Origin of the sequence: Adlercreutzia sp. ZJ141, from assembly GCF_011038965.1 — a bacterium.
Classification (GTDB): Bacteria; Actinomycetota; Coriobacteriia; order Coriobacteriales; family Eggerthellaceae; genus ZJ141.
The window spans coordinates 1-50,786 of the sequence record NZ_JAAKEB010000015.1; the positions used below are offsets into that span (position 1 = coordinate 1).

Sequence of the window (50,786 nt, forward strand, 5' to 3'; positions counted from 1 at the left end):
TCCCACAATCGGGTCTTTGCGACCTTCTTTGGATACTCCTTTGTGTCGAAGGGCATCCTCACGGTCAATCTCAAAGAAAAAGTTCGTGCAGTCAAAGTACGTTGTCGAAGTATCACGATCAAACAATTCAGAGACTTTGTGGTTGTAAATCTCTACTACCTTTTGGTACTCAGATCCCAAAAAGCAGATTCCCTCGTAGAGCTGGTCAAGCGAATAGGTTTTATCAGCTCCGGCAAGCTGAGGGATGACATCATGAAACGTTCGTGACTTAGAACAGGGGGATACTGCCCGAGCATAGACAAGATCTGATAACAACCCGTGCAGTGAGAAGCGAAATCCACCTGCCATCTGAAGATACGCTAAATCCTGTTCTACCTTAAGTGCTTCGTTTACGGCGCGTAAAGGAAAATGTCCTAAGAAGCGCTCTGGTGTATGCTCACCAATACGTTTGACTTTTGAGGCAGCCTTTTTAGCTTTACGCTCAGCATTCATCTCATCAACTTCGGCCTTAAAGTGGGCAATAGGGTCAGCAATGCCTGATTCGCGCAGTTCGTGCTCATATCCGAGTGCTCTCACAGAGCTATTTACCGTGTGCCCGCGTCCGGCATCCCAGTGGCTTTCGTATATCTGTAAATAGAGTCCTTTTTTGTTCTTGGACTTCTTCAAGAAATACGCCATCGCTCACCCTTTCTTCATAGCCGCAATGCTTCTATTGCAACTCCATAGCACCATATAGAAAACCCTTTTGAAGTATTTTGTCAATCCTCCACAGAATATACAAAAAGACCAGCTCATTGGCTGGTTTTTACAGATAAGCGTATGTCGAAAATCCTAAAGAATTCTGGTGTCAAATCCTAAAGACGGGTCTTATCTCGCCGAAAAGCTGCGGCGTGACTGCCAGCTTCTTTGTTGCCTCGCGTGAGCTGGAAGATCTAAACTCCTTAACACGTATTATGCGCTCTTCTATTGGTGAGATTCCAGTGTATTCTTTGCTTGGAACATCTTTTAACCAAATGCACCAGCGATTCTTGTTGTTAAGGAACTCCTGAGCACCCATAAACTGCCTGATAAACTGTTGGCATCGTAAGTCTTTATGGATCAGCTCTTTTGCTTCCTCGTCTTTTAGCAGAAGGTTTCCGCCATCGTTCGGCATATTTCCAAATGATATTTCTGCAACTTTGCAAATCGGCTTTGGACGATTCCTTATAAATACATCAGGGGCGTTTTTCAGATATGCGTTGATGTTTGACGGATATGTAACATCCGCTACGGAATCAGGTGTTTTGTAATGAAATAGCACCTTTGCTTTTGATTGTTTCGAGAATCCTATGATGACTACATAAACATGCGCCTGATCGTTAGCTTCGCTTTTCCATCTGAAAGTATCGTAGGCGAAGTCGATATGAAAACCCAAAGCGAAGATTTGTGACCACAGAATCTCGACTTGATCACCTTGGCTTATCGAGTTGGTTGATACGAAAGCGCACTTGATTGGATAATCCATCATGTACTCGGCAGCTTTCATATACCAACCAGCAACATAATCGAGATTACTGCAATTCTTTGAGTTTTGGAAGACTTCTTTGATGTCTTCCTTTTGTTGTTTTGATTGCAGGCGCGCACCATAGAACGGTGGGTTACCTTCGATGTAGCTGCACTTCTCCGCCGGAAGCACATCGTTCCAGTCCATGCGCAGGGCATTGCCCTCCACGATATGGGCGTTGGTGGTCAGGGGGAAGTAATCGATGTAGCGGCTCACAATATCCTGCGTCTCGGTGAGCATCTGGCTCTCGGCAATCCAAAGCGCAGTCTTCGCCACACTTACGGCGAAGTCGTTGATCTCGATGCCATAGAACTGCCTAATGGACACCTTCACAGGGTCGGCGTCGCCGTCGAAGCCGAGCGAGGCCTGCCCTTCGCCTTGGATGTTTTCCAGCACGCGGTTCTCAAGGCGGCGCAGCTGGATGTAGCTTTCGGTCAGGAAGTTGCCGCTTCCGCACGCGGGGTCAACAATATTCAGGGACGCCAGCTTATTCTGGAACGCGCGCAATGCGAACATGCGCTTGCGCTCCACCTTCTCACCCTCAATTTCAGCGAGTTCCGTTTTGAGATCATCTAAGAACAGCGGGTCTATCACCTTGTGGATGTTCTCGATGCTGGTGTAGTGCATGCCGCCGGCACGACGTGTCTCAGGGTTTAAGGTGCTCTCAAACACCGCCCCGAAGATGGTGGGGCTAATATCTTTCCAGTTGAATCCACACGATGCATTCAGCAGCAATTCAACTCGCAAATCCTCGGTGAACTGCGGCACGATGATTGTCTCATCAGCAAAAAGCGAGCCGTTTACATACGGGAACTCTAGCAGCTTTTCGGACGCGTAGGGGTCACGCCTTTCTTCCGGCGTGTCAAGCACCTTGAACAGATCCAGCAAAGCAACGCGGGATTGTTCGGCGTTGAATGCCTTCATGTACTTAAAGAATGCCTGGTGCCCGTCGAACAGCCCTGCGTCTTCTGCGTACAGAAGGAATACCAGCCGCACGATGAGCACGTTCAGGCTGCGCTGCTCTTCGGCACTCTCATCCAGGTTCTTATACTGCTTCGCAAAGGCGTCGTAGAGCTTGCCTACGATCTCACCCGCCTCGACGGAGAGCTTTTTCTCCTTCACCAGGCGCGACTGCGACTTGTCGAAGAAGAAGTCGAACAAATATGCTTGATCTGGCAGGTCTTCGAGCTTGACCGACACGTAATCGCGTTCGGGGTATTCCAGCTCAAGATCGTGAATACGGAATTCATCGAAGCTGGTGACAATAATCCAGCGCGGCGTGATGGAGTTAGGCAGCTCGTTTGCGTACCACTTCGCCTGCTGATACGGCGTCTCGAAACCGTACTTGCCGTTGTTGCGCTGCTCATCTAAGATGCCAGGTTTGCGAGACTTCGCCTCTATGAGAATTCCCATATCCTCGTAGAACGCGTCTATCTTGCGCCCCTTAACGCGACGCTCGAAGTCGATGATGCGGGTGGGGTTCTCTATTCCCAGCACATCGCTTAGAAACTCGATCAGGAAACTGCGGGCCTCGCGATCTTCGTTACACTCAGCGCTCTTCCAACGCTCAACAAATGCGCGTATTGCCTGCTTATTGGTGGTCTTTGCCATGCGGTGCTTCTATTCGTAAATTAAGGTGAATGAATCTGAAATCCATTATACGTGTACGCCATCGCAATAGAGCAATCATTGTCCCGCAAAGCGGTCTGCCACACCATCATCCCCGAGTTCTCGGTGGCGGTGGTCAGTGTGACAAAATGCCCTGACCCTATTGTCACACATGCGACGGGGGCTATGTCACAGACAGGTGCTCTGGTAGACAGCGCCCGCCAGAGCACCCGTTACGGCACGTTTTAAAGACGCGAGCGGTATGACCGAACTGCCGCACCAACGAAACGCCGCCTCAAACCAGCCGAGACCGCCCCGAATTGGCTAGTCTTCGATTCCCAGAATATGACGCACAGCAACCCAGCTCATAACCGACCCCGAGCCAACCGTGAATCCACCATGAGCATAGCAACCACCGGCCACACCGCTCGAGCAATTGCCGACCGCATACAAACCTGCGATAGGCTCGCCATCAACAGACAGCACCTGAGAATGAGCGTCGATGCGCAAGCCGCCGTTCGTCCCAAACGTGCCGGGAACATACTTCACGCCATAAAACGGCGGTGTGGACACCGGGCTTAGCACAGGGTTGTCCCCGCTTACATCCCTACCGCTTTTCGCCATGAAGCCACCCGTAGTGTTAATGTCGTACTCGTGCTCGCCACGATGAAACACCGGGTCAACACCTTGCGATGCGTTCTCATTAAACGCAGCCATCTCGGACACAAACGTTTCCTTCTCGATACCAAGCTTGTCGGCAAGCTCTTCGAGCGAGTCGGCTTTCACGTACGCCTCGGGCAGCGTGCCGTCTTCGCCAGCCCCCGCGAAACGGCCAAAAGAGGGCACGTATGTGGCGTCAAACACCAGATAAGACTCGATATTCGGCTGATCGTTGTCGCCACTATCGAACACCCCGAAGCTTCGGTTGAATGTATCATACGATGAGCATTCGTTACCGATGCGGCGGCCCTTAGCATTCACAACCACCGATCCGGGAAAACCGCGATACGAAGCTGCATCGAACACCGCATCGCTTCCAACACCGAGCGTGGCAATAGCCTCGTTGTTGAGCACCATTTCCCGAGGGTTCTTGTCCCCTAAATACACATGAGGAAGGCCCCAGCAGCGATCCATATAAGCAACGTCGGCGCCCACCTTCATGCCCATCTTGTGCCCGTCACCCGTATTGCCTTCGCATGATTGCAAGCCGATCAACGGCATAGAAAGGTACTGCTGACGCATGTGCGCATTGTGCTCGAAGCCGCCCGTACCCAAAATGACAGCCTTGTTGGCCTTGATGCGAATATCCGACGAACCGTCGTTAGCAACAACGCCAATCACGGCACCATTCTCATCGGTCACTAAGCTGGTTGCAGGCGTACCGAGCAGCAGCTCGGTATTTTCGTCTGCCATAATTCGCTTGTTGAAGTACGTCCAAGCCGTTGTACCTTCGTTCTCACCTTCGATGGATGTCACGCTGATCGGGTTACGCCCAATGCCTAGATAGCCTTCTACCGGATCGTAGTAATCGCCGAAGAAGCCTTCTCCAACCGTAAAGCCGAACGTCATGCCGTACGTTTCTTCCATCCACGTAACGAAACGGTCGCCATTCGTGGCAAACGCCTCACCAACGGACAGGTCAGCACGACCGCCTGAAGCGTTTTTGTAATACTCGAGAACAGCCTCCATCGTATCGTTAGCAGCGTTATCGCCATGCACGTGGCACAGCGGAATACCCATCCCCTGCCCTGAGAAAATGGTGGTTCCCCCGAACAAGTCGGTCTTCTCCAACACGATGATCTTGCCAGCACCATAATGACTTGCCGCCATGGCGGCAACTGCCACCGTGCCCGTTCCGACAACGACGATATCCGCCTCTTTGTCCCAGGAAGTGTCGCCCGACCCAGCTGCAGAAGAGCTGCTATCCGATGTCGAAGGGGAACATCCCGCAAGCCCAGCGCCGATTACAGCCGAGCTCGCCAAAAGCGCGCCTCCCATAAGGAATTTGCGACGGCTCACGCCTTCCTCTGCCCTGATATCGTTGTATCCCATTGCTTTCTCCCATCCGTTTGTTCCCGACAATTAATAGTGCGCTTCGCAATTCACATTTCGCGCATACTTACCTTAAAAACATGCGTCCCGATTAGAGAAATAGCGAAAACATTGCACCTATCCGAGTTTCGCTATAAGGCAATCGCAATTCGCGATGAGCTCACAAACCACCTCGCAGTCCGCTTATACTGAAAAGCTAGCGCCAAACGGCTGAGGGGAGGATCTATGAAAATCGAAGTGATCGACGAGTTTCTTGCGCTCGTTCGCAACAAGGGTTTTAACCGTGCGGCAAAAGAGCTTTACTTGTCTCAATCGACGTTAAGCGCGCATATCGCATCGCTCGAGAAAGAACTCGAAGCACCCCTTATCGACCGCAGCGCGGACTCGTTTGCCCTAACCGAAGCCGGAAAAGCGTTCGTTACGTACGCTCAAAATTTGAGCACGTTGGCCATAGAAGCACAAAAGACAGTAAGGGCCGTTTCCCGCCAATGCTCTCCGGTGCGCATTGCCTCGCGCTTGTACGCGTTTCCGGCGGTTCTTCGGGTTTTTAAGGAAGCAGGTGTGCCGGTAGTTCCTATTGAACGCAACATCGACCAAACTTCCCTTGATGCGATCATCGCTCGGGAGATGGATATGGGTTGCATGCTGGGAGTTCTCGACGATGCCCTGTTAAAGCGCGCCGAACAGTCCTTTGTTTCTTTCGCTCCGCTTAAAGGAACGCATTGGGCACTTGCATGTTCAACTGACCACCCTTTGGCAAGTGTTAACACACCCACCCGCGACGACATCCGAGGCGCCACCTTCCTTTTGGGAAGCCTTGCGTGGTCTAACCTGGAAAAACACGTGCTGCTTACCATGCTCGGAAACGACCTCGACCTGCGTTTCGCCCTTCAGCCCATGGAAAACGAAACCGAGCTGGCCTTCGCCGACCTTGGCGACATGCTCGTAAGCTGCGACGAAAACGCACTGCGAAAGCGGTATGCGAACCGCAGCGACATCGTGGTCATAAACAAGCTTGACGGCAAACCCCTCATCGAGCCGCCCGCACTACTCACATACCGCAACGACAAAAACCCGCCCCTAACCGAAGAGCTCATACAAGCCGTCACTGCAGCCTATAACGAAAGCGCGTAAGATAATTCCCAAGGAAACACTAAGCAATTCCGCCAGCCCATTCGTACCGGTATGCTCGTCAGCATGTGTGACAATAGGGTCAGGGCATTTTGGCTAGATCTTGCCCGGATTGGAGAGCTGTAATCTATTTTTTCGCAATCGGCTTTCCCCATCGTGTCTCCTGTAGTATTATTATTGCAAATTAATACTATAGGAGGCACGATGGATAAGGCTGAGCTTATCTCTAAACTGAAGAGGATCGATGAAGACGTCTTCTTTTCTGGAATCCTTCGGGAAGGCCAGCGTGTCGGCATCATCATAGTGGGAGCAAGCGCATTGCTGCTGAACGACCTCTCGTCAAAAGGGGCAACGAAAGACGTCGACGTGCTTCGAGCCGAGGAATCAGTGAAACCTTTCCTTTTCAGCGATGCTGATTTCAACAACCAGTGCGCAGCTTACGAAGCATGTCTCCCCTACAATTTCGAGGATCGCATCGAGCGCATTGACCTGGACACCTACGCGCTCGATATTTACGTTCCTTCGCTTGAAGATATAGCGGTAATGAAGCTGTATCGATGGGAAGCACCCGACGTGGCCGATTTGACTGCACCTGAGTTCCTGGAAAAGCTGGACTGGGCGGCACTCGATCACCTTGTGCATTCTCCCGAAGAGGCAGCGGCAAGCCGTTGCGCTCTCCCCGAGCAAGATCGAGAACTAAAGAATCTGCTTCATAACTATCGCACGTACGAGGAAGGATGGCGGCCATGATGCTCACGTTTCGCGGATTCCTTCTGAAATACTGCCAAGAGCTCGCAGGCGCGCAGACGTCAAGCCTGAAAAGGCTCTTCGCCATCGCGGAGAAGGGGCGACCACGTGTTTTCGAACCGCTTCTTCTCCTAGCGTTATGCGATCACAGGGAAACATATCTGATGAAGCAGGCGGTCGGCTCCGACGTGCTCGACGCGTATCAGGAGATAACGACCCGTTTTCATCAGTCGGGCCTTGCGTTGGAGCTCTTCCTTGAGACGCTGCCCGAAAGAAGCAGGTACAAGCGCCCGCTTGTCGCGTGGCGCGCCGAAAGCGGGCGAAGACAAACTGATCAGCAAACGCTGCAAAACGTCGCTGCTTCCCTTGTAACGCTGCTCGAGCAGAAGGGCGTAAGCCGCGCCGAGGCGTGCAGGATCGCAGAACTGAACAAGGGGAACTTCTATGCGTTCCTCAAAGGGGACACATCAAAGCTCAGCCGGGACACCGCGATGAGGGCGTACAAGACGCTGCGTTCCCTCTCCACTCGCGCACCATCTCCACGGGCAGACAAGGCATACGTGGAGAAAGCTTCCCTGTGTTAGCTATATAAAATATAATTCACTTCGACTCTGCCGTAGCTTCTGCATACAACTTAAACAGATGCGCGACGATCTTCTCTTCGTCGCCGTTGAAGTCAACGCCGTATGCTGCTTCGACTGCTGCGTCGAGGGTTTTGTGAGCTTTGAGCAGATCGGCTGGCATCTTGTCCGGGTCGTAGAGCTGCGCGAGCGACCAGCCTGGGTGAGCGTCGCGTGCGTCAAGGACAGCTTGCGCAGCATTCTCGATGACTTGCTTCTGTTCAGGTGTCGGCTTTGGCCAGATAAAGTTGTTGTAAACAAGAGTGTTGCCATAGTTATAGTCGCTCTTCAACCTTCCAGTAGTAGCCCTCATCCAAGCATTGTGAAACAAACTAAGCATGACACCGAAATGGTATAGCGAGTCGCTTTCCACAAAGTACAGCTTATTTCCGGGAATCATCCCATTATCTACGAAGCCAAGAGGCACATAGTCTCTTTTGCCCGAGGTAACAACAGGCACCCCTATATAAGTCGTATCATGAAACTTGTTACATGGGCGCAAGAGTTGCGGAGTCTCTTTGAGTTTGTAGGCGTCACCTGTAGGGGTCTGTTCGCTTCGCCACTGTCTGCATGCATCCACGCGCTCCCTGACAAGAGGAAGAGCACCTATGTCCGTTTCAGTGGCGTCAACCAGCCAGAGGCAAAACCGCTCATCACCTTTGACGAAGTCCGCCCCCATGGAAAAAGGGCGTATCCACTTTTCCGCTTCAGGTTCTTTCGCAACTAGCGCATCTCTTTCCTCTCGGTACATCAAGAGGTTGCCGTTGTCTGCTGGTTTGAACCCTTGGGCCATTTCCGGCACATCGCACAACGGTTTGGAATGCCTGCTTATGAACACGGTGGGCGCGGGTGATAGATACCCGTTTATATTCGACGGTTCGCTGAAGGCATCGCCATCGAACAGCTTCTTAGATTTATTTCCTTTTCGTGAGAACCCGATGATGACGACATGCACATGCGCTTGATCCGATGCCTCGCTATTCCATATAAACGTCCTATATGCGAAGTTGATATGAACTCCACTCTCGAACAACGGCTTCCAAAGAGGTTCCACTTGCTGTCCTTGAACAACGGAATTTGTAGAGACAAAAGCGCATGAAATGTCGAAGTTACCAATGAAATCAGCCGTCTTTTTGTACCAACAGGCTACATAATCTAAAACCCCTGCATCTTTTCCGAAAAGGTTCAGTCTGTCTTCTTGCTGCTCCTTACTCAGACGGTAAGATCCGATAAATGGCGGATTCCCAATAATGTAACTGCACTTCTCCGCTGGAAGCACATCGTTCCAGTTCATGCGCAGGGCGTTGCCTTCCACGATATGGGCGTTGGTAGTCAAGGGGAAGTAATCGATGTAGCGGCTGACAATATCCTGCGTCTCGGTGAGCATCTGGCTCTCGGCGATCCAGAGGGCGGTTTTCGCTACGCTCACGGCGAAGTCGTTGATCTCGATGCCGTAAAACTGCCTAATGGACACCTTCACAGGGTCAGCCTCGCCGTCGAAGCCAAGCGAGGCCTGCCCCTCGCCCTGGATGTTTTCAAGCACGCGATTCTCAAGGCGGCGCAGCTGTATGTAGCTTTCGGTCAGGAAGTTGCCGCTTCCGCACGCGGGGTCAAAGATGTTCAGCAACGCCAGCTTATTCTGGAACGCGCGCAATGCGAACATGCGCTTGCGCTCCACCTTCTCACCCTCAATTTCAGCGAGTTCCGCCTTAAGGTCATCTAAGAACAGCGGGTCTATCACCTTGTGGATGTTCTCGATGGATGTGTAGTGCATACCTCCCGCACGGCGCGTCTCGGGGTTTAAGGTGCTCTCAAACACCGCCCCGAAGATGGTGGGGCTAATGTCTTTCCAGTTGAATCCACACGATGCATTCAGCAGCAATTCAACCCGCAAATCCTCGGTGAATTGCGGCACAATGATTGTCTCATCAGCGAAAAGCGAGCCGTTCACATAGGGGAACTCCAAAAGCTTTTCGGATGCGTAAGGATCGCGCTTGTCTTCCGGCGTGTCAAGCACCTTGAACAGATCCAGCAAAGCAACGCGGGATTGTTCGGCGTTGAAACCCTTCATGTACTTGTAGAATGCCTGGTGCCCGTTGAACAGCCCTGCGTCTTCTGCGTACAGCAAAAACACCAGCCGCACGATAAGCACGTTTAGACTGAGCTGCTCTTCGGCACTCTCATCCAGGTTCTTATACTGCTTCGCAAAGGCGTCGTATTGCCTGCTTATTGGTGGTCTTTGCCATGCGGTGCTTCTATCCGTAAATTAAGGTGAATGAATCTGGAATCCATTATACGTGTACACCACCATAATCGCTGTCCCACGTAACGGTCTGCCAAGGTTGTTTGCGGCGAAAGCGCTATCTCTCACACAGGGCGGCGACGTGCTTGCCAGAGAAGGCGATTCCCCATCGAATAGTACCGGCGGCTCCTCGTTGGGCGCCGCTTTCATAGGCCTTCTCTGTGATCTGATCGAGGGCCTCCCGAGCTAACTCCTCCAAGCAACTAGGTTCGTTACTGCTGAAGGAGGTTCGTTTGAGCTCGATGGTCACGAGGGGATGTTGCGCTGGATTCTCGGGCTCGAGGCGAATATCGAAGCGCCCGAGGCCCGCTTCGCGATTAGAAAAGGGGTCGCGATAGTTTCGCATGCCGAACAGCAAGCCAAGCAGAAGGGTGTGATACGCCTGCTCGTGCGTGAGGTCGTGGTAGCTGGCGTTTTCTGAGAGAATGCGCTCCAGATCAGCGATGAGGGTAGCTGCGTTCCCGGTAACGATGGCGTTGTGCAGCTCGACGAGACGATCGCGACTGCCAGCTAATCCGGTGAAGCGGCTGACGATTTCACTTCGGTACAGTTGAGCCACTTCCTTGTTCGGAATGCGCAGGGGGCGCACTTGATCGGGGCTATTGGGACGCGACGTGTCGTCGGTGGTAAGATAGCCCGCCAAGTAGAGCATCGACCACAGCGCATCGGGACGGACACCCACGTCGGGGAAGATGACTCCAGTGTCTAAAGGCTCGTCTATGACGCCGTCGGGCTCCATGAGTACATATAGCTTCTGTAACGTGGCGCCCTCGGCGCTGGCAACCAGGTCGCCAAGCACACCGTTCCCCGAGGTGTTTCCCCAGTATAAATCAGGAACGCACTGGCTTGAGAAATAGTTGAGAACGCTCCAGGGGTTGTAGGCGTCGATAGAGCCGAACCGGTAGCCGTCGTACCACTCGCATGCAACATCGAGACCGTCCGAGACACCCAGGTAGTCGGCCAGAAGCTCCACCTCTTGCTGGGTGAAGCCATAGCGCTCGTCGGACGCGACAGAAAGCGATGTGTTTACCGTCAGGTTGTTGAGATCCGAGAATATCGACTCTTTCGAAATACGTTGAACGCCGGTGAGAACGCCGAACGCAAGAGACGGGTTGTCCTTCAAGGCACCGGTAAGCCACCGCTTCAGAAACCCTACTACCTCGGTATAATAGCCGTGCGTGTAGCCGGCCAGTACGGGGGCGTCGTACTCATCGACCAGCACCACGGTCGGCGCGACATGGTGTCGGTGCAAGAGGTCTACGAGCGTTGTCAGCGATGCGGCAAGCTCTACATCCGAGGCGGAACCTCCAACAAGACGCCGGAATGCATCTTTCTCATCCGAGGAGAGCATGGTGGAATTAAGAAGATACCGATGGCGACCGCATTCGGCAACGATGTTCTGGACAATGGCCCCGAAAGTTTCCTCCCAGGTGAGACCCTTGGTGTTGTTAAAGGAGAGCCGAACTACCGGGTAGGCGTTGTGCTGTTCGCGATAACGACCATCTTCGGCTTCCCAAATGGCCAGACCTTCGAAAAGGTCTGCTGTGTCGGCGGCCGCCGGATCGTTGGGGGATGGAATTTCCAGAAAGCGCTGAATCATGCTGAGGTTCAGCGACTTCCCGAAGCGACGTGGGCGGCAGTAAAGCATCACGTCCGAGTCGCCATCCAGGATGTCGGCAATGAGCATCGACTTGTCGATGTACGTGAAGTTGCGTATCGCCTTCGGAAAGTCACTCACGCCGATGGGCAGTCGCTTGCGACCCGAACGATCAGACAGCCGCACTGAGCCTTTGCGGAATACTCCCTTGTCGCTGCAAGCCTCTGTACCGCGTTTCATTGTCACCATCCTCGGGTTATGGCTTTACGCTCGAAATTATACCGTACCTCCTATGCCGTTAAACAGCTTTAACGAATAAGGATAGACCGGTCGAGCGGTCGACATCCCTGCATTTGGATGGTCATTCTGTCACATGTTGGATGAGCGGGCGCATTTCCTTTTGCCGCGGCCTTGATTGCCGAATGTTTGCTTTTCGTGGCGGCGGCGACGTGCCTCTTCCTGACGTGCCGCCTGATCGGCTGTTTCTCGGCGAAGTGCCTGATACGATGCAAACCTGTTTTCGGACAACGTGCCCGCCTCAACCGCTGCGCGCACAGCACACCCCGGCTCGTTTTCGTGTTTGCAATCGCGAAAGCGGCACTGTTCGGCCAGCCGCTCAATGTCGGAGAACGCCGCGCCAATGCCTTCGTCGGCATTCCACAGCCCCAAGCCGCGCACGCCCGGCATATCCACAACGAACCCGCCGCCGGGAAGTGTCACCATGTCGCGGCTCACCGTGGTGTGCCGACCCTTACCGTCGCCTTCGCGCACGGTGGCAGTTGCTTGGACATCGCTTCCCACTAGCATGTTCACCAAGCTCGACTTACCCACGCCGCTTTTTCCTAACAGCACCGCAGTTACATTTTCGGGAATCATTTCACGCACAGCACAAACGCTAGCTGCATCGTCAGACGACACCACCGCAACGGTCACGTCGGGGCCCACGAGATCGGCAACTTCACGCCGTACGCGCTCTACCTGCCCTTCACTCTCGGCAAGATCGGCCTTGGTTAGAACCACCGCTACACGCGCGCCGGTTTCGTGCGCCAGCACCAGTTCGCGCTCCATGCGCCGCACGTTCACATTGGCAAGCGGCTGCGCCACAATAACCACGTCGAAATTCGCCGCTAACACCTGGGGAAGCGAACGCTCGGTAGGGTCTTTCCGCACGAAGGCGCGAGTACGTGGCAAAATGCGCGTAATGATGCCCTTATCGTGTCCGGCGGGTACGTCAACCTCAACAAAATCCCCAATAGTCGCGCGCTCACGGGTGCCTTTCACCAGCGCCGTCGCGTGTTCACACCGAACAAGTTGCGCTGGCGAAGCTGGTGCTGTTGGCGCGGTTGATGCAGTTGGTGAAGCTGACACACAAGGCGCACCTGATGCACCTGGCTCATCTAATGCAGCCGCATTCTCTTCCAGCACCCTCACCAGCGGATACCCGCGATCGAGCTTGATCACCTGCCCGCGCACGAGCGAAGCCGCCAAAGCCGCCGATGCTTTTGTGCGCTCGTTGTCAAACAGTTCTGCGCCCATCTATCGCTGCCGCTCTCGCAGAACGTAATACGTCACTGCCAAGATAAGACCGATTGCTGTCAGCGCGGCACCTGGAGCGAACGCCCACATGTCGCGTTTGTCGGGCTCGGTCGAACCCGGATACACCACCGACACGACCTCGGCATGCAGATCGGACAGGCCTTGATGATCGCGGCACGCCAGATGATACGTCCCTCGAACTTGCAACGTCGTTCCCACAGCCCCATACTCGCCGAACGTGTCGATGTTTTTCGCCTGCTCTTCTGTCATATACACGGACACATACCCCGTGCCGCCCTCCGACTCGAGCGTTATCCATCGCTTGTCGCCCGACGGATTAGCGCGAATGTTGTCGCCCACAGCTTCGCCTGTCACCTGCACGGTTTGCCCGTCGTAATAGGTATCGGCCGCAGCCAAATCGTCGATTGACGTGTCGTAGATAAACGAGCTGTCCGGCCGCTGCTGCACGTTCACCGCATTGCCTTCGTCAATATCTTGCTGCGAAGCGGGTTCGTCGGCAAACGCGGGAGTACTGCCAAACGCAAGCACGGCAATGCATACAACGATAAGCAGCAACAGCGCTGCGCAGCGCAAGCCATTCAGCAACAGCGGGCAACGGCGCGAACACGCGCGCGACGCATGCTGTATCGCACGAGGAAGCGCCGGCTGGCAGACGGAACGATTAGCGAGCCGGATCATCCCATCACCAGCCTGACGACGATGATACATATCCATAGAAACACGATGAAGCAAGACAGCGCGAGCACGATCACGCCCATGCCCCCCAGCACATCGTATATGAACTGCCGTATGTCGCGTTTCCTTTTAACCATGCAGGTATTCTAGTACATCTACCCGTCGCGTGCTGAGATGAGAGACCGAAGCGGCGCCCGGTTTGAACGGACGCCGCATTGTATCGTAGGTTTTCGTAGGGCCTTACGTTGGTTCACGTAGGCCACGCATGGATCTCGCGTAGGTTTGCATGAACCTCGCGCAGGTTTTGCGCAAGGTAACGCAGCGCCGCTTCTCTATTCCAGCATTATTCCAGCATGCCCTCAAGGGCACCCCAGTCCACGGACAGCGGCCCTTCCACGGTGCAGTCGTAATCGCCGTCGGCGTTGATGCCAATGAGCACGTGGCTACCGTCATGCAGTTGCCCGCGAACCACTTTCTCGGCAATGCGGTCAACCACTTCTTTCTGGATGAGCCGCTTCAACGGACGGGCACCGTAGGCCGGATCAAACCCGTCGATGGCCAAGTGTTCCATGGCGGCAGGCGTCACATCAAGCGTAATGCGACGATCGGCCAGGCGGCGGCGCACCTCGTTGAGCTGCAAGTCGACAATGGGCTCGATGCTGACGATGCCCAGCGCGTTGAACGTGACAATGTCGTCGATACGGTTCAAGAACTCAGGCCTAAACGTCGAACGCAGCGCGTCGTTCACCTTCATGCTCAGCTCGGCGAGCCGCTTCGCACCCGTTTCCACATCACCTGCAAGCATGTCTTCCATGGCCTTGCCCATGGTTTCCTTACCACCTTGGCCGGAGTACTCGCGAATTGTCTGTGAAGCAACGTTGCTGGTCATGATGATGATGGCGTTTTTGAAGCTGACTACTCGGCCTTGTCCGTCGGTCAAACGGCCGTCATCGAGCACCTGCAGCAGCACGTTGAACACGTCGGGATGTGCCTTCTCTATCTCGTCGAGCAACACCACCGAATACGGCTTGCGGCGCACGGCCTCGGTCAGCTGGCCGCCTTCGTCGTAGCCAACGTATCCCGGAGGCGCGCCGATCAGGCGTTGCACGCTGAATTTCTCCATGTATTCCGACATGTCGATACGCACCATGGCCCGCTCGCTGTCGAACAGGTACTCGGCGAGCGCCTTGGCAAGCTCGGTTTTGCCCACACCCGTGGGGCCTAAGAACAGGAAGCTGCCAATAGGACGGTTGGGGTCGGAAAGCCCCGCGCGGTTGCGCCGGATGGCGCCGGCCACCGCAGCCACAGCTTCATCTTGGCCGATGACGCGCTCGCGCAACTTGTCTTCCAAGTCGACGAGCTTCGCCATTTCGCCCTGCATCATCTTCGACACGGGAATACCCGTCCATGCGGAAACAACCTCGGCGATTTCGTCATCGGTCACTTCTTCGCGCAGGATAGCACCGTCTTGCTGCTTCGCGTTCAGCGCATCCTCGGCTTCACACAGCTGCTGCTGCAGCGCGGGAATACGGGCATAACGCAGCTCGGAAGCGCGCGACAAGTCGCCCTCACGCGTGGCGCGTTCCTCTTCCATCTGCGCGTCGTCAAGCTCGGCTTTCAAGGTCTGCACGTTTTCGATGACATCCTTTTCGTTCTGCCATTCGGCCTTACGCTTGTCTAAGTCTTCGCGGGCGGTGGCGATATCGCGGCGCAGCGCATCCAAACGCTCGGCGGACACCTCGTCAGTCTCCTTCATGAGCGCCTGCTCTTCGATTTGCATTTGCGTGAGCTTGCGCTCAGCAGCATCCACCTCTTCCGGCATACTGTCAATCTCGATGCGCAAGCGGCTGGCGGCCTCATCCATCAGGTCGATCGCCTTGTCGGGAAGGAAACGATCGGAAATGTAGCGGTTTGAGAGCTCAGCAGCCGCCACAATAGCGCCGTCGGTGATGCGCACGCCGTGATGAATTTCGTACTTTTCCTTCAACCCACGCAAAATGGCAATGGTGTCCTCCACCGATGGCTCTCCCACCAGCACTGTCTGGAAACGGCGCTCAAGCGCGGCGTCCTTTTCGATGTACTTGCGGTATTCGTCAAGCGTGGTTGCTCCGATGGCGTGCAACTCGCCGCGTGCGAGCGCGGGCTTGAGCATGTTGCCCGCATCCATAGAACTGTCACCTGTGGAACCGGCACCAACGATGGTGTGCAGCTCATCGATGAACAGAATTACCTGACCAGCGCTTTCCTTTACCTCGCGCAGTACGGCCTTCAAGCGGTCTTCAAACTCGCCGCGATACTTTGCGCCGGCAACCATGGAGCCTAAGTCGAGCGCCACGATGTCGCGATCCTTCAGGCTGGAAGGAACATCGCCGGCGACGATGCGCTGCGCTAAGCCCTCCACGATGGCGGTTTTACCCGTGCCCGGCTCACCAATGAGGCACGGATTGTTCTTCGTGCGACGACTGAGCACTTGAATGGTGCGGCGGATTTCCTCGGAACGACCGATGACCGGGTCGAGCTTGCCCTCGCGCGCTGCCTGCGTCAGGTTCTGCCCGTACGTGTTCAACGCATCGAGTTCGGGCTTTGACGCCTGGTCGGTAACACGCGTGCTACCACGAAGGTTGTTGTAGGCTTCCTCAACAGTCTTACGCGTGATGCCGTTGCGGTTGAGCAGCTTACCTGCGCGGTCTTTACCCTCAGACAGCGCAATAAGCAAATGCTCACTGGTGGCGTAACTGTCGCCCATCTTCTCGGCGATCTTCACCGAGTTGTCGATAACCTTCATGAAGTCGTTGCCTGGCATGGCCATGGGCATGCCTGTGCCGCTTGCTTTTGGCATCGAGGCAATTTCGTCGTTTACCTCGGCTTCCAAAAGCGACGGCTCGGCACCGATGCGCTTAATGATGGCCGACAGATTATTTTCGGCGGCATCAAGCAGCGCCTTCAGCAGATGAATTGGTTCAATGATGCTCGCGTTTGCATCACCTGCTACGCCCATGGCGGCCTGAAACGCCTCTTGGGCAGAAATCGATAGTTTGTCGAGTCTCATATGTGCTCCCTTCTGGCCTCCGCAACAGGCGGAAGCGTCGGTTCAGCGTGCTTTAAGCGCTCTAATGAAGGCGACGGATGGCAAGTGCTGTTGATCCGGGATTCACCAAGGCGTTTACCGATTCACGCGTTTCGAGCTCGTGCACACGGTCGGCAAGACGTCGCACGCGCTTATGCAGGTCGTCAAGCTCTTGATCGCGCTCATCGAGCCTGCCCTGCAAGTCGAGAATACGCGTCACACCTGCCAAGTTAATTCCCTCGCTGGTAAGCTCATTGATTAACGTGAGCCTATCGATATCAGCCTGCGAGTAGCGCCGCGTGTTGCCACTCGTACGCTGTGGTGTGACCAGGCCTTTCTGCTCGTACGCGCGCAGCGTCTGCGGATGCACACCCGCCAGCTCGGCAGCGACGCTGATCATATATACCGGGCGATCCCTATCGGTGCGCTCAGTCATTCCAATCCCTCATCTCGTCATCCGATGCATCAAGGTAGGCTTGTAGCGCCGCAGCTTGCCGGTCGTTGAGTGTCTGGGGGACACGAACCTTCACCGTTAGCTTCAAGTCACCCGAACCCGAGCCTTTCACCTTCGGAGCACCCTTGCCGCGAAGCGTCAGCTTTGTGTCGTGCTGGGTGCCGGCGGGAACCTTCACGCGAACCTTGGGTCCACCAGGCGTAGGAACAATCACGCTCGCGCCCAACGCCGCCTCGGCAACGCTCACCGGAACATCGAGCAGCACGTCGGCCCCATCGCGTGTGAAGAACGGATGCGGAGCGATCTTCGTGGTTATGAGCAAGTCGCCTGCAGCTCCGCCGTTTTCTCCTGGAGCACCCTTTCCCTTGAAACGCAAACGACCCCCATCAACAGCACCCGCAGGAACTTTCACCAACAGCGTTTCCGTTTCGGTCTTGCCGGGAATGCGCACCGATACGCTCTTCTGCGTACCAGAAAACGCTTCATCGAACGTCACGTTGAGCGTCACGTTCATGTCCTGTCCCTTCCGTGGACGTGGACCGCGCGGAGCACCACCAAAGCCACCAAATCCGCCGAAACCGCCTGCGCCCCAATCGGACCCGAACGCACCTTCACCCCGGCGAATACTCTCGAGAATTTCTGCCCAACTACCGAAGCCTCCGAACATATCGTCAGCTGATGCAGCTCCCCAGCCGTGGGGAATGCGATTTGCATCGGCAGTACCGTACTGGTCGTAAATCTTGCGCTTCTTCTCGTCGGAGAGCACCTCGTAGGCTTCGTTGATCTCCTTAAATTTCGCCTCATCACCACCCGCATCAGGATGATGCGTGCGAGCGAGCTTGCGAAAAGCTTTCTTTATCTCATCGCTTGAGGCGGTGCGAGGCACGCCAAGCGTCTTGTAATAGTCAGGGGTAGCCGACATACGCCCACCTCTCTTTCTTTTTTTAAGCAAGGGCGGGCCAAAGAAAAGCCCGCCCTTGAATCAATCGTTATTGGCAATGTCTCAGCTTTGAAGGAGTGCGGAACAATGCTCACTAAGCGAGTTCCGCAGCGACTGGAACAGTCCAGCGGACTGTTCCACAAAGCGAGGACTGCCGAGCGACTGAGCGTTGCTCCGCACTCCACAGCCTCGCATTGCTGTTACTCTTCCGCAGCGGGCTTTTCTCGTTTTGGCCCGCCCGTTGTGACCGTCACCATGGCCGGCCGCAGCACCTTCGCGCCCATCTTGTAGCCCTTTTGGTACACATCGGCCACCGTTTCGTCGGGTACATCGGTGTTGGGAACCGTGGCAACCGCCTGAGCCTCCAACGCATCGTATGGCTCGCCGGCCGGGTCGATCACCTGCACGCCATCTTTCACCAGCACGTCAACGAACTTGGCATGCACGGCTTTCACACCATCGAGTAAATCGGCCTCGCCGTTGTTGGCAGCGAAATCGATGGTACGCTCGAAGTCATCAATGACAGGAATCAGCCCCATAACCAACTTCTCGGCAGCACGGGCCTTCTCAACCTCACGCTGCTCGTTCATACGACGACGGTACGTGTCCCATTCGGCGTGGAGCCGCATGAACTTGTCCTGCCACTCCTTCGCTTCAGCCTGTGCGGCTGCGATCAGTTCGTCGGAGCTTTGCTGGGCATCGGCCTGCTCGAGCACCTCTTCAGCCTCTCGAACCACGTCCGATTCGCCCTGTTCCTCGTCGTGCACCTCATCGTGCTCGTTATCACAATCGGCTGCGGCCTCGGCCGACCCCGAAGGGTCGGCCGGCTCGACAGATGCGGCGTCCTCGGAGGAGGAGGTCGAGTCGCCGCCGTGGTCGACGTTTTCTGTGGCAGGCAACACTGCGTCCGCCATTGGCTCTTCTACGTCATCAATGGGAATCTGCCGCGCTGTAGCCCTTGCCTCACTGTCTCGCGTGGAGTTGTTCGGCTGCTGGGTCATGGCGCTTACTTCCCTTCCTTGTCATCGACTACTTCGTAGTCGGCTTCGATGGTGTCGTCGTTTTGAGCAGCGCCCGCATCAGGTGCCTGGCCAGCTGCCTGCTCGGTGGAGTACACCACTTCGGCAAGCTTGTAGCCAGCCTGCTGCAGCTTCTCAGTGGCTGCCTTAATAGCCTCAGTGTCGGTACCCTCAAGCGCGGTGCGTGCCTCGGATATCGCTTGCTCAGCCTGGCTCTTCGCGTCGGCCGGAACCTTGTCGCCCAGCTCGGAGAGGGTCTGCTCGGTGGCGTTCACCAATGCGTCGGCATTGTTGCGCACCTCAACCTCTTCCTTGCGGCGCTTGTCTTCCTCGGCATGAGCCTCGGCGTCCTTCACCATGCGATCAACTTCGTCGTCGTTGAGCGCCGTGGAGCCCGAAATGGTGATCTGCTGCTGCTTGCCGGTGCCCAAATCCTTCGCCGACACATTCACGATGCCGTTGGCGTCGATGTCGAACGTCACTTCGATCTGCGGAACGCCACGCCGTGCTGCCGGAATGCCGGTCAGCTGGAAGCGACCGAGTGTCTTATTGTCGTTGGCCATCTGACGCTCGCCTTGCAGTACGTGAATTTCAACGCTGGTCTGGTTATCGGCAGCGGTGGAGTAGATTTCGGTCTTGCGGGTGGGGATGGTGGTGTTGCGCTCGATCATGCGAGTCATAACGCCGCCCATGGTTTCAACACCCAGCGACAGCGGGGTAACATCCAGAAGCAGAATGCCCTCGACATCACCAGACAGCACGCCGCCCTGCACGGCCGCACCCATGGCCACAACTTCGTCGGGGTTCACCGACATGTTCGGCGCCTTGCCCGTGATCTTCTTCACCAGCTCCTGCACGGCAGGCATGCGAGTGGAGCCGCCGACCAGGATAACTTCGTCGATGTTGCCCGCAGACAGGCCCGCATCGGACAACGCGCGCTCAACCGGCTTGCGGCAACGATCGAGCAGGTCCTTCGTGATGCTTTCGAACTCCACGCGAGTAAGCGTGTAGTCAAGGTGCTGTGGAACACCATCGATGGCGGTAATGAACGGCAGGTTGATGGTGGTCTGCGTGGTGGCGGACAGCTCCATTTTCGCCTTCTCGGCGGCTTCCTTCAAACGCTGCAGCGCCATCGGGTCCTGACGCAGGTCAGTGCCCTTGTCGGCCTTGAACTTGTCAGCCATCCAGTCGATGACGCGCTGATCCCAGTCGTCACCACCCAAGTGGTTGTCGCCAGCAGTGGAGGCTACCTCAAACACGCCGTCGCCCAGCTCCAGCACCGACACGTCGAACGTACCGCCGCCCAGGTCGAACACGAGAATCTTCTCGTCCTTGTTTGTCTTGTCCAAGCCGTAGGCAAGTGCCGCTGCCGTAGGCTCGTTGATGATGCGCAGTACCTCGAGACCGGCGATCTTACCAGCATCCTTGGTGGCCTGGCGCTGAGCGTCGTTGAAGTAGGCCGGCACGGTGATGACGGCCTGGGTGATGGTGGTGCCCAGTTGCTTCTCGGCATCGTTCTTCATCTTCTGCAGAACCATAGCGGAAATCTCTTCCGGCGTGTAATCCTTACCGTCGATGTCAACAACCGCACGGCCACCGCTGCCCGACTTCACCTTGTAGCTGACGGTCTTCTGCTCTTCGGAGGTCTCGCTGAACGAACGGCCGATGAAACGCTTCACTGACGACACCGTATTGGTGGGGTTGGTAACCGCCTGGTTTTTTGCCTGCTTGCCAACCACACGCTCGCCGTCGGCGCGGAAGCCCTCAACCGACGGAGTGGTGCGATCGCCCTCGGCGTTCACCAGAATTTCGGGTTCGCTGCCCTCCATGACCGCCATGGCGGAGTTCGTCGTGCCCAAGTCGATGCCAAGAATCTTGCCCATTATTGTGTCCTTCCCTAAGAAGTTTATTACCTTGTTCGGCCGTGCAACGGGTGCGTTCTGTCGTTGCAACGAAATGCACTATAAAATCTTAGTGATGCAGTGTCAAGTTTTTTATCACAGCTTGTTGAAATTTTGTAATGTTGCCGTTATATGGCCACAAAAAACGGCTGCGCTCCGCCCGTGGCAGAAACGCAGCCGCTTTCAAAACGATTCAAACGACACAACGGTGCCGCGAACGTGATTCGCCTTAATCCTCCTGGATTTCGGGGATGGCGCCCATGGGGCACTCTTCGACGCAATCGCCGCAACCGATGCAGGAATCTTCGTTCACGACCTCAACAGTGCCGCCGGAAACTTCCAGAACGTCATTCGGACATGCGTCAACGCAAATACCGCAACCTACGCACTCATCGGCATCGATAATGGGACGGGGCATGGTGGCCTCCTTCTCGTCTTAGCTTCGCCCGGCACACAGCCGGATTCCTCTCAAAACTACTGGACGCAAGATACCATTATTGAAGGCGAATGCAAGAGAAATCGAGTGTTTTCCAGGGTTCGGCACAAAAGGTTAGTAGTAGCGGTAATAAGCGGCGCAACTACCCTCGCTGCTGACCATGCACGGACCCACAGGATTCTCGGGCGTACACGCCGTGCGGAACAACGGGCACTCGTTTGGAGCCATGCGAGCGCGCAGCACATCCCCACACCGGCAACCCTTGGGATCGCGCGTTGGCTCGATTACGGGATCGAACTTACGCACAGCGTCGAAGCGTGTGTAACGATTGCGAATGCGGTAGCCCGACCCAGGAATGGGGCCTAAGCCGCGCCACGTGGCCTCGCAGGTTTCAAACACTTCTTCGATGGCAGCGAGCGCCACTGGGTTACCCTGCGGTTGCACGCCACGCGCGTAAGCTATCTCAATATCGGCGCGCCCCTCGTGCAACTGGCGCATGATCATGGCAATGCCTTGCAACACGTCGACCGGCTCGAACCCAGTAATGACGCCGGGGATGCCGTAACGCTCAGCGAGGAATCGGTATGGGTCGGCCCCGATGATGGTACTCACATGTCCTGGCAAGATAAGCGCATCAACCTGCAGCTGCGGGTCGTTGACAATGGCCTCCAACGCGCCGGGCATGTTCTTGTGAGCACCAAACACGCTGAAGTTGCGAAGTCCCAGCGCGTCGGCACGCTTGATAGCCATTGCTACAAGCGGCGTAGTAGTTTCGAACCCCACACCCACAAACACGACCTCACGACTCGGGTCGTCTTGAGCGAGACGCAACGCGTCAAGCGGGCTGTACACGATACGCACGTTTGCGCCCGAAGCTTGCTCGGCAAGCAGGCTCGAGGTGCTTCCCGGCACACGCGTCATATCGCCGAACGTGGCAATAGTGACGTTCGGCGTGCGAGCGAGCGCAATAACGGTGTCGATATCGCGGTTCGACGTAACGCACACCGGGCAGCCCGGACCCGACGCCAAGCGCACACCCGTAGGCATGAGGTTGCGGATGCCGTTTCGGGCAATGGCTACGGTGTGCGTACCGCATACTTCCATAAGGGTTGCGCCACATGCAGGCGCCAACTTGTCGATTGACTCGATGAGTCCTTTCGCCAACCCTGGGTCTTTGAAAGCCTGTAGTTCTGCCTGAAACGTGTCAGAGGACGCTTTGTGCAATGCCGCCATCACAACCCCTCCGCATCGACTAAGCCAGGGAATTGCCGAATGAGCTCGAGAGTGTCTAAAGCAAACGTTTCATCCACTACCTCGATAGCGAACCCGGCGTGAACGAGCACGTAGTCGCCTGTGGTCGCCTGCGGCGTGAGATCGAGCGAAATATCACGGGTAACACCCATGATGTCAACAGTAGCCAGGTTGTCGGCCTTCAACTCAACCACGTGGGCGGGAATTGCCAAGCACATGTGAGGTTCCTTCTTTCATTTGCGGTAAGCGGGCGCAACGCTTGAAAATGCGTGTGCGCTTAGTGTTCTTTCGCGTTCAATGCTACCACAGCCTGCCCAAACGAAACGCACCCGTCGTTAGGCGGTAGATCGCGGTTGATGGCAACCGAGAAACCGGCCTGTTCGAGCTGATCGAGGGCGTGTTCAACAACGTAGCGGTTCATGAACACGCCACCTGTTAGCGCCACCGTCTCGATGCCGTACACCGCGCGGCAAAGCTGCGCCACATCCACGATAGCACCCACGAATGCGTCGTGGAACCGTTGAGCGATAACGCCAACAGGAACGCCCGCCACAACGTCATCAAGCAGCGCACGAAACGCTGGCTCGGGATCGAGCAGCAGCACCGAGGTGTCCTGCGCCGTGCTGTTCGGAAGCGCCGTGTTCTTCACGATACTAATAGTTCCGTCGGTCTGCCGACCGACGGAACTTGCCGACGCTGCGGTCGTGCAAGGTGCGCCACATTCCCGTTCGTATTCGTGTAGGGCAGCTTCCAGAAGGATTGCGGGTTCACCTTCGTAGGTTGGCTCGGTACAAATTCCCAGAAGCGCACTTGCGGCGTCGAATAGGCGACCCACCGACGAGGTGAGTGGCGTATTGATGCCGGCGTCGATCATCTGCGCGCACACGTCCGCTTGCTCGCCCAGCTGCTCGATCGCGCGCGCAGCACCCGGATGATCAAGCAGGTCAAACGCCCATAACACGCCGTATGCCATACGCAAGGGGTGGCGCACGGCCGCAGCACCGCCCGGCATAGGCACGTAGGCGAAGTTCGCGAAACGCTCGAAGGCGGCCATATTAGCCACAAGCACTTCGCCACCCCAAATGCGCCCGTCTGCACCATAACCCGTACCGTCAAAGGCGATGCCGCACACAGCGTCGCGAATGCCATGCTCGCCTACAACCGACGCGATGTGCGCATGGTGGTGCTGCACCCGCACGATGCGTGTGCCAGGTTCTTGATCGGCTGCCCACTTTGACGACAGGTACTCAGGATGCAAATCGCACGCCACCAGCGTAGGTTCCATGCGGAATAGCTGCTCGAAGCGCGCCTTCGCCGCAAGCCACGCATCGTAGGTTTCGACGTGTTCTAAGTCGCCGATGTGCTGTGACACGAACGCTTCCGCCTCGCGCTCGCCATGCGTCGCCAGACGAGCCAGCGCGAACGTGCATTTCTGATCGGGGCCCGTAGCGAACACAACAGGTCCCTCCACGTGCGTTAACGAGGCGCAGGATGCGACATCTGCACAATTGGAAGCAGCAGGCATGCGTTTGTCAGCAGAGCCTGCCTCTTCCGATGAACCGCCACAACACGCGCTGTCAACAGGACAAGCAATTGGCACGGGCGCGTAACCGCGAGCACGGCGAATCATCTGAATAGCCGTACCCGCACTGCCCGCACGAATGACGCGCACCACTGAATCGTCAAAGCGCGTGCGAATGGCACGATTGTTTCCCAACACTGCATCAGCGATGCCCAGCAGACGATCGTAGGCATCAGTGTCGTCAATGACAATGGGTTCGTCGTGAATGTTTCCCGACGTCATTACCAACATAGGAGGGTTTTTCGCAACTTGCACTGGTGAAGCAGCACCGCCGACATACCCAACAGCCTTAGCACCCGCTGCGCCGCCGGCGCACCCGGCAGCAACCTGCTCGCAGAAATCGTGCAGCAGCAAATGCTGCACCGGCGTACACGGCAGCATCACGCCCAGTTCGGGAAGATCGCCAATAAGCCCCGGCACAAACGCAGCGTCCGGCAAACGCTTGAGCAGCACAATGGGTCGTGCCGCACTTTCCAGCACTTTGGCTTCCTCGGCGCTCACCTGGCACACCTGACGAACCGCCTGCACGTCGCGCATCATCACCGCAAACGCCTTACCTTCGCGCCGCTTGCGCTGGCGTAGCTGGGCGACCGCCTGCTTGTTGTTCGCGTCGCACGCCAGATGAAAGCCGCCGAGCCCCTTCACCGCCACAATGCCGCCTGACGCAAGAAGCCGCGCTGCTCGAGCAAAGATGGCGTCGCTCTTCTCGCGACCACGCCCCCAAACAACGCGAACGTTCCCATCGCACGCGCGTTCGGCGTCGGCGCAGCTCCTATCGCAAACGCGTTCGACGTCGCTTTCAGAAAAGGGGATACCACCCGACACTGCATCCAACGCAACGTCGCCACAGGTCGCATCGCACATGCCTTCGATGACGGCGCAGTTCGAACTCTGCCACGCAAACGAAACGCACGGCCCGCAATCGAAACACGCATCGGGTTGCGCATGGAAACGACGATCCAATGGGTCGGCGTATTCGTGCGCGCACGGCCCACACATGGGAAATGCGCCCATCGACGTCTTCTCGCGATCGTACGGCAAAGCGTCGATGATAGTGAATCGGGGCCCGCAGTTTGTGCAGTTGATAAACGGGTAGCGGTAGCGACGATCAGCCGGATCGAACAGCTCGGATACGCAATCGTTGCACGTAGCCAGGTCGGGTGACACGAGCGTTGTCTCCTGCGTTTTTGCCTCGTCAGAGAAACGAATCTCGAACGTTTCGAAATCCTGTAGCGGAACCTCTTTCAGATCCACTTCCTCAACGTGTGCCGCCGCGGGTGGGTTCTCGTGCAATTCACACACGAATTCATCGAGCAGCTTCCCTTCCCCTTCCGCATGGATAAACACGCCATCCACTGCATTCAGTACCCATCCGTTGATCAGGTATCGTTTTGCCAAACGATAAACGAAGGGGCGGAAACCCACCCCTTGTACGATTCCTTTAACCTGAATGTCGAGCGCTTCAACCATAAGCCGCCTTTCATGTCTTAATCTGGGTTCTCACACGTGCGCGCACGCATGAGCCCGTACGCAGCCACGCAGCCAGCCTATCGTTCTTGCAGCACGTCTTCCACAATGCTTGCCAGCAGGCGCAGTGTTACACCGGCGTTGTCGGGAAGATGCAGGTGCACTACGCGCCTACCTCGCGCGGACAGCGTTGCCATGTCGCCTAACGCCTGCGCCTTCGCAAGGGCTCCCAAGCTGTCAGCTTCTTGACTGAGCGGGATATCATCGGGCTCGTCGGCCGACAAGATGAGGAACACACCGCAGTTCGGACCTCCTTTTTGCAGCTGCCCCGTGGAATGCAGGTAACGAGGACCTACCTCCAAGCACGACGCTACGCCCTTCGCGCGGGCAACGCCATGACGAATGACCTCAAGCGCTTCACGACGTCCTTCGCCCGTGAAGGGTAAAAACGCATTGATGGCGAAGAAATCGCCTGGCTTGATGCTGTCAAACAACGCTTTCAGCGCACCGCGCACGTCGGCTTGCCCTGCGAAGCGCGGTGCCATGCGAACCTCTATTTGACCGAGCGGCACGTTGCCGTAGAAGCTCTGTGTGAAATCGGGATCGGGTTGACCGTCGCGCAGGATATCCAGCACCACCGCCTTCGCTGACGCCACGTCAGGCTGGTCGAACGGACATACCCGCATCAGGTAGCCGCACATGGCCACAGCGTACTCCCACATGATGAAGTGCTCGGCGAGCTGCTCAACTGCATCAATCTGGTAATCCATGCGCGGGATGTCCGGCGACAGACACTCCAAGCTGCGGCGGAAGTCCCGTGTTTCGTCTGGCAGATCAGCTTTCGTCTCATACGTGACAACACCGCGATCGCCCGAGTCGGACGCCAGCAGCAGCGAATCAACTTCGATGCTGGGAAGGATTCCCTTGCCTTCCTTGCCAACACTTTCCGCCACCAACTGTTCAATCCACAGCCCCAGTACCCGGCCGCGCGGCGGCGTAACAAATGAAAACTTGTTGCGCCCTGCCTCGTACCCTTCGTACAAAAACGCCGCCAGAGCGATAGCCGGGTTGTCAGCCACATCGGCGCTGCATCGCGTCTCGGCGGCGCGAGCATATTCCATAAACCGCTGCAGGTCGATGCCGACCAAGGCGGCCGGCAGCAAGCCAAACACCGACAACGCCGAGAATCGGCCACCTACTGTAGGCTCTCCGGAAAACACGGCGAGCCAACCTTCGTCATGCGCAAGTTGTTCGAGTTTCGAACCCGGATCGGTAATGGCAACCAAGCGTTTCACCAGGTCGGCGTCGCTGATACGGTTGGCAAGCTGAGCGCGCACGGCGCGCAAGGCCAGGCGCGGTTCGATAGTGCCGCCGCTTTTCGATGACACAATGAACAGCGACGTGGCCGGATCAAGCTCCGACAGGATTTCACGTATACGCACGGGGGAATCGGAATCGAGTGTTTTGAACGCCACGTCCGACGAATCGGGCTTGTTGTACTTCGTGATGGTCATCGGCGCTTGGGTGGAGCCACCTTGCCCAATGAGCACCACGGTTTTCAATCCGCGTGCCCGCTCGGCATCGGCAAACGCCTGAATGCGGTCGATCGGGCAGGGCGGGTTCGTTGCCAAATCGGCCCATCCCATGAAATTGCGTGCGCACGAACACGCTTCTTCGGAGAAATCGTACAGCGAGGCGTCCTTGGCATGCAGGCGCGACGCAACACGATCTTCCACCAGCTGTTTTGCCGACGTGTACAACTTGCTCGCATCGATGGTTTGCATGATGTCTTCTTTCCTTCAGGATGGCCGGCTTACCGCCGACGTATCACTGATCACTGTGCGTACGACAGCTGCTTGCCGTTGCTTACCCCTGCGAGAACCGAACACAGCGCCTCGCGCGTTTCGTGCGCGGCGCAGCAACGAACGCAGGAAACCTTACAGTCCCAACGCCTTTTTCAGCGCGGTCACGCGACGACGCGACACCGGAATCTGCTCGTCAACGCCATTCAGCGTAAGCAGCAGCGTGCCACCCGACACCGGCTCGACCTCTTCGACCATGGAAAGGTTCACCAGATAGCCGCGATGTACGCGGAAGAACCCGTGCCCGTCGAGACGCTTTTCCAGCTGGGCTAAGCTGACCGTAGAAAAGAACCTGTCGGTATCGGTTTGCAGGTAGGCGTAATCGTCGCGCGCCATAACGAAGCGAATTTTGTCGATGCTGATAAGAATCTTCTTTCCCGCCTTCTCAACGGGAATGCGCTCCGATTTCTGGCTCTTCAGATGCAGCGCTACATGTTCACGCACGCGGGAGATCGCCTGGGCTAACCGGTCGGTTTCCACAGGTTTTACCAGATAATCGATCGCATTCACCTTGAACGCATCGAGCGCGAACTCGCTATATGCCGTAACGAACACAACTGCCGGGGGAAACTTCAGACGCATGAGAGCATCGGCCAGCTGCAAGCCAGTGGCCTCGGGCATGTTCACATCAAGGAACATGACATCACACGGATACTCTTTTAACTTCTCGATGGCGTCGCGGACATTCGCAGCCTCGGCAACCACCTCGACCTGCCCCACCTCGTCGAGCAGGAAGCGCAGCTCAGAGCGCGCAGGAGCCTCATCATCAACAATGATCGCCTTTAGCACGGTCCCCCCACCTTTCTCATACGTGAAACCATTGCTGTAACAGAAGAGTCTAACACAGACCACCGCTTTCCACGCACCCGCACGCAAAGCGACAAAAGGAAAACGCCCACTCTGACTCTTTCTCAAATGCCACATGCACGCTACCATGAGTATGCATGACGGCAGAACTTCCGTGCCTCACACTTAGCTAGGGCGGATCGTTTGTTTATTGAGAGCCTTGTCTGGGCTGATGTTGCGAATGAGACTCGGATTCTCAAAAAGAGCCGTGCAGATCAAATCTTCGCGGTTGAGACGCTTATTCGCGCGTCCCAGCGCGTTCTCGTAGAAGGCCACCAGAAACGATTCATCGGGAAAAATGCCGGCTGCCACATTGCGGTACATAGCGCGCACAAGGGCGTCGCGAAAGTAGCGGGCGTTGCTTGCGAAGGGCTCGTTTGACACGTTGAACCCCAGGTGATTAAGGTAGAGTTCCGAGAACACCGCTACTGTGCGAGTATTTCCCTCAAAGAAGGGATGAATCTGCCAGAGAAACGCTAGGAAGTGACAGAAGTCAGCAAGCTCGTCGCCTTCCAACGTAGTATAGAGCTTCCCCTGCTCTGCGGCGAACACCCCTTTGAGCGCCATGTCGTAAGCCAGCGGATCGGCATACAGCACGCTGTCGCCGTTCAAGATGTCCTCCTGCTTCACCATGCGCTCGGTTTTAAATTCGCCCGGATGATACACCGTAACGTCGAGGTCTTGGAACAGATAGCGATGCACTTTTACCAGTATCTCCGGCGCAAGATAGAAAGGAACTGCCGCCAGAAGCTCAGCGATGCGCTGGGCTACCAGGTCGGCTTCACGTGTGTCGGCATGGGCATCATTGCGGGCGGTATTACTGTGATACGCACGCACGAGCTGCCCCGTTTCCTCTAAAGTGCGCCCACCGTTCACGTAGTCGGCCGCCATCTTCTGCACATAAGGGGAAACCTCCAGGCCGTCAACGCGCTGCAATCCGATAGCTACGGCCCAGTAATGACGCCGCGCAGCCATAGACTCGTGCGAACGCGCCGGCTCATATGCGAAGTTGTCCAAGCCCTCAGCTGTCAAAAGCCCATCGCCTCTCTTAGGAACCCAACGGGTTCACCTTATCACGAAACGCCTTCGATCTCGGATGGTTTTCGAGAACGCGAACGCTCCTCCGTCCCCCGTTCACGTCCGTCCCCTGTTCACGCCCTCTCGTAGCTTATGCCGTAACGAGATGCAGGGGAATGAGATAGAGGCCAATGTAGCGATACGCGATGCGACGCGAAACCGACGCACGCTCCCAATTGCCAGCTTCGAGCTTTTCCAGCAGGCTTTCCACGATACTTACCTCAAATTCACCGAGCGGAATTTGCCCATAGCGCTCGCGTTCCATAAGCGAAAGCGCACGATCACATTCGAAAGCGTGCACCTCGGGGTGAGCCTTCGCGAGCGCGCCAACACACGAGTGCGGGTCGAGTTCGTCCACGTGTACGCCCGCATCACTTATAAGATCGTGTAATCGCCCATACAGCAGCACCGACCCCGTGCCACACGCAACCGCACGGCGCAGGCGGCGCGAGCGCCACCCCAAGCGCGCGAGCCGCTGTAGCTCAGCCGCGCCCATAATGATGAACGCCATCAACATAAACAACAGCGCCAAGCCAAGCCATGCGAAGGGGCGAAGCTCTTCGGGCAGTATGTCGGTCCAATCCGGCGTCTCTGCAACCGTTCCCACATTTGAATCGTCGCTCGCGCCGCCCGCAACCTCGCGTGCTATTTCGACCACTTCATCGGATGCGTACACGCGATCGTAGAAGCCCGGCGTCACCTCAACCGGCATCCAACCGGCACCGTCAACGTATACCTCAACCCATGCATGCGCGTTGCTTTCATTGAGCGTGCATGAGCTTTCGCCCGCTTCTCGCATATGTTCGATAGTTTCTTCATCAAGCAAGTAACCTTCCACATAACGAGCTGGCACGCCCACCTGGCGGAAAGCAAGCACCGCCGCACTCGCAAACGCAGCCGAATTACCCTCACAGGCATCCTCCAAGAACCACGCCACGTAATCGTTTGAAGCGGTGCCGGTGCTTGTGGCATTTGTGGCATTTGTGGCGTCTGTGGAGTCTGTGACATCCGCGCTCGCCGACCCACCGCCGGCACCTAACGCACCGCCGCTGCTGCTTGCACCTTCAAACCGCACGCCCTGCGCATTGTAATCGCAGCTTACATCGAGCAACGTGCGAATACGCGTAACCGTGGAATACAACGTGCTTTTATCGGCATTCCACGTGTCATCCTCGAAGAAGAACCGCTCGATTACCGTCGCAGTGTCGCTGGGAACGTCGAGATATCGGTCGTACACGAAGGAACGGTACGCCAACTCGCTTCGCAGGAAGTTTCGCTCGCGGGCAGACAAGTCTTCGCCGTTTGCATCGCCTTGATCTGCAGCAACGCCCGCATCGGGGCCCGTTTCCGAACCAAGTGAGGCCGCCTGCTCGTACACCCAATCGCCCGGAACCATCGTTTCGGCCATTGGCGCCCCTGCAACCACCTCAAACGTGCTGCTTTCGTTGCCGCGCACTTCTCCGTTAGTGCGATACAGATCGAGCAACGATTCCGCACCGTCCGATGTCGCAGCGGCCGGAGCGTATGCGTAGCGACGATAGGCACCTGGTGCATCAACCGTCACCGATAACGTTTCGGTGGCATTACCGGTTTCCTCGTCGTCAAGCGAGCGATACGCCGAATATTGGGAAAGTGTGTTGAACCCTTCGGCATCAAGCCACGTGAACAAGCCCGTCCATTCGCCTTCATACTGGTCAGGTTTCATGCGGTTAAATGCGTCCCCCGTGTATTCAACCCCTGCAAACCCGCGAAGGTACAGCGGCGCGGCGTTACTTGCGGCCTCTTCATCGGCAAACGTCACCCGAAGACGATCGGTTTCCCCTTCTTCAGGAACCGCACTCATCCGATGTGCACTCGCAAGATCGCCCTGAGGCAACGTGTCCGACCCAAAGCGGAACTCATCGACGGTAGCCAGCGCATTGCCTTTTGCATCGCGCAGCTGGGTGTTTCCCTCATATCCCGCGCATGCAAGCAACGACACTCCCACAATAACAGCAAGCGTCACGGCAAATGCGGGAACAGCACGCAGCGAAGCGTCGTCACGTCGGGCATAGCAGCTTCCCAACAGCGCACCACCAAGAAGCAAGCACGCAAACGAAGCGGGGAGTATCGTCTGGAAGAACAGGCCGCACACGATGAAGGTAATCGGAATAAGCCGTGCTGCGATCATAGACCGACTCAAACATATGGCATGCACTACCAAGCCAACCACAAGCCCCGTGAACAGCGCAAACATAAGAGCAGCACCATCGGATGGGGCCGACACTGCAAAATGAAGCACGTAGCCGTCGAACTGGGCATTCCACGCATCAATGAACGTGTTCGTCACATTGGCAGCCGTTGCGCGCAGGGGAGCAACTCCTACAACAAGCATTGCTGCCAACGCAGCCATCACAAGCCCTAGCGCTATGCCGTAAGATGCACGCGAAGAATATCGCGTCGCAGCCAACAGAGCAGTTGAGAGCGCTGCTGCCACAGCACCGCATGCGACGATGGCTACAGGCCACGGCGCCACCAGCACGGCAAGCGCCATACCTGCAGCAAGCAACATAGCAGCAACCGTCTCAAACCCGCGCACGCGACGAGGGGAAGTGGCGGCGCTGCGGCCAGCGGCAACGTTACCCTGACTTGCAGCACGTGCATGCGCGGGTGCACTCGCGTGAGCGCTTCTGTGAGACTCGTTAAAGCGAGATGCGATGCCCATGATCGGCCAACCCCCTCGCCTGGAATGTGAACAACGCATAGCGCTCGCTTACCGACCCCGAAGCCGCTCCCTCTTCGTCGGCAGAAATAACCACAACGGTCAAATCGACCGTCTGCGCAAGGGCAGCCCATGCGGCCTCGTCGTAGAAGCACGTCACCAAAACAACCTTCGTGAAACGATCGGCAAGCGACGCATCCGCTAATACCTGCGACACCTCATATGCCGAAGGCGTTAAGGGTGTTGCCAGTAACGCGTCGGCAAATGCGGCGCGCGATGCTTCATCGTCAACCATATGAAAGCTGGCCTGCTGCTCATACATTACCCCCGCATCGTGAAACACACCCGCACGCAACAGAGCCGCAGACAGCGACAACACCATGGAGGCAACGCCGTTGCACACGTCATCAGACGCTTCTTTGCAGCCACACGCCAACAGCGCCACTTCGTAATCGGCAGGACGCGAAAACTGTCGCGCGATCAACGAATCAAACTTACTCGACAGCTTCCAGTGAACACTGGCCATAGAGTCGCCGGGAACATATTCGCGCACATCGAATACCTCACCTACATCGTGCCCGCTCTTCGAGTTGTCGAACGAATCGCCAAACATGTGAGCCTGAGGCGTTTGCGAAAGCAGAACCTCAGTTTGCAGCTGAGCGGGACGCAGCACACTCTCATAGTTCGCATCAAGCGAAAGGCGCGCGCAGAACAACCGGAGCGGATCAACCAAACGCACCGAATCTGTCGAAATTAGCACACGCCCATAGCGCTGTTCAAGCACGGGCAAATCACAGGTGCGGCACCGTGTGCTCAACGCCGCTTCGACGGTGTGGTCTTCCACCGTAGCAAACACGCTGTTCTCAACGCGCACGGAAAGCATCGCAACAGCAAGACAGAACGGCAGCCCACGAACAAGACGAAGGCGAACAGCGCAATGTTCGCCCAACTGATAGGACGGTTCAACATCAAGCGTCACGCGGGTAAGTGCCGCAGCAAGCCGCACCTGTGCGAACAAAACCACCGGCACAGCAACCGACACCAGCAGAAATGCAAGTGACAAGGCGCTGTTCGCCCAGAAATGCAGCACTGCGGCTATCAGGATGAAAGATGCGGATGCGATGCGGCTTTTCAGCATAATAAGGTGTTCGCGCTCCTCGCGTTTCGTGCGGCGTGACGCGCCCGCTACCAGCGCACCGCGGAACCAAGCGTGGGTGCGGGCACGGCAGCAATCACTTCGTCAAGCACGTCGGAGGCGCTCACGCCATCGATGCGCGCTTGCGGGCGCATGGTCATACGGTGTGCGCACACATCTTTGAATACGGAAAGCACGTCTTCAGGCGTTACATAGTCGCGGTCAGATAGCACAGCCGAAGCGCGCGCCATACGCACAAGCGTTAGCACACCGCGCGGGCTTACACCTAGCTGCACCAGCGGCATGGTGCGCGTTGTTTCGCACAGGCGCACCATGTAGTCCATAATCTCGCGCGACACACGAATCGTGGTCAGATAGTGCTGAATCATGAATAGGTCGTCGCGCGTTGCCACCTCGTGCACGTCATCGAGCGGAGTTGTTTGCAGCTGGTCTTCGATCATGCGAATTTGCATGTCGTGACTCGGATACCCAATGGAAAGCTGAATCATGAAACGGTCGAGCTGCGAGTCGGGTAGCGGCTGCGTACCTGCCGATCCCATGGGGTTTTGCGTAGCGATGACGATGAAAGGCTTGGGGATGTGATGCGTAACACCATCCACGGTAACGCACTGTTCCTCCATGACCTCGAGCAACGCCGCCTGCGTCTTTGCCGAAGTACGGTTGATCTCGTCTGCGAGCAGCATGTTGCAACCGACCGCGCCCATTTTGAACTCGAATGCGCCGGTTTGTTTGTTGTACATGCTGAAGCCCGTAATGTCAGACGGCATGGTGTCGGGCGTGAATTGCACACGACGGAAATCGAGCCCCAACGCGCGTGAGAACGCCAGCGCCAATGTGGTCTTACCCACACCCGGCGTGTCCTCGAGCAACACGTGTCCGCCTGCGTAAATGGCCATGAGCACCTTGCGGATCACGTCATCTTTGCCCACAATGGCCTTGTTCACCTCGCGGATAATCTGCTCGCTCTTCTTGATGATCATGCGGTTTCCCCCTCGGAGCTTGTTGTGCCACCCGAACCGTTCGCAGCGTTGATGTCGTTGATGGCGGCAGCTGCAACAGCAGCACGGGTTGCGTTGGTGGCAGCTGCGGCAGTGTCAGTGTTAGTGGCGGTAGCAGCGGCAGCACCAGAGCCAGCGTCAGCACCGGCATTGACAGCCCCGGCTTCGGAAGCACCCCCGCCATCCCCGGCAGCAGTACCCCCAGTGGCGTCAGTCGCAGTGTCGGTACCACCAGCACCAGCAGTGGCGTCCGCCACACCATTTCCCGCTGCAACATCATCACCACCAGCATCGGCAGCATCATTGGAGTCATTATCGGCACCCTGATCACCAGTTTGCGCGGCATCTGTGGTGTCCGCAGTGCCTTCCGAAGCGGCAGCGGTTTCTGCTGCGTCTGTTGTGTCAGTAACGCTCGCGGATTTGTCTTGTCCAAGCTGTTCGAGCACGAAGCCGTCACGCATGTTCGCGAAGGCACCTTCCCCCATTTCGGGATTCGACTGAAGCTTCACTTTCGACAACCCAATACAGCCGTCAAACGCATGCGAACCGATGAAGTTCAGCGTGGATGAAAGAGTCAGCGTGTCAACACGCTTGCTACCAGAACCTGCCTGCGTATGAGTAATAGCGCCCTTAAACGCATTCGCTCCAATGTATTCCAGGTTCTTATACTTTTCTAGCGACCATGAGCTGGTTAATTCAAGCGATATGCAGCCCTCAAACGCGCTTTCGCCGATAGTCTTTAAATCTGCGAGCGCCGCTTTGGTACCACCCGTGCGCAGCAACTTCGGACAACCTTTAAAACAGTCTTTGGGAATTTCCGCAAGCCCACCATAGATGCTCGTCGTCTGCAGGTTATCGCAATATGCGAAGCACCCCTCACCGAGCGATTCCACCTTCTCAGGAACATATCCGTTTTCGAGTGAATCGCAATCGGCGAATGCCTCTTTGCCTATCGTTTTCAGAGCTTTGTAGCTATTGCTAATGGGAAATGTTTTCAACCCCGAACCTTTAAAAGCGCAATCGCCTATAGCCGAAAGCGCCGCAATATAGGATGATACTGTTCCAGTTTCTACAAGACTCGTACATGATTGGAACGCACTCTCTCCTATCGATCCAACAGCAGCGGAAAAGCCCACATAACTCAATGCTGTGCAGTTCTCGAACGCATGTGGACCAACACACTCAATGCGGTCGTTTTGCGATCCGCCAATTCGCACCGTCTCAAGATTGGAGCAATTAGCGAATACGCTATCACCCCACGAGTCGATAGAACCGTTAAGTTGAACTTCCTTCAAGCCAGAACAGCCCTCAAACGCTCGGTCGCCCAACGAGATAGATGCACCAAACTCGTATTGAACCTTCTCGATCTTGTCGCATCCTTCAAACGCTCCGGGCGCAATGGCTGCCACACTGTCTGCGAGCATCACCGTGCCGGACACACTCGGCTCGGCATCGGTAATAATCCAACCATCTTCGCTCGCCTGGTACGTGACTCCGCGCAATACCTCCACGTTGTCGTTGCGAACCTCCAGTATGGAAAGTGTATAGTCCTCTCCATACTCGGGGTCGAGCACAGCGCTATATGCTTCCAGATAACCTGCATAGGCCTGCTCATTCGGTACCCAAATGCGTAGATACTCAGACGGCTTAGAACCAAACACCGACGTGCCAAGACTCGTGGGATTCTCGGCAGCAAACTCGATAATGGACAATAAAGGACAGTCTGAAAAACACCGGTCGGAAACTTCAGTCAGCGAGATAGGCATCGTAATACGCAAAAGACCCGAACAGCCCTCGAAGGCTTGATCGCCCAGATACGACAAGTTTGGATAGTCCGAAAGGTCAAGACGCTCAAGCGCGACGCATCGAGAGAACGCGCAGGCTCCTATCACTTTCAGCGCCTTTTTTTGGCTGTCACTCACATCGAGATGAGCCAAGCTCACACACCCGTAGAAGCTATAGCGTCCGATAGTCTCAAGCGCGCCCTGAGCGTGTAACGTATCGAGCGCCATGCAGTCGCGGAATGCCTCTTCACCAAGTTCGGTGAGCGACGCAGGCAGCACAACTTCTTTCAATGAAGGACACCCCATGAACGCCTGAACACCCACGTGTTCGAGCGCGGGTAAGTCGAGCTTGCGGTACGTGTCGTAGCCGAACGATAGGCAGTAGGCGAATGCTCGGTCGCCTACCCAAGTAAGTTCGTCAAGGTTGAAAGAGTCTTCGTAGACGGCCTTACCATCAGACGAGAACCGTTTTATCGCACCTTTGAGAGTCATTAGGCTCTCACAATGATAGAAACATTCATCACCCACAGACGTCACGTTCGGCGCATCAATATAAGCCAACGCCGTACAGTACGAAAATGTGCGGGCATCGAGCGCAGCCAGACCATGCGCCACGAACGACGTCAGCGACGAGCAGTTGGCAAACGCCCCTTGTCCCACCTGCGAAACGCAGTCGGGAAGTATGACTTCTTTCAGCGCCGTGCACCCGACAAAGGCCTCCTTGCCGATAGAAGTAAGGGAGGTAAGCTCCGAATAGTTAACATTATCCATCCTAGGACAATCTGCAAAACAACGGTTGCCAATGGAGATAAGCGTCTCGGGCGTATCGAATCCAATGGAATCGAAAGTAGGGCTTCCCTTGAACGCCTCATCACCCAAATGCGTCGTATTCGCACGAACGATGAAAAAAGTCGTATCGGTCGGCACGTTCACCAGCGTAAACGAACCGTCAGCATCTGCACGGTAGACAGCGCCTGTATCGGGCTCATAGTCGTAGCCAACACCATTACCCGGCTGAAGAAGCTGCGCGTTACCTACATGAGGAAATACAGGCAACTTACCGCTAACCAACACCGATTCAAGCTTCACACAGTCTTTAAATGCATCGACATCTACCGAAACAACCGACGCAGGAATGTGTACGATCTCAAGCGACGCACAGTTCGAGAATGAGCCGCTGGCAATTTGAGTCGTGCGCGCGTCGGGCTCGAAGAAAGTCTGCCCCTCATCAAACACATCAACCAGGCACAGCTTCGTGCCCGCTTCGTCGAGCACAAGATACTTCGCGTTATTAAGGTAAAGGTACGTCTCGTCGGCAGGTTCAATCAGCCTGTGCGCCACCTCATCGCCAAGCGCATTGCCCCACTCGCGCAAATACTGAGCATACAACTCACGGGGAACAGCAACTGTCATGTCGGGAATATTGGAACCTGACCCGTCACCTGCGTTCGCGCCAAACGCCGCCGCATCGATGGACACCACGCTCTCGCCCGAAAGCGTCATGTGTACACCGTCGCTTAGTCCCACGAGGCTGTTTGCGCGCAGCTCCTTCACGGTGGCGGGAACTACCACGTCGCGTATGTCGGGCGTTGCCGCGAATGCACCCGCGCCGATGGCAGTTATGCCATCGGGCACCCAATAAGCTTCCGGTGCCGCTGCAGGCACGCCCGCAAGCACATCAGGTTCTGTGTTGGTAACTACCACGCCGCGCTCTGTATCGTATACATACGTGCCTGGAGCAACGCCCTCATTACTAGAGCCACTACCGTCTGTATTACCGAGCACGCCAACCTTCATCGCGCTTTCACCGCCCAGCGCTGCTATCCACTGTTTGCATGCCGTATCGAATTCGGTGTCGGGCACGAAGAGCTCGCCTGTAAAGCCCGATTTTGCTATACCTGCAACGGGTGTCTCGCTCGCAAATACCAATTTGCCGATAGTGGCACCCGCTAGACAACCCGCCTCAAGCGTCTTTACGTGCGTGGGCACCTCCACACGTTCAAGCACACAGTTCTTAAACGCATCTTCGCCAACAGCTTCGGCCCACGGCGACCATGCATCGAAGTCCATAACTTTGATTGGCGCCGTATCATCCTCCTGGTAGCACGACGGCACGTACAACATGCGCAAACCGTTAGCGCTATACAGCACGTTCTTATACGAGCTGAATGTCTGGCTATTGTTGTCGCCAACCTTAATGCTATTCAGACTCGGGAAGTTCTCAGTAATGCTAGGAAAATCGATATCGACCACGCTCTCGGGAAGAACAAGCTTTATCACCGTGTTGTTCTCGCACTCGAGCGCAACCTTAGTTACACCCACAGGAATTGGAACCTCGCTCCCGCTACCCGTATAAGCCGCAAGAACCTGATCACCCAAGAAGGGGTTTTCTTTATTTTGTCCTTCCTCGCGACGAATGCGGAAATCCTTTGGAACCTCTTGAACTATAGAGACAACGGTGCGCACGGTCGACTTTCCATCCACCTCACTCGGTATATAGATGAGCGGTTCAGCGGTCGGATCATTGTTGGCAGAATCAGTCGACTTAAAACCAGCAACCATTTCCTTCAAATAACCATCTGAGCCCTCACTAAACGCACTTTCAAGAAACTGTACACCCCGATAATTCTTGTCGGTGCTTTTCTTGTATTTCCGATACACATCTTGCCGCCCCAACACCGTGATCAAAAACCGCTGCGCATCAGAGAGATCGGTAAAAAAACCTCCAATGACATCATGCGAAACAGCTTCTTCTTGTATTTCTACTGCCGTGCTTTTATAGGGTTCTGACAGTAAGCCCGGGATCCTTGCTGAGTAATAGTCTTTTCCATCGTGCGTACCCATCGCAAAATTGAACCGTTTCCCCATAACATAGAAAGGTTCGGACACACTTTTTTCCTTGTAAGAAAACGTCACGTCGTGCTGCCCCGTAGTCCATGTTGGTGATAGAAATGCCGTATAGCCACCATCTCCGTAAGGAAGCTCGACTTCATGTTGGGTTCCGTCAGGTTGACGGTAGATCGCCCAAACCCTGACGTTATTTGGGTTATAACTCTCACCCTCGGCGAACGACCAGTGCTCAGGAACCTCCACCTTAAGATCCACCAACGTGCCATACTCTTCATCTACGTAATCGTCCTTGGCGGAGAGCTGACCCGCTTGATAGTCGGTTATCGGAGGAGCACTTGGGCCGCCAGGATTGCCGCCTTCACCCTCGCCTTCGCCACCGGCACCGCCGGGGTTGCTGGGGTTGTCAGCCCCACCGTTTCCGGCATTACCCTGACCACCCTGAGCTCCGGCACCGTCACCCTCCACAACAGTGGTTTCGCTTCCTACTCGCGTGCTGCTGTCGGTTTGCACTGTACTGCCCGCGAGCGAGGCGGACGAGTCGTCTGTCGCATCTTCGTCGGAAGCAAGCATATCGCTTGTCGAATCATTCGCGCCTTCTGGATCGTCTTCGTCATCGTGAATTCGATTGTCGGACTCGTCAACTTCGCCGACTTGATACGACACCGAGCCAAAGACGCGATCGTCTTTGTAGACGTTCTTCGCCCATGCCATTTCGTCAAAAAAGCCCAGGCTGAGCGTTCCCGACAACAGCACGTAACCCAGCATGCCCACAAGCGCCAACCCTGCCGTAGCTCCGGCAAATTGGGTGGCGTGTTTCGAAATGTAATCAAAAACCGTCTTAAACATGCGAGTACCCCCTTTGCATGCTCACGGCAAGCTCTGCATTAATAAGGTGTTCAAGTTGCTCGAATTCAACCGGCTTCGATATGTGGCCATCCATGCCCACTTCACGCGAATGCCGCTTGTCTTCCGTGTAAGCATCGGCCGACAACGCAAAAATGGGCGTGGTCTGCGCATCGGGGCGCTCAAGTGCGCGGATATGCTGCGCGGCTTCCCAGCCATTGCGATTGGGCATTTGTACGTCCATCAGCACAACGTCGAAGTGGTTCAGCTCGCTGTGTTCGAACATTTCGCACACGATCACGCCGTCGCTCGCGTGCTCCACGTGCGCGCCCAGCTCTTCTAACATGTCGATAGCAATGCTGGCGTTGAGCATGTTGTCTTCAGCAAGCAAAATGGTGCTGCCTGCCAGCTTGAACTGGCCATCATCAACAACGGGCACACCGCCCAGCGATGAGCCGCCCGCTTCCAGATATTCTTCCACCTCTTCATCGGAAGCAATGGGCAAACCCAAATGTATTTCGAAGGTTGTACCCACGCCCACCTCGGACTCTACAGAAATTTGTCCGCCCATCAGGCGCGTCAGCTGATCGGAAATAGCCATGCCCAACCCCGTGCCACCAAAGCGTCGCGAAATGGAGCGGTCTTCTTGCGAGAAGGGATTGAAAAGGTCGGCCAGAAACTCCGGCGACATGCCTTTGCCTGTGTCGGATTCCACAATTACCACGTGAAGGACGCCGTCTATCTGCTGCATCAACCGCAACGACAGCGAAATGGTGCCCCCGGGGTTCGTGAATTTGTGCGAGTTCGAAATAAGATTGGTGACAACCTGCGTAAGTCGCAGCTCGTCTCCCAAAACATACGGCGTGGGAAGATTATCTACGCTTGTTTCGAAGGTGATACCCTTTGAGGCTATCATTTCGCCGAACAGGTTCTGCTCGGACCGAATGATATTAGTTATGTCGAAGCAACGCTGCTCTACCTCGAGCTTGCCGTTGTCGATCTTGGAAATATCAAGCACGTCGTTGATTACCGACAACAAGTACTTCAGCAGTTCATCGGCCTGGGAAAGGTAGCCCTGCATCCGCTCGGTGTCGTCGATGTGCAGCTTGGCAAGAGACAACGTTCCCATGATGCCGTTCATAGGCGTGCGGATTTCGTGGCTCATGTTGGACAAGAACATGAGTTTGGCCCGCTCGCCCAGCTCGGCGCGCTCGCATTGCTCAATCAAATCGCGCTGAACGTTGTGTTGCGCGGTGATGTCGCGCACCGACAACAGCACCTTATTATCGCCGCATGGAGCGATGCGCAACGTTGCCCAGCGCGTATCATCAGGGTTTTCGGAAACGACATGCTCCGGCGCTTTGTTGGCGAAGGCGAATTCCATTTCGAAGGGCTCGCGCTTATCCCATTCGGCAAGGCCCTCGCGAAGATCAAGCAACGAGTCGTGCGCAATAACACGGCCGAGCGCCTGCACGTCGGCTTCTAGCTCGCGAGAGGACACACCCAGAATGCGATCGACGCCAGCCACATGACACACGCGATGAGCTGCGGTATCGTACAGAATGAGCGCTTGGTCGGCCGCGCGGTCAACAGCCATGTCGAACGCGCCACCATGGGCAATAACACGCTTGGTCACGCCCGAACGGCGAATGAGAGCAAGCACAGCGAAAAGCAGCACCGCAGACAGCACGAGCGCCACAACGCCACACACAAAGAGCGCGTTGTTCTGAAGCGCCTCGAGCATCGTGTCCCCCTCTTCACCGAATATGTTAACTACCAGTAATTCGCGCGATTAATCTGCAAATACGAGACAAATAAGCCCTCTCACTTGCGATTGATTGCACACGTATTTACATTATCGCAAATGACCCCGCCCTTTGAAAGCATTCCACAAGGTAAGCGCAAGCAGAAACGTCTGAGAAACGGGCACCCTGGAGGGGGCACAAGCATGATTTCTAAGAGTTGATATCTATGATATCATCCAAGATAGCAGAAGCAGAAGAAAGGAACCCCTTATGAGCGACCTTCTTATTCGAGACATCGATCCCACGCTCAAATCGGCGCTGCGGGATCGTGCAGCTCGCCATGGCCTTTCTCAACAGAAAGAGGCCCGAGCGATTCTCGAATCAGTTCTGCGCACCGAACATGACAGTTGGGTGTCTCGTCTCCGCAATGCCGGACGCTCCGTTGAAGGCATTGAACTCGAAGTACCAACGCGTCATGCAGCTCGCGATGTGAACAGAGGGGACTGGCTGTGAAGTTCATAGCAGACACAAACGTTGTCTCGGAGCTCATGAAAGCGGAGCCTTCCGATGCGGTTATCGACTGGTTCCAAGACCACGAGGGGCTGATTTACCTCACGTCCATAACGGTAGAGGAGCTTTACTATGGAATATTGCGCCTTCCCGATGGAAGGCGCAAAGAACGTTTGAAGTCGGCTATCACGGGCATCGTTATGGACTGCTCAAGCAAGACACTGCCGTTCGATGCGTACAGTGCCTATCTTTGCGCTCAACTGCACGAGCGAGCCGTTTTGCAGGGCAGAACACCAACGATCGAAGACCTTATGATCGCATCCATCACCCAACGCAACGAAGCTATTCTGGCAACTCGAAACGTGAAAGACTTCGCCTATCTTGGCATCGACTACGTAAACCCTTTCGAATATCGCACGTAGCGCCAACACCCGAACCTGTATTGTTGCAAAAGCTCAAGCTCGAGCATCGGCGCTATGCGAAGCTTCTCGAATTATTGTGCGTCTTTTGATTTCACGCAGCCTTACGCGGTCTTACACGACCTGAAGCGCGCAGTCTGGCGCAGTCTGGCGCACTCTGGCGCGGTCTTACGCAACCTTTTGTGCGCGCTTTTGGGCCTTGCGTTCCTCCATGGCATTCACGCATACGGCAGCCGAGCCGTCACCTGTGACGTTTACCGCCGTGCGCATCATGTCGAGAATACGATCGACGCCGGCAACCAGCGCAATACCCTCAACCGGCAGGCCAACCGACTGCAGCACCATGGCGAGCATGATCATGCCCGAACCCGGAACGCCCGCCGTGCCAATGGACGCCAGAACAGCGGTAAGCACAATGGTCACCTGTTGGCCAATCGTTAGGTCGATGCCGAACACCTGCGCAATGAAGATGGCACAAACTCCCTGGTAAATTGAAGTGCCGTCCATGTTGATGGTAGCGCCGAGTGGCAGCACGAAACTGGATATTTCCTTCTTCACACCCATGTTCTGCGAGCATTCGATGTTAATGGGCAGCGCGCCCACCGACGATGCCGACGCGAACGCAAACGTGAATGCCGGCAACTCACCTTTGAAGAACGTAAGCGGGTTCATACCAGCAATCACCTTCACCAACCCGGAATACACAACCACCACGTGCAGGATCATGGCCACATACGCAACGACGATCAACCTTAATAGGGGCAGCAAGATGTCGGGGCCGTTGCTGGCGATAACAGGCGCTATCAGGCCGAACACACCAAACGGCGCGAAGCAAATGATGCCGTGCATCACCTTGATGCACACCTCCGACATGGCATTCACCAGATCGGCAACAGGTTTCGCCTTCTGACCAGCTGCGATAATACCAAACCCGAAGAACAGCGCGATAACGATGATCTGCAGCATGGTGGCGTCAGCCATGGGCTGCACGAAGTTCGACGGGAAGATAGCAACCAGCGTGTCAATGAGCGTTGGCTGCTCGGCGGGCTCGTAGGCCAATTCCTCGGCGGGCAAGTTGTAGCCACCTCCAACGTTGAGTACGTTAGCTATAATCAAGCCAATAGTGATGGCGCACGCCGTGGTGAGCAGGTAGTACACGATGGTTTTGCCGCCGATGGCGCCAATTTGCTTGATGTCTCGCAGCGAGATAACACCCGCCATCATGGAGAAAATAACAAGCGGAACCACAATCATCTTGATCAAGTTCAAGAATATCGTGCCCACCGGCTTAATGTATGTTTCGGCGATTTCAGGCGCGCCTTGCAACAGCAAGCCAACAACCACGCCCAACCCCAACGCAATGAAAATCCACGTGGTCAGCGAAATGCGCTTGTACCACGGCTTCTTCGCATTTTCCTGGGCTATTTCTTGCGCGACTTCTTTGATGTCGCTTTCCGCCTCTTCAACTAACTCTTTCAATTCCGACATACCAACCCCTTACACGTCAGGCTCGACGAGCCATCGGTACGCGAAACCCCGCAAGCTTCCCTCTTCGCGTTTTCTCATACCGAGTGCATTTTAGCTGATTATTGGCAGAATGGAATGTTTTTCTCGACGTGTCATCTTGTATCAGGTATACTAGCAAACCGCGTTTGGCGCTACAGCATCGTTTTCGTGCCCGAGTGGCGGAATGGCAGACGCGGCGGTCTCAAAAACCGTTGTCGAAAGACGTGCGAGTTCGACTCTCGCCTCGGGCACCAGTTTTCTTTCCATCATTTTCTTCACATACGCAAACGACGCTGCGTCACACGCAGGGTGCGTTTTGCTATGTAACACTGCCAAACGGAAAGGAAGCGAGCACGCATGAGTTACCGCATTCAGAACCTCTTCGACAACGACGACGTGGAAATTGTCGAGCAGCTGGGAGCCTTTTCGGTTCTTCAGTGGAAGCGCGACTTGTCGGTTAACCGCGAAAGTGCCCTGAGCGAGTATTTCGCCGCGAAGATGAACGTACATCGCCGTCAGGTTGTTGTCAACATGGCTGAGCTGGCGAAACACCAGCTTGGTTGCACCGTGCAAGCGGGAGCTATGCAGTGGATGGCCGGCGACGTGCGATCCGAAACGGGTATCAAGGGCGCGGGTGATTTCTTCGGCAAGATGGTCGGTGGCGCAGTTTCTGGGGAAGGCGCCATCAAGCCCTTGTACACGGGCACGGGTACACTGATGCTCGAGCCTACGTACAAGTACCTGCTGCTGCTCGACATCAACGACTGGAATGGGTCGCTCGTGCTCGACGACGGTTTGTTCCTGGCTTCGTACAGCTCGCTTAAGCATCGGATCGTTCGCCGTTCGAACCTCAGCTCTGCCGTTGGCGGCGGCGAAGGGCTGTTCAACCTGTCGCTGTCTGGACAGTACGGCGTGGTTGCCATCGAAAGCCCCGTTCCCCGCGAGGAACTCATTGAGATTCACCTGGACAACGACCAGATCAAGATTGACGGTAACATGGCGCTCGCATGGTCGTCGAGCCTGGAATTTACCGTGGAACGTTCGGGAAAGTCGCTTGTGGGAAGCGCGGCGAGCGGCGAAGGCCTGGTGAACGTGTACCGCGGCACCGGCAAGATTATCATGGCGCCCACACAGCTGTAGGTCAGCTTAGGTGCCGAATTGCGAGGGGGCGAACCGCAATGGCTCGCCCCCCTTGTTCTGCATGGTGAAAGCACCTGAAGCGCACTCTAAGGCGCGCCAACGCGCGTGCGTGCACTGCGCTCTTACAGTGAGAAGTCCTTTTCGCCGTTAAACACGGCCAGCGCGTCTTCAACTTCGTAGTCGGCCAACGTGATAGCGCTGATGGCCTTGGTCAGGCGCACCGCCTCATCGAGCGAGCGCATGTGGATGTTGCGGCCCGTCGCGTTACCGCACGCACCGCCGATGTGAATCTGGTCATGCAGCTGCGACAGGAAGTCTTTCGCGTCGGCCTTCGAGCCGCCCGCGCACACCAAGCCACAACGGCCGGCAGCCTTGGAAGCAATAGCCAGGCCCTCGGCACTGGTCTGTCCGTCGATTTCATGCGGCGGATTCACCTTCACGAAGTCGGCACCTAGGCACAGCGCCACACCAGCAGCACCCGCAATCAGATCGGGAGCCTTCTCGTCGGTGACAGCCTTGCCGCGCGGGTAGATCCACAAAACCACCAGCAGGCCGTTGGCGTGGGCCTGAGCAATCAAGTCGCCCGCCTCGGCCAGCATGGTCGACTCGTACTCGGAGCCCAGATAGATGGTGTAACCCAAGCCGACGATGTTCACGCCCGCCTCGCGCATAGCCAGCACAGCACCTAAGTCGGTAAGCTGCGGCGAATAGGGGTCGTCCTGGCTGGTTTTCACCAAGTTGGTTTTGGAATTCATCTTCACCAGATAGTTGATTTCCGGATAATCGGCGGCATAGCGCGCGATAAGGCCACGCTGACCAGCCAACACACCACAAATGCCCTGGCTGCCGATCTCGAATAGGTGCTCGGGCTCGGCATCGGAGGGGTCAATGCCCTCACCGTAGAAGTCTTTGTTGAGGTGCTCGATCTTCTGATCGCACGCGAACAGCATCAGACGGCCCGTGCCGCGGGTTGCCTTCATGTAGTTTTCGATGTACTCTTCACGCGCTTCCGGCATAACGTCGGCCGGAACCCTCACCTGATCACGAGTGATAGTGGGCATGTGAATCCTCCTTATGGAATGCTTCTTCTCTGCTACGCAAGCACGCCGCGCAGTAATACGCATCGCATGAAAAAACAACCGGCTGCCAAAACCGGCCTCGCATCGCGCATTTCCGCACGCACCGCCTCGCGCACGCTTGGAATATATTTTACCGAAAACAGAGCGCCACCTGCAGCGAAAGCGCCTTAATTTCAGGAAATCCTGCCAGATGCAAGTGGCAGACGAAGCTCACGGACGTCGAAGTCCTGCGAACTCTTGAATATCGATCGAAGCTGATTGCAGGGAATCGGGATAAGCGGTTGTTTCTCTTCTCGAAAAGCGGGTTCACCGAGTGAATGTCGCGACCCGCGAAGATGGTCGACTAAGCCGCTTTGGTTAGACTTGCCAGAATGGTGGCGAGCTCTTCAGGTGTGTCGAAGGTGCGCGGATCGTCATCGTCGCCCACCACGACAACCTCGCCCTTCCACGTGGTTGGATACACCTGCGGGATATCGGCCACGATAGCGGTGGTTGCGGCGGTTTCAGCCACGGCAGTGTCGGCTGCAGCCACGGAAACATTGGCCACAGGCTGAGCGGCTTCACTGGCAACAGCGACACTAGCGTCAGTAGCAGGCTGGATTGCCGCCGTTAAATCGGCGGCAACCTCGGCGGCCTCATCAGCCGCCGAGGCGCCGTTAGCTTCATCGTCCTTCTTCTCGGCTTCAAACTTATCGGTGCGGATGAAGTAGCGCGGCTGGAAATCGTCGGGTTCGGGAAAGTCCTCGCGTGTGAAGTTATACTTCAGGTCATCGAGCACAGCCGCCACGCTGTCTTGCACGGGGAAAGCAGCATCCAGTAGCAGCAAACCTTTTTCGCTGTTGAACGCAGAGCGGTCCCCCACGTACACGGTACGAATGCGGCGGCGGCGCACCTGCTCGAGCCGCACGATGACAACGATACTCAGCGCAATGACAACCCACCAGATAATTGACAGCACCAAATCGAACGGGTTATCTACACGGTTAAAACCCAGGTAGTACCACAGCCATAGCAGAAACGCTGACAGCAGAACCAGTAGGGCAAATACAACAACGTTGCTCTTTTTCATGGTTGCCCTTCCCTATTCGTTCGATCCAGCGGCTGCCATGGCGGGCACACCTTTGCGGAACAGAGGATCGGCTCCTCCACCCACGTGAGAAGACGTCTCGGGGGCGGGGTCGTCGCCCCCGGTGAGATTGTCTTCGTACTTCTTCAAGCGACGCGAGAACAGCGCCCGGCGAATAGCCACACACACCGAGAACAACGCCGTTACGATGATGCCCAGAATAATGTAGAAGTGCACCCAGCAGCTTACATGCTCGGCAGCTGCAAGCGGCGTAGCGGCATCTTCGATGCCCGACTGGGCGAGCGGCGTGGCGTCGTCACCAATAACGGTCTCGGCCACACCCTCAAGCGCGCCTACGATGGGGGTAATTACCGGAGCCAGCGGACCATCAGGCACCACACCCGGCGTAGGTGTGGGCGTAGGCGTCGGGTTAGGCGGTACCGTTGGTGTGGGAGGCGTCGGCGGCACCGGAGCGGCCGTAATGGTGAAGTCGCCGAGGATAACGGTAATGTCGTAGTTCGAGTTCGCCAAATACGTCGCCGTCAGAGCATCGGGGTAGATACCCACCGCTTCATCGTCGTTGCTACGGACGTAGTTGACAACACCCAAGTCGCCATCGGCCGCTAGGCCTTCGACCCTACCCGTGAAGACAGGGTCGTCTGCACCCTCAACCTTGCTGGCATTATTCACAGTAATGGTCACCGGTGCAGGCGCGATGCTGATAGTCGCAGAAACCGGAACCGTTTCAGCGAAGTTCGGGGCCTGAGCCTTCACGTACACCGTGTACTGACCGGCATCTGTGTAGCTCGGATTAGTCTCAGACCATGGGCCGTCTGCCGAAGTAGCGTACAGTAGTATGGAACCCTCTACCGCTGCGGTTGCCACAATCTGCGAGGGCTGCCCATCGTAAACCTTGTTCATGCCCTCAGCATTAACGTCGATGGTTACAGCGTTCGCATTAGAATCGGTGATAGTGAAATCTCCCGGCACCACCGTGTAGGTGTAGTTATTATTCAGATTCTCAACAACAGCTGTCAACGTGTCCTCATACGTGCCCACGTTAACATTGACGTCAGCATCAATACGAGAGTAAACCACACTGCCGAACGAATTCATATCCTTTGCTACAAGACCCTCGTCGTTGGTTACGTTACCCTGAGCGTCAACCTCAGCCGCACTGATGGATCCGTCGAACGCAGGATCAGCGTTGCCGAACATCTTGGACTTGTTGTTAACGGTGATAACAACTGGTCGAGGGTTGACCGTGATAGAACCGTTGACGTAGCTGATGTTGAGTTTGCTGGCAACATCCTCATTCGCCGCATTCTTGATCACAAGCGTGTCACAGGTAGCCACAACGGTACCATCTTCGACGTTAGTCGCTGCAGCACTCGAGGTTGCGGTTTCAAGCGTGTAGCCTGTGGGCAGCCCGGAGACGCTCACCGTCGCACCGTGAGCCTGGCCATCATAGGTGAACGTGCCACCGGTGGTGGTAACCGTGATCTCGTCGGTATTCTCGGTCACACTCAGCGTACCGATGGTATCACTGATGGTGTAGTTAGACGCCTTGGCAGAGCCATTCCACTCGATGCTGTAGGTGTTATCAGAGCTGCCAACATCGGTCTGGGTACCGGTGGTAGTAAAGGTTGCCGTCTCGTTGTTGACAAAGCCCTCGACCTTACCGGCAGCGGTTAGAGCTGTGCCGTCATAGGTCTTGTTGGCATCAGGCGTGGTCACGGTAAGCGTCGCAGGGTTAACCGTGATGGAGCCGTCGACCCTCTTGATGTTGAGCTCGGAGGTGACATCCTCACCTGCCGCGTTTTTGATGATAAGCGTGTCGCAGTTGGCCGCAACAGCTTCTGTTGTCACATCAGTTGCTGTGTCGTTCGAAGTCGCGGTGTCAAGTGTGTAGCCTGTAGGCAGCCCGGAGACCTCAACAGTTGCACCATGGGCCTGGCCATCATAGGTGTACTCGCCGCCGGTGGTGGTAACCACGATCTCGTCAGCGTTTTCGGTCACGGTCAGCGTGCCGATTGACTCATTGATGGTGTAGTTGGTCTGCTTAGCGGTGCCATCCCACACAAGGCTATAGGTGTTCTCAGATGAGCCAACTGCAGTTCGGGTGCCGGTGGTGGTAAAGGTTGCCGTCTCACCGTTAACAAAGCCAGTGATTGTGCCTTTAGCGGTTAAGGCCGTGCCGTCATAGACCTTACTCTCGCTGGGCGTGGTCACGGTAAGCGTCGCAGGGTTAACCGTGATAGAGCCATTAACCTTTTTGATATTGAGCTTGGCGGTAACGTCTTGACCTGCCGCATTCTTGATCACAAGCGTGTCACAGGTAGCCACAACGGTACCATCTTCGACGTTAGTCGCTGCAGCACTCGAGGTTGCGGTTTCAAGCGTGTAGCCTGTGGGCAGCCCGGAGACGCTCACCGTCGCACCGTGAGCCTGGCCATCATAGGTGAACGTGCCACCGGTGGTGGTAACCGTGATCTCGTCGGTATTCTCGGTCACACTCAGCGTACCGATGGTATCACTGATGGTGTAGTTAGACGCCTTGGCAGAGCCATTCCACTCGATGCTGTAGGTGTTATCAGAGCTGCCAACATCGGTCTGGGTACCGGTGGTAGTAAAGGTTGCCGTCTCGTTGTTGACAAAGCCCTCGACCTTACCGGCAGCGGTTAGAGCTGTGCCGTCATAGGTCTTGTTGGCATCAGGCGTGGTCACGGTAAGCGTCGCAGGGTTAACCGTGATGGAGCCGTCGACCCTCTTGATGTTGAGCTCGGAGGTGACATCCTCACCTGCCGCGTTTTTGATGATAAGCGTGTCGCAGTTGGCCGCAACAGCTTCTGTTGTCACATCAGTTGCTGTGTCGTTCGAAGTCGCGGTGTCAAGTGTGTAGCCTGTAGGCAGCCCGGAGACCTCAACAGTTGCACCATGGGCCTGGCCATCATAGGTGTACTCGCCGCCGGTGGTGGTAACCACGATCTCGTCAGCGTTTTCGGTCACGGTCAGCGTGCCGATTGACTCATTGATGGTGTAGTTGGTCTGCTTAGCGGTGCCATCCCACACAAGGCTATAGGTGTTCTCAGATGAGCCAACTGCAGTTCGGGTGCCGGTGGTGGTAAAGGTTGCCGTCTCACCGTTAACAAAGCCAGTGATTGTGCCTTTAGCGGTTAAGGCCGTGCCGTCATAGACCTTACTCTCGCTGGGCGTGGTCACGGTAAGCGTCGCAGGGTTAACCGTGATAGAGCC

The 50,786-nt window shown here is 56.0% G+C and carries 35 protein-coding genes and 1 tRNA gene; 8 read left to right on the forward strand and 28 right to left on the reverse strand.

Going from position 1 to position 50,786, the window contains the following annotated elements:
• On the reverse strand, positions 1–678 hold a 678-nt coding region (locus tag G7Y44_RS07820; RefSeq protein WP_206214434.1), incomplete at its 3' end, for a hypothetical protein.
• Between the two features lie 169 nt (positions 679–847).
• Positions 848–3,154, reverse strand: a complete 2,307-nt coding sequence (locus tag G7Y44_RS07825; RefSeq protein WP_165248872.1) for a class I SAM-dependent DNA methyltransferase — start codon at positions 3,152–3,154, stop codon at positions 848–850.
• A 51-nt stretch (positions 3,155–3,205) separates the two neighbouring features.
• On the opposite strand from G7Y44_RS07825, the gene G7Y44_RS07830 reads away from it, so the two are divergent.
• Positions 3,206–3,400, forward strand: a complete 195-nt coding sequence (locus G7Y44_RS07830; protein ID WP_165248874.1) for a hypothetical protein — start codon at positions 3,206–3,208, stop codon at positions 3,398–3,400.
• Positions 3,401–3,475: 75 nt separating this feature from the next.
• On the opposite strand, the gene G7Y44_RS07835 is transcribed toward G7Y44_RS07830, so the two are convergent.
• Positions 3,476–5,203 carry an FAD-dependent oxidoreductase gene (locus tag G7Y44_RS07835; protein ID WP_165248876.1) on the reverse strand — a complete coding sequence of 576 codons (1,728 nt, stop codon included), beginning with the start codon at positions 5,201–5,203 and terminating at the stop codon, positions 3,476–3,478.
• A 225-nt stretch (positions 5,204–5,428) separates the two neighbouring features.
• Between G7Y44_RS07835 and G7Y44_RS07840 the strand changes: the two genes are divergently transcribed.
• The 3 genes from G7Y44_RS07840 (at position 5,429) to G7Y44_RS07850 (ending at position 7,665) form a co-directional block, all read left to right on the forward strand.
• Positions 5,429–6,337, forward strand: coding sequence for a LysR family transcriptional regulator (locus G7Y44_RS07840; protein ID WP_165248878.1), 909 nt, complete (start codon positions 5,429–5,431; stop codon positions 6,335–6,337).
• Positions 6,338–6,538: 201 nt separating this feature from the next.
• Complete coding sequence (locus G7Y44_RS07845; RefSeq protein WP_165044020.1) at positions 6,539–7,084, forward strand: DUF6036 family nucleotidyltransferase; 546 nt, start codon at positions 6,539–6,541, stop codon at positions 7,082–7,084.
• Positions 7,081–7,665: a hypothetical protein gene (locus tag G7Y44_RS07850; RefSeq protein ID WP_165248880.1), complete on the forward strand. Its 585-nt coding sequence runs from the start codon at positions 7,081–7,083 to the stop codon at positions 7,663–7,665. Before G7Y44_RS07845 ends, G7Y44_RS07850 begins: the two co-directional genes overlap by 4 nt.
• Positions 7,666–7,681: 16 nt before the next feature.
• Here the strand turns inward: G7Y44_RS07850 and G7Y44_RS10450 are convergent, their stop codons facing one another.
• The 21 genes from G7Y44_RS10450 to G7Y44_RS07955 all read right to left on the reverse strand — a co-directional run bounded on the left by G7Y44_RS10450 (position 7,682) and on the right by G7Y44_RS07955 (position 41,810).
• Positions 7,682–9,853 carry a class I SAM-dependent DNA methyltransferase gene (locus tag G7Y44_RS10450; RefSeq protein WP_165248882.1) on the reverse strand — a complete coding sequence of 724 codons (2,172 nt, stop codon included), beginning with the start codon at positions 9,851–9,853 and terminating at the stop codon, positions 7,682–7,684.
• 208 nt (positions 9,854–10,061) lie between these two features.
• Positions 10,062–11,840, reverse strand: coding sequence for an AAA family ATPase (locus G7Y44_RS07860; RefSeq protein WP_165248884.1), 1,779 nt, complete (start codon positions 11,838–11,840; stop codon positions 10,062–10,064).
• Between the two features lie 129 nt (positions 11,841–11,969).
• Positions 11,970–13,136 carry a ribosome small subunit-dependent GTPase A gene (rsgA, locus tag G7Y44_RS07865; RefSeq protein WP_165248886.1) on the reverse strand — a complete coding sequence of 389 codons (1,167 nt, stop codon included), beginning with the start codon at positions 13,134–13,136 and terminating at the stop codon, positions 11,970–11,972.
• A complete protein-coding gene (locus G7Y44_RS07870; protein ID WP_165248888.1) occupies positions 13,137–13,871 on the reverse strand; it encodes a hydrolase in 735 nt (244 codons plus the stop codon).
• A 304-nt stretch (positions 13,872–14,175) separates the two neighbouring features.
• Entirely contained in the window at positions 14,176–16,881 is a 2,706-nt protein-coding gene (gene clpB / locus G7Y44_RS07875; protein ID WP_165248890.1) for an ATP-dependent chaperone ClpB, read from the reverse strand.
• A 61-nt stretch (positions 16,882–16,942) separates the two neighbouring features.
• Positions 16,943–17,335 (reverse strand): heat shock protein transcriptional repressor HspR, encoded by a 393-nt coding sequence (locus G7Y44_RS07880; RefSeq protein WP_165045408.1) that lies wholly within the window; start codon positions 17,333–17,335, stop codon positions 16,943–16,945.
• Positions 17,328–18,275, reverse strand: a complete 948-nt coding sequence (locus G7Y44_RS07885) for a DnaJ C-terminal domain-containing protein (protein WP_165248892.1) — start codon at positions 18,273–18,275, stop codon at positions 17,328–17,330. Before G7Y44_RS07885 ends, G7Y44_RS07880 begins: the two co-directional genes overlap by 8 nt.
• Before the next feature lie 218 nt (positions 18,276–18,493).
• Positions 18,494–19,294, reverse strand: a complete 801-nt coding sequence (locus G7Y44_RS07890) for a nucleotide exchange factor GrpE (protein WP_165248894.1) — start codon at positions 19,292–19,294, stop codon at positions 18,494–18,496.
• Between the two features lie 5 nt (positions 19,295–19,299).
• Entirely contained in the window at positions 19,300–21,195 is a 1,896-nt protein-coding gene (gene dnaK / locus G7Y44_RS07895) for a molecular chaperone DnaK (RefSeq protein WP_165248896.1), read from the reverse strand.
• 247 nt (positions 21,196–21,442) lie between these two features.
• Positions 21,443–21,631 (reverse strand): 4Fe-4S binding protein, encoded by a 189-nt coding sequence (locus G7Y44_RS07900; RefSeq protein WP_165045416.1) that lies wholly within the window; start codon positions 21,629–21,631, stop codon positions 21,443–21,445.
• A 132-nt stretch (positions 21,632–21,763) separates the two neighbouring features.
• The gene (gene hypD, locus G7Y44_RS07905) at positions 21,764–22,882 is read right to left on the reverse strand and encodes a hydrogenase formation protein HypD (protein ID WP_165248898.1); all 1,119 of its coding nucleotides are present in this window, start codon (positions 22,880–22,882) and stop codon (positions 21,764–21,766) included.
• On the reverse strand, positions 22,882–23,118 hold the full coding sequence (locus G7Y44_RS07910; protein ID WP_165045420.1) for a HypC/HybG/HupF family hydrogenase formation chaperone: 237 nt from the start codon (positions 23,116–23,118) through the stop codon (positions 22,882–22,884). Before G7Y44_RS07910 ends, hypD begins: the two co-directional genes overlap by 1 nt.
• A gap of 59 nt (positions 23,119–23,177) precedes the next feature.
• The gene (locus G7Y44_RS07915) at positions 23,178–25,952 is read right to left on the reverse strand and encodes a carbamoyltransferase HypF (RefSeq protein ID WP_165248900.1); all 2,775 of its coding nucleotides are present in this window, start codon (positions 25,950–25,952) and stop codon (positions 23,178–23,180) included.
• 77 nt (positions 25,953–26,029) lie between these two features.
• Positions 26,030–27,733 carry a glucose-6-phosphate isomerase gene (locus G7Y44_RS07920; protein WP_165248902.1) on the reverse strand — a complete coding sequence of 568 codons (1,704 nt, stop codon included), beginning with the start codon at positions 27,731–27,733 and terminating at the stop codon, positions 26,030–26,032.
• 153 nt (positions 27,734–27,886) lie between these two features.
• Entirely contained in the window at positions 27,887–28,600 is a 714-nt protein-coding gene (locus tag G7Y44_RS07925) for a LytR/AlgR family response regulator transcription factor (RefSeq protein WP_165045425.1), read from the reverse strand.
• Between the two features lie 183 nt (positions 28,601–28,783).
• Positions 28,784–29,689: a Fic family protein gene (locus G7Y44_RS07930; RefSeq protein WP_165248904.1), complete on the reverse strand. Its 906-nt coding sequence runs from the start codon at positions 29,687–29,689 to the stop codon at positions 28,784–28,786.
• A gap of 136 nt (positions 29,690–29,825) precedes the next feature.
• Positions 29,826–32,438, reverse strand: a complete 2,613-nt coding sequence (locus tag G7Y44_RS10340; RefSeq protein WP_206214435.1) for a transglutaminase-like domain-containing protein — start codon at positions 32,436–32,438, stop codon at positions 29,826–29,828.
• On the reverse strand, positions 32,416–33,573 hold the full coding sequence (locus G7Y44_RS07940) for a DUF58 domain-containing protein (protein WP_165248906.1): 1,158 nt from the start codon (positions 33,571–33,573) through the stop codon (positions 32,416–32,418). Before G7Y44_RS07940 ends, G7Y44_RS10340 begins: the two co-directional genes overlap by 23 nt.
• A gap of 47 nt (positions 33,574–33,620) precedes the next feature.
• Complete coding sequence (locus G7Y44_RS07945; protein WP_165248908.1) at positions 33,621–34,571, reverse strand: AAA family ATPase; 951 nt, start codon at positions 34,569–34,571, stop codon at positions 33,621–33,623.
• Positions 34,568–40,069, reverse strand: coding sequence for a leucine-rich repeat domain-containing protein (locus G7Y44_RS07950; RefSeq protein ID WP_165248910.1), 5,502 nt, complete (start codon positions 40,067–40,069; stop codon positions 34,568–34,570). The genes G7Y44_RS07945 and G7Y44_RS07950 overlap by 4 nt, the downstream gene beginning before the upstream one ends.
• Positions 40,062–41,810: an ATP-binding protein gene (locus G7Y44_RS07955; protein WP_165248912.1), complete on the reverse strand. Its 1,749-nt coding sequence runs from the start codon at positions 41,808–41,810 to the stop codon at positions 40,062–40,064. Before G7Y44_RS07955 ends, G7Y44_RS07950 begins: the two co-directional genes overlap by 8 nt.
• A 271-nt stretch (positions 41,811–42,081) precedes the next feature.
• On the opposite strand from G7Y44_RS07955, the gene G7Y44_RS07960 reads away from it, so the two are divergent.
• Positions 42,082–42,324: a FitA-like ribbon-helix-helix domain-containing protein gene (locus G7Y44_RS07960; RefSeq protein WP_165248914.1), complete on the forward strand. Its 243-nt coding sequence runs from the start codon at positions 42,082–42,084 to the stop codon at positions 42,322–42,324.
• Positions 42,321–42,743 (forward strand): type II toxin-antitoxin system VapC family toxin, encoded by a 423-nt coding sequence (locus tag G7Y44_RS07965; protein ID WP_165248916.1) that lies wholly within the window; start codon positions 42,321–42,323, stop codon positions 42,741–42,743. Before G7Y44_RS07960 ends, G7Y44_RS07965 begins: the two co-directional genes overlap by 4 nt.
• Positions 42,744–42,908: 165 nt before the next feature.
• Here G7Y44_RS07965 and G7Y44_RS07970 read toward each other — a convergent pair whose 3' ends face one another.
• Positions 42,909–44,228, reverse strand: coding sequence for a dicarboxylate/amino acid:cation symporter (locus G7Y44_RS07970; RefSeq protein ID WP_165248918.1), 1,320 nt, complete (start codon positions 44,226–44,228; stop codon positions 42,909–42,911).
• A gap of 188 nt (positions 44,229–44,416) precedes the next feature.
• Between G7Y44_RS07970 and G7Y44_RS07975 the strand changes: the two genes are divergently transcribed.
• Positions 44,417–44,500 (forward strand) — tRNA-Leu (locus G7Y44_RS07975).
• A gap of 103 nt (positions 44,501–44,603) precedes the next feature.
• Positions 44,604–45,386, forward strand: coding sequence for an AIM24 family protein (locus tag G7Y44_RS07980; RefSeq protein WP_165045445.1), 783 nt, complete (start codon positions 44,604–44,606; stop codon positions 45,384–45,386).
• A gap of 122 nt (positions 45,387–45,508) precedes the next feature.
• Here the strand turns inward: G7Y44_RS07980 and G7Y44_RS07985 are convergent, their stop codons facing one another.
• From G7Y44_RS07985 to G7Y44_RS07995, 3 genes are all read right to left on the reverse strand, one after another.
• Positions 45,509–46,447 (reverse strand): aldolase, encoded by a 939-nt coding sequence (locus G7Y44_RS07985; protein ID WP_165248920.1) that lies wholly within the window; start codon positions 46,445–46,447, stop codon positions 45,509–45,511.
• A gap of 361 nt (positions 46,448–46,808) precedes the next feature.
• Positions 46,809–47,534, reverse strand: coding sequence for a hypothetical protein (locus G7Y44_RS07990; RefSeq protein ID WP_165248922.1), 726 nt, complete (start codon positions 47,532–47,534; stop codon positions 46,809–46,811).
• Positions 47,535–47,546: 12 nt separating this feature from the next.
• The coding region (locus G7Y44_RS07995) for an MBG domain-containing protein (protein ID WP_305793588.1) at positions 47,547–50,786 on the reverse strand (3,240 nt) is incomplete at its 5' end.

Coding starts and splice junctions, on each gene's coding strand:
- G7Y44_RS07950 (WP_165248910.1), bottom strand. CDS start 40,069: ATGTTTAAGACGGTTTTTGATTACATTTCGAAACACGCCACCCAATTT.
- G7Y44_RS07990 (WP_165248922.1), bottom strand. CDS start 47,534: ATGAAAAAGAGCAACGTTGTTGTATTTGCCCTACTGGTTCTGCTGTCA.
- G7Y44_RS07890 (WP_165248894.1), bottom strand. CDS start 19,294: ATGACCCAGCAGCCGAACAACTCCACGCGAGACAGTGAGGCAAGGGCT.
- G7Y44_RS07940 (WP_165248906.1), bottom strand. CDS start 33,573: ATGCTGAAAAGCCGCATCGCATCCGCATCTTTCATCCTGATAGCCGCA.
- G7Y44_RS07860 (WP_165248884.1), bottom strand. CDS start 11,840: ATGAAACGCGGTACAGAGGCTTGCAGCGACAAGGGAGTATTCCGCAAA.
- G7Y44_RS07845 (WP_165044020.1), top strand. CDS start 6,539: ATGGATAAGGCTGAGCTTATCTCTAAACTGAAGAGGATCGATGAAGAC.
- rsgA (WP_165248886.1), bottom strand. CDS start 13,136: ATGGGCGCAGAACTGTTTGACAACGAGCGCACAAAAGCATCGGCGGCT.
- clpB (WP_165248890.1), bottom strand. CDS start 16,881: ATGAGACTCGACAAACTATCGATTTCTGCCCAAGAGGCGTTTCAGGCC.
- G7Y44_RS07900 (WP_165045416.1), bottom strand. CDS start 21,631: ATGCCCCGTCCCATTATCGATGCCGATGAGTGCGTAGGTTGCGGTATT.
- G7Y44_RS07850 (WP_165248880.1), top strand. CDS start 7,081: ATGATGCTCACGTTTCGCGGATTCCTTCTGAAATACTGCCAAGAGCTC.
- G7Y44_RS07915 (WP_165248900.1), bottom strand. CDS start 25,952: ATGGTTGAAGCGCTCGACATTCAGGTTAAAGGAATCGTACAAGGGGTG.
- G7Y44_RS07960 (WP_165248914.1), top strand. CDS start 42,082: ATGAGCGACCTTCTTATTCGAGACATCGATCCCACGCTCAAATCGGCG.
- hypD (WP_165248898.1), bottom strand. CDS start 22,882: ATGGCGGCATTGCACAAAGCGTCCTCTGACACGTTTCAGGCAGAACTA.
- G7Y44_RS07920 (WP_165248902.1), bottom strand. CDS start 27,733: ATGCAAACCATCGATGCGAGCAAGTTGTACACGTCGGCAAAACAGCTG.
- G7Y44_RS10340 (WP_206214435.1), bottom strand. CDS start 32,438: ATGGGCATCGCATCTCGCTTTAACGAGTCTCACAGAAGCGCTCACGCG.
- G7Y44_RS07970 (WP_165248918.1), bottom strand. CDS start 44,228: ATGTCGGAATTGAAAGAGTTAGTTGAAGAGGCGGAAAGCGACATCAAA.
- G7Y44_RS07910 (WP_165045420.1), bottom strand. CDS start 23,118: ATGTGCTTGGCAATTCCCGCCCACGTGGTTGAGTTGAAGGCCGACAAC.
- G7Y44_RS07870 (WP_165248888.1), bottom strand. CDS start 13,871: ATGGATATGTATCATCGTCGTCAGGCTGGTGATGGGATGATCCGGCTC.
- G7Y44_RS07955 (WP_165248912.1), bottom strand. CDS start 41,810: ATGCTCGAGGCGCTTCAGAACAACGCGCTCTTTGTGTGTGGCGTTGTG.
- G7Y44_RS07835 (WP_165248876.1), bottom strand. CDS start 5,203: ATGGGATACAACGATATCAGGGCAGAGGAAGGCGTGAGCCGTCGCAAA.
- G7Y44_RS07985 (WP_165248920.1), bottom strand. CDS start 46,447: ATGCCCACTATCACTCGTGATCAGGTGAGGGTTCCGGCCGACGTTATG.
- G7Y44_RS07885 (WP_165248892.1), bottom strand. CDS start 18,275: ATGTCGGCTACCCCTGACTATTACAAGACGCTTGGCGTGCCTCGCACC.
- G7Y44_RS07880 (WP_165045408.1), bottom strand. CDS start 17,335: ATGACTGAGCGCACCGATAGGGATCGCCCGGTATATATGATCAGCGTC.
- dnaK (WP_165248896.1), bottom strand. CDS start 21,195: ATGGGCAAGATTCTTGGCATCGACTTGGGCACGACGAACTCCGCCATG.
- G7Y44_RS07980 (WP_165045445.1), top strand. CDS start 44,604: ATGAGTTACCGCATTCAGAACCTCTTCGACAACGACGACGTGGAAATT.
- G7Y44_RS07825 (WP_165248872.1), bottom strand. CDS start 3,154: ATGGCAAAGACCACCAATAAGCAGGCAATACGCGCATTTGTTGAGCGT.
- G7Y44_RS07945 (WP_165248908.1), bottom strand. CDS start 34,571: ATGATCATCAAGAAGAGCGAGCAGATTATCCGCGAGGTGAACAAGGCC.
- G7Y44_RS07840 (WP_165248878.1), top strand. CDS start 5,429: ATGAAAATCGAAGTGATCGACGAGTTTCTTGCGCTCGTTCGCAACAAG.